The organism is Melghirimyces thermohalophilus (genome assembly GCF_900102685.1).
GTDB classification, from domain to species: Bacteria; Bacillota; Bacilli; order Thermoactinomycetales; family DSM-45169; genus Melghirimyces; species Melghirimyces thermohalophilus.
Genome location: NZ_FMZA01000023.1, coordinates 1 through 48762 on the forward strand (window position 1 = coordinate 1; position 48762 = coordinate 48762).

The 48762-nt window shown below is 54.1% G+C and carries 45 protein-coding genes; 37 read left to right on the forward strand and 8 right to left on the reverse strand.

The features are described 5' to 3' along the window. From BLP91_RS14505 to BLP91_RS14525, 4 genes are all read right to left on the reverse strand, one after another. Nucleotides 1–277 (reverse strand): helix-turn-helix domain-containing protein (locus BLP91_RS14505; RefSeq protein ID WP_143003569.1); only part of this gene is annotated, 277 nt, incomplete at its 3' end. Between the two features lie 99 nt (nt 278–376). Beyond that, nucleotides 377–1015: a YigZ family protein gene (locus BLP91_RS14510; RefSeq protein ID WP_091572663.1), complete on the reverse strand. Its 639-nt coding sequence runs from the start codon at nt 1013–1015 to the stop codon at nt 377–379. A gap of 431 nt (nt 1016–1446) precedes the next feature. Beyond that, on the reverse strand, nt 1447–2523 hold the full coding sequence (locus BLP91_RS14520) for an LCP family protein (protein WP_091572668.1): 1077 nt from the start codon (nt 2521–2523) through the stop codon (nt 1447–1449). A 176-nt stretch (nt 2524–2699) separates the two neighbouring features. Next, a complete protein-coding gene (locus BLP91_RS14525) occupies nt 2700–3644 on the reverse strand; it encodes an LCP family glycopolymer transferase (protein ID WP_143003570.1) in 945 nt (314 codons plus the stop codon). Between the two features lie 128 nt (nt 3645–3772). On the opposite strand from BLP91_RS14525, the gene BLP91_RS14535 reads away from it, so the two are divergent. From BLP91_RS14535 to BLP91_RS14585, 11 genes are all read left to right on the forward strand, one after another. Beyond that, entirely contained in the window at nt 3773–4102 is a 330-nt protein-coding gene (locus tag BLP91_RS14535) for a hypothetical protein (protein ID WP_091572675.1), read from the forward strand. Nucleotides 4103–4442: 340 nt separating this feature from the next. Next, on the forward strand, nt 4443–5645 hold the full coding sequence (metK, locus tag BLP91_RS14540; protein WP_245662288.1) for a methionine adenosyltransferase: 1203 nt from the start codon (nt 4443–4445) through the stop codon (nt 5643–5645). Nucleotides 5646–5785: 140 nt separating this feature from the next. Continuing rightward, the gene (locus tag BLP91_RS14545) at nt 5786–6151 is read left to right on the forward strand and encodes a glycosyltransferase family protein (protein ID WP_091572678.1); all 366 of its coding nucleotides are present in this window, start codon (nt 5786–5788) and stop codon (nt 6149–6151) included. A 109-nt stretch (nt 6152–6260) separates the two neighbouring features. Beyond that, nucleotides 6261–7904 carry a helicase-related protein gene (locus tag BLP91_RS14550; RefSeq protein WP_091572681.1) on the forward strand — a complete coding sequence of 548 codons (1644 nt, stop codon included), beginning with the start codon at nt 6261–6263 and terminating at the stop codon, nt 7902–7904. Beyond that, nucleotides 7901–8599 carry a ComFC family protein gene (locus BLP91_RS14555; protein WP_176758015.1) on the forward strand — a complete coding sequence of 233 codons (699 nt, stop codon included), beginning with the start codon at nt 7901–7903 and terminating at the stop codon, nt 8597–8599. The genes BLP91_RS14550 and BLP91_RS14555 overlap by 4 nt, the downstream gene beginning before the upstream one ends. 139 nt (nt 8600–8738) lie before the next feature. Further along, nucleotides 8739–9011, forward strand: coding sequence for an HU family DNA-binding protein (locus tag BLP91_RS14560; RefSeq protein ID WP_091572768.1), 273 nt, complete (start codon nt 8739–8741; stop codon nt 9009–9011). Nucleotides 9012–9278: 267 nt separating this feature from the next. After that, nucleotides 9279–9479 (forward strand): cold shock domain-containing protein, encoded by a 201-nt coding sequence (locus tag BLP91_RS14565; protein WP_091572686.1) that lies wholly within the window; start codon nt 9279–9281, stop codon nt 9477–9479. 184 nt (nt 9480–9663) lie between these two features. Beyond that, nucleotides 9664–10224 (forward strand): ribosome hibernation-promoting factor, HPF/YfiA family, encoded by a 561-nt coding sequence (gene hpf / locus BLP91_RS14570; RefSeq protein WP_091572689.1) that lies wholly within the window; start codon nt 9664–9666, stop codon nt 10222–10224. A 237-nt stretch (nt 10225–10461) separates the two neighbouring features. Continuing rightward, nucleotides 10462–12999, forward strand: coding sequence for a preprotein translocase subunit SecA (gene secA, locus BLP91_RS14575; RefSeq protein WP_091572691.1), 2538 nt, complete (start codon nt 10462–10464; stop codon nt 12997–12999). A gap of 84 nt (nt 13000–13083) precedes the next feature. Next, nucleotides 13084–14194 (forward strand): peptide chain release factor 2 gene (gene prfB / locus BLP91_RS14580; protein WP_143003571.1). Its coding sequence is split into 2 segments (ribosomal slippage): nt 13084–13155 and nt 13157–14194, totalling 1110 coding nucleotides; the frame shifts between segments, so codons are not numbered across the junction. Nucleotides 14195–14310: 116 nt separating this feature from the next. Beyond that, nucleotides 14311–14769, forward strand: coding sequence for a hypothetical protein (locus BLP91_RS14585; RefSeq protein WP_143003572.1), 459 nt, complete (start codon nt 14311–14313; stop codon nt 14767–14769). A 22-nt stretch (nt 14770–14791) separates the two neighbouring features. On the opposite strand, the gene BLP91_RS14590 is transcribed toward BLP91_RS14585, so the two are convergent. Both BLP91_RS14590 and BLP91_RS14595 read right to left on the reverse strand, forming a co-directional pair. Then, nucleotides 14792–16156, reverse strand: coding sequence for an MATE family efflux transporter (locus BLP91_RS14590; RefSeq protein WP_091572699.1), 1365 nt, complete (start codon nt 16154–16156; stop codon nt 14792–14794). A gap of 136 nt (nt 16157–16292) precedes the next feature. Beyond that, nucleotides 16293–17072 (reverse strand): YwqG family protein, encoded by a 780-nt coding sequence (locus tag BLP91_RS14595; RefSeq protein ID WP_091572702.1) that lies wholly within the window; start codon nt 17070–17072, stop codon nt 16293–16295. A 257-nt stretch (nt 17073–17329) separates the two neighbouring features. On the opposite strand from BLP91_RS14595, the gene BLP91_RS14600 reads away from it, so the two are divergent. The 12 genes from BLP91_RS14600 (at nt 17330) to BLP91_RS14655 (ending at nt 30890) form a co-directional block, all read left to right on the forward strand. Beyond that, complete coding sequence (locus BLP91_RS14600; protein WP_091572704.1) at nt 17330–18475, forward strand: conserved virulence factor C family protein; 1146 nt, start codon at nt 17330–17332, stop codon at nt 18473–18475. A 177-nt stretch (nt 18476–18652) separates the two neighbouring features. Continuing rightward, on the forward strand, nt 18653–19441 hold the full coding sequence (locus BLP91_RS14605; protein ID WP_091572707.1) for an enoyl-CoA hydratase/isomerase family protein: 789 nt from the start codon (nt 18653–18655) through the stop codon (nt 19439–19441). A gap of 184 nt (nt 19442–19625) precedes the next feature. Next, nucleotides 19626–19925, forward strand: a complete 300-nt coding sequence (locus tag BLP91_RS14610) for a hypothetical protein (RefSeq protein ID WP_091572709.1) — start codon at nt 19626–19628, stop codon at nt 19923–19925. A gap of 81 nt (nt 19926–20006) precedes the next feature. Then, nucleotides 20007–20315 (forward strand): c-type cytochrome, encoded by a 309-nt coding sequence (locus BLP91_RS14615; RefSeq protein WP_091572712.1) that lies wholly within the window; start codon nt 20007–20009, stop codon nt 20313–20315. A 169-nt stretch (nt 20316–20484) separates the two neighbouring features. Next, on the forward strand, nt 20485–21516 hold the full coding sequence (argC, locus tag BLP91_RS14620; protein WP_091572715.1) for an N-acetyl-gamma-glutamyl-phosphate reductase: 1032 nt from the start codon (nt 20485–20487) through the stop codon (nt 21514–21516). Nucleotides 21517–21543: 27 nt separating this feature from the next. Beyond that, on the forward strand, nt 21544–22788 hold the full coding sequence (argJ, locus tag BLP91_RS14625) for a bifunctional glutamate N-acetyltransferase/amino-acid acetyltransferase ArgJ (protein WP_091572717.1): 1245 nt from the start codon (nt 21544–21546) through the stop codon (nt 22786–22788). Nucleotides 22789–22806: 18 nt separating this feature from the next. Continuing rightward, the gene (gene argB, locus BLP91_RS14630; protein WP_091572720.1) at nt 22807–23607 is read left to right on the forward strand and encodes an acetylglutamate kinase; all 801 of its coding nucleotides are present in this window, start codon (nt 22807–22809) and stop codon (nt 23605–23607) included. Beyond that, nucleotides 23576–24769, forward strand: a complete 1194-nt coding sequence (locus BLP91_RS14635; RefSeq protein ID WP_091572723.1) for an acetylornithine transaminase — start codon at nt 23576–23578, stop codon at nt 24767–24769. Before argB ends, BLP91_RS14635 begins: the two co-directional genes overlap by 32 nt. Then, a complete protein-coding gene (locus tag BLP91_RS14640) occupies nt 24747–25817 on the forward strand; it encodes a carbamoyl phosphate synthase small subunit (protein ID WP_245662289.1) in 1071 nt (356 codons plus the stop codon). Before BLP91_RS14635 ends, BLP91_RS14640 begins: the two co-directional genes overlap by 23 nt. Next, the gene (carB, locus tag BLP91_RS14645) at nt 25810–29043 is read left to right on the forward strand and encodes a carbamoyl-phosphate synthase (glutamine-hydrolyzing) large subunit (RefSeq protein WP_091572725.1); all 3234 of its coding nucleotides are present in this window, start codon (nt 25810–25812) and stop codon (nt 29041–29043) included. The genes BLP91_RS14640 and carB overlap by 8 nt, the downstream gene beginning before the upstream one ends. Then, nucleotides 29040–29996: an ornithine carbamoyltransferase gene (gene argF / locus BLP91_RS14650; protein WP_091572728.1), complete on the forward strand. Its 957-nt coding sequence runs from the start codon at nt 29040–29042 to the stop codon at nt 29994–29996. The genes carB and argF overlap by 4 nt, the downstream gene beginning before the upstream one ends. 420 nt (nt 29997–30416) lie before the next feature. After that, entirely contained in the window at nt 30417–30890 is a 474-nt protein-coding gene (locus tag BLP91_RS14655) for a hypothetical protein (RefSeq protein WP_218119253.1), read from the forward strand. A gap of 110 nt (nt 30891–31000) precedes the next feature. Here the strand turns inward: BLP91_RS14655 and BLP91_RS14660 are convergent, their stop codons facing one another. Further along, entirely contained in the window at nt 31001–31909 is a 909-nt protein-coding gene (locus BLP91_RS14660; RefSeq protein ID WP_176758016.1) for a DUF4349 domain-containing protein, read from the reverse strand. 178 nt (nt 31910–32087) lie between these two features. On the opposite strand from BLP91_RS14660, the gene BLP91_RS16840 reads away from it, so the two are divergent. From BLP91_RS16840 to BLP91_RS14725, 14 genes are all read left to right on the forward strand, one after another. After that, the gene (locus BLP91_RS16840) at nt 32088–32261 is read left to right on the forward strand and encodes a hypothetical protein (protein ID WP_176758017.1); all 174 of its coding nucleotides are present in this window, start codon (nt 32088–32090) and stop codon (nt 32259–32261) included. A gap of 154 nt (nt 32262–32415) precedes the next feature. Next, nucleotides 32416–32871: an SRPBCC family protein gene (locus BLP91_RS14665; protein ID WP_091572737.1), complete on the forward strand. Its 456-nt coding sequence runs from the start codon at nt 32416–32418 to the stop codon at nt 32869–32871. Nucleotides 32872–33045: 174 nt separating this feature from the next. Then, nucleotides 33046–33867 (forward strand): SDR family oxidoreductase, encoded by an 822-nt coding sequence (locus BLP91_RS14670; RefSeq protein ID WP_091572739.1) that lies wholly within the window; start codon nt 33046–33048, stop codon nt 33865–33867. Between the two features lie 146 nt (nt 33868–34013). Next, nucleotides 34014–35276, forward strand: coding sequence for an argininosuccinate synthase (locus BLP91_RS14675; protein WP_091572742.1), 1263 nt, complete (start codon nt 34014–34016; stop codon nt 35274–35276). Continuing rightward, complete coding sequence (gene argH, locus BLP91_RS14680; RefSeq protein WP_091572745.1) at nt 35227–36630, forward strand: argininosuccinate lyase; 1404 nt, start codon at nt 35227–35229, stop codon at nt 36628–36630. Before BLP91_RS14675 ends, argH begins: the two co-directional genes overlap by 50 nt. A gap of 226 nt (nt 36631–36856) precedes the next feature. After that, a complete protein-coding gene (gene ftsE, locus BLP91_RS14685) occupies nt 36857–37543 on the forward strand; it encodes a cell division ATP-binding protein FtsE (protein WP_091572747.1) in 687 nt (228 codons plus the stop codon). Next, on the forward strand, nt 37533–38432 hold the full coding sequence (gene ftsX, locus BLP91_RS14690; protein WP_091572750.1) for a permease-like cell division protein FtsX: 900 nt from the start codon (nt 37533–37535) through the stop codon (nt 38430–38432). The genes ftsE and ftsX overlap by 11 nt, the downstream gene beginning before the upstream one ends. 32 nt (nt 38433–38464) lie before the next feature. Then, nucleotides 38465–39580 (forward strand): murein hydrolase activator EnvC family protein, encoded by a 1116-nt coding sequence (locus BLP91_RS14695; RefSeq protein ID WP_176758018.1) that lies wholly within the window; start codon nt 38465–38467, stop codon nt 39578–39580. A gap of 51 nt (nt 39581–39631) precedes the next feature. Next, nucleotides 39632–40702 (forward strand): murein hydrolase activator EnvC family protein, encoded by a 1071-nt coding sequence (locus tag BLP91_RS14700; RefSeq protein WP_091572755.1) that lies wholly within the window; start codon nt 39632–39634, stop codon nt 40700–40702. A 258-nt stretch (nt 40703–40960) separates the two neighbouring features. Then, the gene (locus BLP91_RS14705) at nt 40961–42409 is read left to right on the forward strand and encodes a S41 family peptidase (RefSeq protein ID WP_091572774.1); all 1449 of its coding nucleotides are present in this window, start codon (nt 40961–40963) and stop codon (nt 42407–42409) included. Nucleotides 42410–42564: 155 nt separating this feature from the next. Beyond that, nucleotides 42565–44550, forward strand: coding sequence for an excinuclease ABC subunit UvrB (uvrB, locus tag BLP91_RS14710; RefSeq protein WP_091572758.1), 1986 nt, complete (start codon nt 42565–42567; stop codon nt 44548–44550). Nucleotides 44551–44553: 3 nt separating this feature from the next. Next, a complete protein-coding gene (uvrA, locus tag BLP91_RS14715) occupies nt 44554–47439 on the forward strand; it encodes an excinuclease ABC subunit UvrA (protein ID WP_091572760.1) in 2886 nt (961 codons plus the stop codon). A 149-nt stretch (nt 47440–47588) separates the two neighbouring features. Beyond that, nucleotides 47589–47978: a DUF302 domain-containing protein gene (locus tag BLP91_RS14720; RefSeq protein WP_091572763.1), complete on the forward strand. Its 390-nt coding sequence runs from the start codon at nt 47589–47591 to the stop codon at nt 47976–47978. Between the two features lie 120 nt (nt 47979–48098). After that, a complete protein-coding gene (locus BLP91_RS14725; protein ID WP_091572766.1) occupies nt 48099–48395 on the forward strand; it encodes a hypothetical protein in 297 nt (98 codons plus the stop codon). Between the two features lie 132 nt (nt 48396–48527). Here the strand turns inward: BLP91_RS14725 and BLP91_RS14730 are convergent. Then, the coding region (locus tag BLP91_RS14730) for a transposase (RefSeq protein ID WP_143003516.1) at nt 48528–48762 on the reverse strand (235 nt) is incomplete at its 5' end.

The following is a 48762-nucleotide window of genomic DNA, read 5'->3' on the forward strand; positions in this document are numbered from 1 at the left end:
GGATTTCCAACCACTTTTTTAAGACATCGTTCTCCAATTCCAGCTGACGGACATATTCATCCTTTTGCAGTGGCCTCTTTCGCCCTCCCCGGCGGTCTTGTAGCCCTTCGGATCCTTTTAACTTATATTGACGCAACCAGACCTTCAAGCGGCTCACGTCATGGATCCCCAACCTTTCGGCTACCTCCCGTTTGGTTACACCCTGCAGTCTCATTTGAACGGCTTGCATCTTCAGTGAAAAGGGATAATGCCTGAACTTCTGTCCTTTTTTCGCCATGAAAACACCCCTTAAAAGTAGTTCCGTTCACAGGGGGTTTTTCCTGTGTCTACTTTAAGGGGTGCACATCAATGGCTTGCATCAGGGGTTTTTTGTGTTTCACGATTGAATCGGACGATATTCCAACCGTCCCTCCGTTACCTCTCCCTTTCCACCGGTCTGTTCCATCACCATTTTCCGGATGGGATCTTCTTCCCCTTCAGGGATCCAGAGCTGCCATTGCACCTGTTCGGTAAAGGTGGCCGGGGGCGGCTGGATGCCGGCGGAGCGGAGTTCATGTTCGATTTTACCCATAGCTGGATAGTCTACGGTGATGTGCAGTTCCCGATGGCGAACCCATTCCAGAATACCGGCTGCATCTAAACCTGTGGCTGCAGCCCTGCTGTAGGCCCGGATCAATCCACCGGCACCCAGTTTGATGCCTCCGAAATAGCGAGTGACCACAATGGCCGTATTGATCAATTGCCGGTTGCGGATCACTTCCAAAATCGGCCGCCCTGCGGTTCCCGAGGGTTCTCCGTCGTCGGAGGATTTTTGGGCGATCTGACCGTCCCACAGAACGTAAGCATGGCAGTTGTGCGTGGCATCCCAATGACGTCGGGAGATATGATCGATAAAAGCGTCGGCCTCGTCCTTGGTTTCGACAGGGGCGACATAGGTGAGAAATCTCGATTTTTGGATATGGATCTCCGTTTCAGCGCTCTCTTTGACGGTGAAATAACGATAAGGCAGGTTCATGAATAACACCACCTTTCCTGTCGATTGGAGGTTAATACTGGAAATGGAAGGAAAAGGGAATATGTTTTTGATAACCTTTGTCGAAAGGGTAGCCAGGGCTTGAAGTTCTGTTTTATTCTTTGGTCACCAAACGGACAAGCCGTCCGATGAAAGGATTGGTCCTTATGTTTATGATCGGCATCCTCCCTGATTATGAAAAATGTCTGGTGAAAGAGCCGCCATTCCTTTTGCCAACGGGCTTTAAGGAAGAAGTAACCCATCAAAAGTGGAGAGAAGCTCCCCTTTTTGAGGAACCAGTCGCTTTCCCTCCGTGGGAAATGGAGACCATCTCCACTCTGCTCCACATAGAAGGGGATCATCCTCTCAGAGACCCGCCCATAAGAAAAGGGGGCCAATCCAAATTGGCCCCGGGATGGCAGGTGACGGTTGGGTTATGGGCTCTCAGTTCCGTTCATTCCCCCCTGGTTGCCGGACGGAGTGCCTGACTCCTGATCTGCCGTTGGTACATCCCACTGGTCGATGGGTTTTGAGTCCAGTTCTAGGTGCTTCCGCAGAATGTTGCTCATCCGTTGACGTTCCTGATTGCTGACAATGTAATACCAGTATTCCAGACGTTTGTTTTCGCCCTTCAGTTTCATATTCTGGATGCTTTCTTTGGGAATATCCTGGTAAATGGACTGTAGCTTGGGCAGGTCCTGGACTTTGATGCCCAGCTTCATGTTTTGACCTACCGCATCCAGCAGATCATCGATTTTGGTGACAGTGTTTAGACTCATGGCACGATCCAACAGGTTGGTCATCACTTCACGTTGTCGTTCGTTCCGGCCCAAATCGCCCCGGGGATCTTGTTTGCGCATGCGCACGTAGGCCAGTGCTTCGTTTCCGTTCAACAGTTTCGGTCCCGGTTTAAAGGGGATCACTTCTCCACCGAAGTGTTCCTGAGAAAAAGGGAACTTGACGTTGACGTTCACGCCGCCCAGAGCGTCCACAACGTCGATAAAGCCTTGAAAGTTTACCTTCACATAATAATCGACGGGAACATGGAGAAGATCTTCAACGGTCTGAGCTGTGTTGGCTATCGGCCCCGGCCCCTTCGGGTTGACGGATTTCCGTCCGTAGTAGGGTGCAGAGTTGATTTTGTCCATTTTGTCCGTGTTGGCGATCTTCACATAGGTGTCCCGGGGAATACTGACCATCTTGACCGATTTCTTTTTCGGGTTGACCGTGGCCAGAATGATCACATCCGCCCGCCAATTCGTGGTCACCTTCCGGGCATCGGTCCCCAGAAGCAAGATGGTGAAGGGTTTCTCCAAGGTGGCCTCCCCTTCCCGTTTGGAGGACTGCTCCAAAGGGTCGTAGGTGTTAGCCAAGGCTCCCCATACCTGAGCGATCAGGTATCCTGACAGAAGAAAGGCGGCCAGTACGCCCATCAGTATTCCCCGGACCCACCATTTTTTTCGTTTCTTCTTGTTGACCCGCTCTTTGCGGCTCCACTCGATCCGTTCCATAAAAACCCCACTTTTATGCTGGCAGCCCGTTTGCGGTTACTTTTTCTTCTCCATCATACTATCATCCTTAAAAGGGCTCAAGGATGAATAAAGTAGATTTCTTCCGCATGAAATCAGGTCTTTTGGCCTAATACAAAAAGTGCAAAAAGCGGTCATCTCTAAGAAGGACCGCTTTTTTATTTTGTGTTCGCGCGTGTTTCCAACTCCAGGTGTTTCCGTAATCGGCGGCTCACTTGCTGCCGCTGGGAGTCGGGAACGATCAGATAGTAATAGGGGTGCCAGCGATCACTGCCTGAAAGGTGGAGCACCTCTCGTCTGTCGCTAGGGACCTTGCGAAGCGTGTACAAAATGCGCCATGCTTGTTGCAAGGTCAAGTTTGTATCCAGGTGTTTCCTCGCGATCCGGAACAGATCATCTGCTTTTAGCAGTGTCGACCAGCGGGTTCCCTTTTCCCAAAGGCTGCTCAACACCTCCTGCTGCCGGATGTGTCGGTCAAAATCACTGCCGCCGGTGCGATCCCGAACGTAAGCGAGCGCCTGGGAACCGTTGAGCGTCCTCTTTCCCTTCCGGAACCGGTGCCCTTTGTAGGAAAAATTCCGTTTCACATCCACGTTGACCCCTCCGACTTGATCGATCAAGGATCGAAAGCCGGCAAAATCCATTTTGACGAAATGATCGACGGGAATCTCCAGGAAATGTTCCACTGTGCGTACGGTCGCTACTACTCCGTTTCCGAGGGCGTAAGAATGATTGATTTTGTCGATAGTGGTCCGTCCACCCCCCAGCAGCAGTTGGGTACGTGTATCCCGGGGAATGTTCAATATTTTGACCGTTTGCCGGTCAGGATGGATGGTCAGCACCATCAAAGCATCGGCGCGTCCCTTGTCTCCCTTGCGTGTGTCTACGCCGATCAGGAGCAGGCTGACCGGCCGATTGAGAGGAGAGAGCGGTTTGCGCGGTCGCAGGATGTCTGTGGGAGGCTGCTGTGAGGTGGGACTGGGTTGTGGCGTGGCCTTCTCTGGAGACGGAGACGGGGTTGGGGGGGATTTGAACAGCCACCAGATCGCCCCCAGGGTCAACAGGAGAAGTGCTGCCAAAAATCCGAGTCTGAACCTTCTCACATCGGTCACCTCCCTCAAGGATCACCTTGTTATTATGGTCTTTATCACTCATTCCATGCGGTTTGTAATAACCTGGTGGCAAGCGATGATAGGGGCGGGAGGCACATGATGGGGAACCGGATGGTCTGGTGTGGTTAGCAATCCTGTTGTTACTGATGCAGGGCGGTTGTGCAAGCACATTGGCATCCAGACGGGGCCACCACGGGACGGAGAGTGGGGTAACCCTCGGTCTTCTACAAACCGTCCATATCCTTCATCGGACAGTAGACCCGACCGGTCATGCGGCTCCGCTGGAAGAGAGGCGGCTGATAATAGCCCGCTTTGACGGGCCGTCAGATCTGGACTGGTATCACTGGTCGACCAAAAGAGAAGCGGAGCAAAGGATTAGGCTGCAGGTTTCCCAGGGCGCCCGGGATGTGACGCTGCTTTTTTATAAAAACAAGCTCCAGGTGAGCTGAGACGCTGCGGCTGTCTGTTGCAGAGTACCTCCAAAGGGTGTGGGTACAGCGCTCGTCACGGGACCGTGGGCAAGAATACCGGCTCCAGGTTTCCAGATGATCCACCTGCTTCGTGGTGGGAGGCGTATGACCCCTTGTAAGCTCGTTCAGAAATAACCCCTCCTTGCTCGCTACCCGCAGTGGCAGTCTGCACCAGCTTGTCATAAGGGTCCTTTTCGTGTATTCTTGAATTGAATTTTTGCGCCTTCAACAGACGAAAAGGTTGGTCACCCGCGGGATGATCCCGAGCGGGTCTTTTCTTTCATCGATACAAATTGGCAATAAAGGAGGAAGACTCACCTTGCCAGCTAATCCCAGACGTACGCTGTTTACGTCGGAATCGGTCACAGCGGGGCACCCTGACAAGATCTGTGACCAGATTTCTGACGCTGTGTTGGACGAGATTATCACCCGGGACCCCAATGCCCGGGTTGCTTGTGAAACTTCTGTCACCACCGGGATGGTTTTGGTATCGGGAGAGATATCCACGCATTGTTACGTAGATATTCCCAAAATTGTTCGGGATACGGTTCGGGAGATCGGTTACACTCGGGCCAAATACGGCTTTGACGCCGAAACATGCGCCGTGCTCACTTCGATCGACGAACAGTCCGCCGATATTGCCGCCGGTGTGGACGAAGCCCTGGAAAAACGGGAAGGGCAGATGACTGAAGAAGAGATTGATGCGATTGGTGCCGGCGATCAGGGCTTGATGTTTGGTTTTGCCAGCAACGAAACCCCGGAACTGATGCCTCTGCCCATCTCTCTGGCTCACCGGCTCGCCCGTCGTCTTCATGAGGTCCGGGTCAATGGCCCCTTAGATTATCTTCGGCCTGACGGAAAGACCCAGGTGACAGTGGAATATGAAGGAAACCGGCCGATCCGGGTGGAGACCGTAGTGATTTCCACCCAACACTCTGAAGAGGTGTCCCTGGAGCGGATCAAAGAGGATATCCAGGAACACGTCATTCAGCCGGTAATTCCGGAAGAGATGTTGGATGATCGGACCATCTGCTACATCAATCCCACCGGTCGTTTTGTGATTGGCGGTCCGATGGGGGATGCCGGTCTCACCGGCCGCAAAATTATCGTCGACACCTACGGAGGGTACGCCCGCCATGGAGGAGGGGCCTTCTCGGGTAAAGATCCGACCAAAGTGGATCGTTCTGGCGCTTATGCCGCCCGTTATGTGGCTAAAAACATCGTGGCCGCCGGACTGGCTGACAAATGTGAAGTGCAGCTGGCTTATGCGATCGGGGTGGCCCGTCCCGTCTCCATCCGTATCGATACCTTCGGCACGGGGCGATTGGAGGAAGAGGAGTTGGCACGGCTGGTTCGAAACCACTTCGATTTGCGTCCCGCCGGCATCATCCGAGAGCTGGACCTGCGCCGTCCCATCTATAAGCAGACAGCTGCCTACGGTCATTTCGGTCGGACCGATGTGGATCTTCCCTGGGAGAAAACGGATAAGGCCGAGCTACTGAAGCAGGATGCTTCCCTGTAATAAAGGAAAGGTGACCGCTGTTGCGGTCTTTTTTTATCTCGACATCGCGAGGAAATCATTGTAAAATATGGAGGGACAGGCCTGTTTGAACGCCTCCTTTTCCCTGTGCATATATTGGGGGGCAAAGGGGGGCAGAAGCGATGGAACTGTGGCTGCTCGCTGGCATTGCACTCTTTGCGGTCATTCGGGTTGTGACGGACCTCGTTTCAAGAATGTTCAGTTATCCGTTGGACACCTGGAAAGACTCCCCCAAGCTCATTCTGTTGACCCGCAACAGTCAGGGTTGCATCGAATGGGTGATCCGTTCCTACTATGGTCGCAGCAGGCTGTCGGGGCATCCTCCTGAAATCATCTGTGTCGATGCCGGTTCCGCTGACGACACCGGCCCTATTCTCGAGCGACTTCAACAAAAATATCCGATGATGGAAGTGTATACAGAAGCGGTCCCTGACGAGGGGACGCCTTTCGGAGCGGAGGATTCCTCGATCCTCGACCTCAGAAGTTGAACAACATCTCTGACCGTCCCCTCTATTCAGGAGGGGATTCATTGTGTGACGGCAAAAATGAGCCGCGTTCCCCCCTCTTGCTTTTTTTTATAGGAAGGAGGCGCATTCCATGCTTTATACCACGTATCAAGTGATGGATGACATTCGGGTGACCTTGGCCCCGGAAGTTGATCGATTGTATTGGCGCACGCGGGGGCAATCCATCCGGAAAACAGGAACCACACCTTCCTTTGGACAGGCCTTTTCCCGGGCTACCCGCCGTATGTCACGAGAACCGCCTGTAGCAGGAGGAGCGGGCACCCAGCGGCTGGAGAAATACGCTAACCATTTGCAACAGTGGTTGGGTGGACAGGCCTTTACCCGGGAGGAACTGGATCAGGCGCTAGCTGTTGCAGGGGTTGCGGGAGCGAGGCCAGATGAAGGACTGCAATGGCTGGTACTGACGGGGCGAGCGCAGCTTTTGCCAGGTGTAGATATGACAGGGCCAGCGATTCGCTGGCGCTGCAACCGGTGTGGAGCCGGTGGGAAGTGGATTCGACGGGGAGCGTGTGCAAAGTGCGAAAAGGCGTGCGCCTGGTGTGATCATTGTATCCGCTTGGGAAAAAGCCGGGCCTGTACACCGATTGTTCTGATCGAACCGGCTTCCGACCCGGTCGCTGTCGATAAAGTGACATCGATTCTCCCTCTTTTGTCGGATCCCCAGTGGGATGCTGCTTCCCGCTGCCTCGACTGGTTGGAGGAAGAAGGAGAGGAGCTGCTAGTCCAGGCGGTAACTGGCGCCGGCAAAACGGAAATGATGTTTCCGATGGTACGCCGTGTGTTGGAAGAGGGAGAGCGGGTGCTCTGGGTGGCCCCTCGGCAGGAAGCCGTGAGAGAAGTTGCCGACCGACTGCGTCGCTCCTTTCCAGAAATCCGCGTGGCGGAGCTCCACGGCGATTCCGGTGACCGCTGGGTGAATCAGTCCATCGCCGCGGCCACGGTGCAACAGGCAGTCCGTTTTTATCATCGCTTCCGGTTGGCCGTGGTGGATGAGGTGGAAGCCTATCCCCTGCGTGAGGAGCAGATTTGGCAATTCGGGGTGCGAAGGGCGATTCGAAACGAAGGGAAGCGGGTGTACTTAACGGCCACCCCCCCGAAATCCTGGCTGAATCGGGCTCGGCGAGGGAAGAGAAAGCTGGTGACGGTGCCTGCTCGTTATCACGGTTTTCCGCTGCCAGTTCCAAGACTGCACCGGGTGTGGCGACTGCAGCACAAGACGGATCGGGGGCGGCCGATTCCGGTTCTGGAACGATTTTTAAAGGAAGCGATTGAGCAGAAGGGACAAGTGTTGTTGTTTGTGCCAAGGGTTACGGATACATGGCGGTTACTCCGCTGGTTCGATTCCCGTATGCCGGGATTGCGAGCCAAATGCGGCGTCGTTTCCAGCCGGGGTGGGGAGCGAGCGGAAATGGTTCGTCGCTTTATGACGGGCGAAGTGAAGGTGCTGATCACTACCACCATCCTGGAGAGGGGAGTGACCGTCCCCCGATGTCACGTGGCGGTGGTTGGGGCCGATCATCCGGTATTTGACGGTGCGGCATTGGTTCAGATCGCAGGAAGGGTAGGCCGCTCGGCCGCATATCAGGAAGGGGAGGTCTTGTTTATTTCCTCCCTGCGTACGGAAGCCCAGCTGCGTGCGGTCCGGGATATACGCGAATGCAACCGGCTGGCGCGGCGAAAAGGATATCTCTCCGCTCGGAGGTATGCTCTGTGATCCAGTGGAAAAAGTGGTTTACGGGTCCCGGCAGCTGCTGTCTCTGCGATGCTCCCCATCGAGCCTCTTCGTGGTCCGCGGTGTGGGAACGGGTATGTCCCAGCTGCCGATGCCGATTACACCGGATCGATTCGCCTTGTTGCCCTCGTTGCGGGCGTGCCGGGATTGGTTCCCTGTGCGAGGATTGTCTTACAGGCCCTGGTGGTGAACTGGAGCGCAATGTAGCTGTCCTCCAGTATACTGCTTACCCCCGGGAGTTGATCCATCTGTACAAATACCGAGGACGGGAACATTTGGCTCGTCCTCTGGCAGAGATGATGGCGGAGAGGGTGTTTTCCGCCGGCATCCGGGCTGAAGCGGTCACCTGTGTTCCCCTTCATCCACAAAGGCTGAAAGAGCGTGGGTTTAACCAATCGGAACGGTTAGCCCAGGAGGCAGCCCGCCACTTAGGCCTCCCCTTTATCCCCACCTTGAAAAAGGTACGGTCGACTCCGCCACAAAGCAAAAGTAGCCGCTGGGAGCGGATGGCCATGCTCGAGGAAGCGTTCCAGTCCTCGGACTGGAAACGCATTGCTGGTAGGGTTTGGCTGGTGATTGACGATGTTTATACTACCGGGGCTACCATGGTAGAGTGTGCCCGCACCCTGAAAAGAGCAGGGGCTCAACGGATTTATTCAGCTACCTTGGCGCGGTAAACGATGGAGGATTACGAGGTTCATATGCGAAAAAGGGTATAAAAGCCGTGAGGTTGGGAAAGAAAGGGAATAGAGGTCTATTGGACCACCCCCGTAAATTGAGAATGGGTCGAGGATGTTTGAAAAAGGAGTGTCTGTGATGAACAAAACCCAGTTGATCGAACAGGTGGCAGAGATGACAGGCAAGACCAAAAAGGAATCCAGTCAAATGGTAGAAGCGGTGTTGGAGTCGATCTCCGAAGCGCTCCGAAAAGGAGAAAAAGTTTCCCTGATCGGTTTTGGCAATTTTGAGGTTCGCCAGCGGGCGGCCCGTACCGGGCGCAATCCGCAGACGGGAGAGCCGATTCAGATTGAGGCCAGCAAAGTTCCCGCCTTTAAACCCGGCAAACAGCTGAAGGAATCTGTCAACTGAGCATTCGTCACCTCCGGAAGCGTACCGGAGGTTTTTTGTTGTGAGACGGTAGAAAATATTGTGGATAATGTGGATAAGTCTGTGTATAAGTCTTTGGTTTTATGTTTTTTTATATCCATAAGCCGAGACAATAGGGGGGTTTTAGAGGAAATTGCGGTCATGACCGAAAAATTCCTTGACTTTGTGTAATTTCCAGTGGTATAGTTTAATCGCATGGAAGACCCTTCAGGTATTTCATGTGGATCAATTTATGAAGGGATTGTTATTATGCAAGGCAAAGTCAAGTGGTTCAACGCGGAAAAAGGTTACGGGTTCATTGAACGTGAAAGCGGGGACGACGTTTTTGTCCACTACTCCGCTATTCAGGAAGAAGGCTTCAAAACGTTGGACGAAGGTCAAAGTGTTGAGTTTGAGATCGTAGAAGGACCGCGTGGACCGCAGGCTGCCAACGTCAACAAGCTCGTCTAACACAAACTCCGATAAAAACCCCTCCCGGATTCGGTTCGGGAGGGTTTTTAATTACCCAAAACCTTCTCCTCCTGCTCCTGTGAAGAACGGATGTTTTCTTTATAAATTGTTCATTAAAAAGAGGAGGAATGATCTGTAGAAACGGGAATACATAATCTAGAAGGCGAAAAGGGGGATTCGCTTGATGAAGTATAATATCCGTGGGAACAACATTGATGTGACCCAGGCGCTCCGGGATTATGTCATCAAAAAGCTGAGTCGTCTGGAACGGTATTTCCAATCCACAGCAGCTGCGGAAGCTTATGTGTCGCTGAGTGTCTTTCGTGACGAACACAAGGTCGAGGTGACCGTTCCCTTCCCCGAATTGTTAGTTCGTGCCGAAGAGGCGACGGAAAACATGTACGCTTCCATCGATAATGTGGTGGAAAAACTGGAGCGCCAGATCCGCAAGTACAAAACCAAGGTCAATCGCAAGTTCCGCCAGGACGGGACCCTCCGCAACCTGGAGAGTGGAACACCCCCTGAGCTTCAGAGAGAGGATGAGTTGGAGGAAGAGGCTGAAAGCGGGTTTGAGGTGGTTCGCAATAAGCGGTTCGACTTTAAACCCATGGATCTGGAGGAGGCGATTCTGCAGATGGATCTCCTCGGACACAACTTCTACGTATTTTCCAATGCTTCCACGGACGAGGTTAACGTGGTTTATAAACGAAAAGATGGCCGTTACGGGTTGATCGAACCTGAATAACATACCGGGCAACCAATTTCGGAAGAACGAGGGCAGTCCACAAAGGGCAGCGGTCCACGCTGTCCTTTTGTTTACTTGGATCTAAAGCTTTTGTGAAAAAGTGAAAATGGAAGGGCCTTTTTGTTAAACTAATTGTAAGTACCTTTTCATGGAACCTGCGGAAAGCAATTTCCGTTCATAATAAGAAGCGAGAGTTTGTACCCGTGCCAAGCAGTCTCACGAAAGGGATGAAGACTGATGATGAAGCTTTTGCAAAAAATATTGCCCGACTCGAATGAGCGGGAGCTGAAAAAGTGTTACAAAATTGCTGATCAAACGGAGGCCCTCGAGGAGGAGATCTCCAAGCTGAGCGATAAGGAGTTGACTGGAAAGACCGAGACTTTCCGCAAGCGGCTCGCTGACGGAGAAGAATTGGACGAGCTGATGCCGGAGGCCTTTGCCGTTGTCCGAGAAGCGGCCAAGCGCGTCCTCGGTATGCGTCACTTCTATGTGCAGCTGGTGGGCGGCGTTGTTCTTCACCGGGGGGATATCGCCGAGATGAAAACCGGGGAAGGGAAGACGCTGGTCTCCACGCTGCCTGCTTATCTAAACGCCCTGTCCGGGGAAGGCGTCCATCTGGTGACTGTCAACGACTATCTGGCTCGCCGGGACCGGGAATGGATGGGTCAGGTGTTTGAATTCCTCGGTCTCACCGTCGGGCTCAACCTGCCGGGAATGAGCCCGGAGGAGAAACGAGAAGCTTACCAAGCGGATATCACCTTTGGAACCAACAATGAGTTTGGTTTCGACTACCTCAGGGATAATATGGTCCTCTATCCGGAACAGGTGGTCCAGCGCAAACTCAATTTTGCCCTGGTCGACGAAGTGGACAGCATCTTGATCGATGAAGCTCGTACCCCTTTGATCATCAGTGGCCAGGCCAACAAGGCGACGGATCTCTATTACACCGCTGACAAACTGGTACGCCGCCTGAAGCCGGAAGAGGATTACACCGTCGATGTGAAGACCAAAAGCGTTTCCCTGACGGAAAAGGGAGCGGATAAAGCGGAATCCTTTATGGGTATCGACAACCTGTACGATGCCAAAAACATTACGATCAACCACCACATCCAACAAGCTCTGAAAGCCCATGTGATCATGAAGCGGGATCATGATTACGTCGTCAACGAAGAGGGCGTCATCATCGTGGACGATTTCACCGGTCGGCTGATGCACGGACGTCGTTATAGCGATGGGCTGCACCAGGCTATCGAAGCCAAAGAGGGGCTTCAGGTGCAGAAGGAGAGCATGACCTTGGCCACGATCACCCTGCAGAATTACTTCCGCATGTATGACAAACTGGCGGGGATGACCGGAACAGCCAAAACGGAAGAAGAAGAGTTCCGTAAAATTTACGGGATGGGCGTGGTCCAGATTCCCACCCATAAACCGATGATACGGGAAGATCTCTCTGACAAGCTTTACAAGACGGAAGAGGCCAAATATCGGGCCGTGGTGGAGGACATCGTCAAACGTCACGCCACGGGCCAACCGATTCTGGTGGGAACCGTCTCCATTGAAAAATCGGAGTTGCTGTCCAAGATGCTGAAGAAACGCGGCATCCCCCATCAGGTGCTAAACGCCAAAAACCATGCCCGTGAAGCGGAGATTATCGCCGAGGCGGGGCAACGAGGCGCGGTGACCATCGCTACCAACATGGCCGGTCGGGGAACGGATATTGTGCTGGGAGATGGAGTGGAGGAACTGGGCGGCTTGCACGTGATCGGCACCGAGCGCCACGAAAGCCGCCGCATCGACAATCAGCTCCGAGGTCGATCCGGCCGTCAAGGCGATCCCGGGTCTTCCCAGTTTTATCTCTCCTTCCAGGATGATCTGATGCGCCGCTTTGCCTCTGAGAAAATCCAAGGGATGATGGATACCCTGGGTCTGGACGAAGATACGCCGATTGAGGGCAGGATGTTTAGCCGTTCAGTGGCCAACGCCCAGAAACGGGTGGAGGGAAACAACTTTGACGCCCGCCGCTGGGTGTTGAGATACGATGATGTCCTTAACCAGCAACGGGATGTGATTTACAAGCAGCGGCGACAAGTGTTGACCGGCGAAGATCTGCACAAGGTTGTTCTGGACATGGGCAAAGAGTTGATCGAACGGCTGGTAGAAGCCCATACTGCTGATGAGGATATCCCGGAGGAATGGAACCTGGAACCTGTGGTCGAAGCGGTCAATTCCTTCCTGCGCCAGGAAGTGGAGGAAGATGATCTGGAAGGGATGGAAAAGCAGGAGATCATCGATTATCTCCACGATCAGTTGAAAGAGGATTACACCTCTCGGGAGGAAGAGATCGGGGCCGATCGCCTCGAGGAATTTGCCAAAGTGGTGATTCTCCGCACCGTAGATCGGAAGTGGATGGACCATATCGATGCCATGGATCAGCTGCGGCAAGGCATCCACCTGCGTGCCTACGGTCAGACAGATCCTCTCAGGGAGTATCAGTTTGAAGGGTTTGAGATGTTCCAGGAAATGGTGCAGGAGATCCAGGAAGAAGTGGTACGCTACGTGATGAAATCAGACCTGGGTGAGGATGAGGAGATCGAACGAGAAGAAGTGGCCACCAACCAGACGGCTTCCTCCGGCGGTTCCCCCCACCAGGAGCAAGAAAAACCAAAGCGGCAGCCGGTGCGGAAGGTGGAAAAAGTGGGCCGCAACCAACCGTGCCCCTGTGGTAGCGGCAAGAAGTACAAACACTGCTGCGGTCGGGCGGCTCAAACCGGTTGATGTCGATACCCGCCTCTGCACGGCGAATTCCATCTATGATATCCTGTGTAGTGGAACCATTTTTGGATGAAGGAGACGTGAGCGATGCAACTGCAGGAAATTCGTCAGGAATTGAACAATACAGCCAAGCGATTGGCGGACATCAGGGGGTCTCTTTGACCTCCCTGAGAAGAAGAAGCGCATTGAAGAACTGGAACTGAAGATGACCGATCCGGACTTCTGGAACGACCAGGCGGCGGCGCAAAAAGTGATTGACGAGAATAATCGCCTGAAACGGTCGGTCCAGGGGATGGAGGAGCTGGAAGAGGCTCAGGAAGAGGTCCAGGTGATGGTGGAACTGATTGCTGAGGAAGAGGATGAATCCATGCTCTCCGAAGCGGAAGAGGGTGTGAAGGAGCTAAAAAGGAAGCTGGATGACTTTGAGCTTTCCTTGATGCTGAATGAACCCTATGATCAAAACAACGCCATTCTGGAACTTCACCCGGGTGCCGGCGGGACGGAATCCCAGGATTGGGCCAAGATTCTGCTGCGGATGTACACTCGATGGGCGGAACAGCGGGGTTTTAAAGTGGAGACCCTCGACTTTCTCCCTGGCGACGAAGCGGGTGTGAAAAGCGTCACCCTCCTCATTAAAGGAGAGAACGTTTACGGGTATCTGAAAGCGGAAAAAGGGGTGCACCGTCTGGTCCGCATCTCTCCCTTTGACTCATCGGGGCGACGGCACACCTCCTTTGTCTCTGCCAACGTCCTTCCGGAAATCGATAACGATGTCGATGTGGAGATCAGGTCCGAGGACTTGAAAATCGACACCTATCGTTCCAGCGGAGCCGGTGGGCAACACGTCAATACCACCGATTCCGCGGTCCGGATCACCCATCTGCCCACCGACATCGTGGTGACTTGTCAGTCGGAGCGTTCCCAGATCAAAAACAGGGAACGGGCGATGAAGATCCTGAAAGCCCGCTTGGTCCAGCAGCAGATTGAAGAGAACCAAAAACAACTGGCCGAACTGCAGGGGGAACAGAGCGAGATTGGCTGGGGCAACCAGATTCGCTCCTATGTATTCCACCCCTACAGCATGGTGAAAGATCATCGGACCGATGTGGAGATCGGCAACGTACAAGGGGTTGTGGACGGAAACCTCGATCCCTTTATCGAAGCTTATCTCCGCCAACAGATGAGTGTAGGTAAATAAGGGGCCTTGTTAGCTGCCGGAGATATCCGGCAGCTTTTTTGATTGACGGAGGATGAGGAGGGGATCATAGAAAAAACGCCCCGAAAACATCGGGACGCAGGAAGGAGTCGATCCCCTTGAGACGACGGTGGATGTTCATTGTTCTTCTTATCGTGGCGATAAGGTTGTCGGCGCTCCCCTTGACGAGTGTGGAGGCAGTGGGGTTGATTGAAGCGGAGCACCCTTGTTTCGAAGGAGGCCGCTGTTGGGCATTTCAGGCCGATGGGCGCCATGTGGAGGGGGAAAGCGAAGCCTTGAACAGGGGACGTTCGTTTCCTTTTGACGGTAGGTCCTACAACGGGATGAAGCTCACCATCCACCCCGGCGGACGGGAGGCCGTGTTAGTGGTGGAGGTACGGGATACCGATTACCGGCAGGTGAAAAAGGTGCGGATCCGCGCGGAACGGCCTTTGAAGCGATCGATCGACCTCTCCTCCCTGCAGCCGGGGCGGTATCACATCTTTGTTTACTTTCCGCGCGGAGGAGAAGCGGCGGTGAACGGCCGTTTACACTATGGTTCCGGGGAGATGCCTTGATCGAAAGGGATCTGCCGTTATGTCAGTGCTGCGGCACCCTTTTTGCCTCCTTTTTTTGGATGGTCATCAAGCGAATGAAAAAGCCGAGTGATGCGCACGTCAAGCCGACTGTGATGCCCAACCAGAAGCCGAATGGCCCCAGGCTGGTGAAGGAAGCCAATCCATATCCGACAGGGATTCCGATGCCCCAGTAGGAGATTAGCGCCGTGATAAAGGGGATGGTGACATCCTTATAACCCCGCAGCACCCCCTGCAGCGATGCCTGAGCAGCATCGGAGAGTTGATAAAAGATCGCGAAGATCAGGAATTGTTTGATCCACGTGATCACGGCTGGATTGTCCGTGTAAAAGTGAGCGATCCATTCTCGGTACAGAAAGAGGAAGACCGATGCCACTGCGATAAAGCCCATGGCGGTGATAACACCTAAAAGGCTGTATTGCTTGGCATCCGTCCATCTTTTTCCGCCCACCTCAAAACCGACCACCGCCGTTAAAGCCATGGCGATGCTTAAAGGGATCATAAATAGAAGCGATGTAAAATTGATAGCGGCTTGGTGTGCAGCCACGGTCACCGTATCAAACAGGGCGCCCATCAACAGGGTGACTACGGAAAAGATACTCGCTTCGAAAAAGACGGAAAGGCCCATGGGCACTCCGATGGATAGTTGTTCCTTCCATGCTTTTAATGAAGGGGAAAACCAGGTGACAAACAATGAATAGGGACGGATTCCATCCACTTTGAAGGTGACCAGGATGCTGATGATCAAAATGAACCAATAGGTGATACTGGTCGCATAACCAGTACCGATTCCCCCCAGTCGCGGAAAGCCCCATTTGCCGAAGATGAGTAGATAGTTTAAGGCGATGTTAAAAGGGACTGCCACTATCATGATGAACATCATGATTCGCGTATGCCCGAGGGCATTAAAGAAGTGGCGAAGCACATTGGCGGCAAATAGCGGGATCAGGCCAAAAGAAAGTCCGATCAAATAGTGCTTGGCGATATGATGCACCGCAGGGTCCAGCTTCATCATGGAAAGAAGCGGTTCGAGAAGCAGCAAGCCGAAACCGAAAACCGCCACCGCGAGCAAGAGCGATAAATAAAGGGCTTGCGTAACCGACTCGGTAATCTTCTGATGGTGCCCGCCGCCAATCAATTGGGAAACCATCGGTGTGACAGCCATCAGAATACCGTTTAACCCTGTGAAGACGGGCATCCAAAAGCTGGATCCGATCGCGACGCCGGCCAGATCATCGGTACCCGCTCGGCCCGACATCATCGTATCCAATAGGTTCATGGTGTATAAGACCACCTGGGTGATTAAAATGGGCCACAGGATCTGAAAAAATAAAGCGATCTTTTCCTTTAGGGACTCCGTACGATGCATGACTGTGCCCCCTTTCAGCCGAAAAAGGAGTAACCCGTCACCTCGTCCAGGGTTTAACGGGTTACACCTTTTTTTGTCGTGATGCCGTTATTTCGATCTTTCATGATCGACGAGCAGAAGCTTTTCTGCGATCGGACTACGGGTTTTGGATCACCAGGCACGTTTTGCTAAAATCACCCCGTAACAGCGCCTCTCGGGGGAGGCAGAAATACAGCATCCCCTCATCTCCCCAAACCATCTCTTCATCGGAATCGACCTGAAGGAGCAGCACCCATTCGGCGGCGGGTTGCCCCTCATAGGAGCGGCAGACGTCAAAGACATCCTCCTGCAATGAGAAAGGGGGGCCGAAGGCTTGGTGGTAAGCCCCCTTTCGCTCCTCCAGTTCGTACAATTGATCCATCAGCTCAAACCACATCTCTTCCATTTCTTCCGGGGCATCCACATTGGGAAAAGTTTTTTCCATCCTGAACCGTATCCCCCGTTCCGTCACCACGGCTTCCCGCGGAAGGTCATCGGGAAAAGGTGCGGGGATCAATTCGTCGGGATGGACATCGGCGTAGATGACTTGGCAAGTGATTCGGTCCGACGGGGCTCTGTGATAGAGATCATTGGACCCGGCGAAAAAGTAGAGCATCCCCCGGTCGGGAAGGGGGCTCATCGGGTCTTGCTCCTTCAGTTCGGTCAGGTTGAACTGGGCGATAAACGTCAGCGGCTGTAAGGCATCCATCGGGTAGGGGGATTCCGGCGGCAGATCGGGAGCACCGCCCCATTTGGAGGTTCCTTTGGGAATATTATCCTCTTCCTGCGGCTCCAGGACGAGACAGGGGACCAAGGTGCGGATCACTTCCTCTGTCCAATCCGACAACCCCTCGTTCGACAGTAGCTTCTCGATTTTATCTTCAATGAACTCGTTCATGTCTTTTCCTCCCTGACGACCGGTTTGCCCCGTTTTTGCTGGGTATTAGGTTGATCATGATAGATGCGAAAATATGGCCCGGCAATTGGATACTGGGGCGAAGCCGGGAACGCTTCACAACTATTGTAACCTTTTACTTCCCCTTCTGAAACAGTCGTGAAAGAGAGCGTAAGTTGTGATAGAATCCGAGTAGCCGATTATCGCCCCGACGGGCGGTTTTTATAGAGTGCACAAAGTGTAGAGGAGGAGGGAATGAGATGAAACTTCGTTCCATTGAACCGACCCCGAGTCCCAACGCGATGAAACTAAATGTGGATGAAACAGCATCGACAGCCAAGACCTATACCGCTGACCAGCCGGAGGAGGCACCGGAGATCATCCAACGGCTTTTAGCAGTGGATGGAGTAAAAAGTGTGTTCCGGGTGGCGGACTTTTTGTCGGTTGAACGGGACCCGAAGGCGGACTGGAAAGAGGTCCTTCCTATGGTGCGGGAGGTATTCGGTGAAGAGGCGGAGCCGGAAGATGATACCGTTTCCCGGAAGGCCGAAGCCCCTATTGAAGGGTTTGGAGAAGTTCAAGTCCAACTGCAAACCTTCCGCGGTTTGCCGATCCAGGTGAAGCTGACCTGGGACGGGGAGGAGAAGCGGGTAGCCCTTCCCCAGCGGTTTGTGGACGCAGTGATGAAAGCGCAGGAGGCTTCTCCCAACATGGTGATGGAACGGCGCTGGGAGGATCGAGGCGTCCGTTTCGGAAATCCGGATAAAATCGGGGAGGAGATGGTAGAGGAGATTTCCGCAGCTTACGACTCAGATCGGCTTGACCGTTTGGTGAAACAGGCATTCAATCAGGAGCCGGGGGAGCCGGTTAAGGAAGCAAATCGGGGATTGAAGGTGACATTGGACATGTTGGACGACCCCGATTGGAAAAAACGTTACGCCGCTCTGGACCAGATGCATCCAACCCTGGAAGATTTGGAAGTGCTGGCTAAGGCGTTGCAGGATCCGAAATCGTCGATTCGGCGGCTGGCCACTGCTTACCTGGGTTCGCTGGAGGATCCCAAGGTGCTTCCCTATCTGTACCAGGCGCTGAAAGATCCCTCGGTCACCGTTCGCCGCACTGCCGGCGATTGCCTGTCTGATCTGGGGGATCCCGATGCGATCGGTCCAATGATCGAAGCGCTCAAGGACAAGAGCAAGCTGGTCCGTTGGCGAGCGGCGATGTTCCTCTATGAAACGGGGGACGCTTCCGCTGTTCCTGCCCTGCGGGAAGCCCAAGATGATCCCGAGTTTGAGGTGAGCATGCAGGTCAAGATGGCTTTGGAACGGATCGAAGGGGGCGAGGAGGCGAGCGGTTCCGTCTGGCAAAAGATGACCCGCCGCAACGAAGGAGCCGACCCTCGCTGACCGAGGTTTGTAAAGCCCCCTTTGCAAAAAAGCCCTGTGGCATAGTTAGATCCAGTCGGAAAGAACCTCTCGATCGACCGTGGCTGATGAACAAAGGATACAGTCTGTGAAAAAGGGGTTTGTAACTTTTTGTCGAATACATGGGTACGCGGACGGAGACTTGAGGAGGTGGAGAAGATGGAGTGGAATAATATCCATCTGGAAAAATACGACGAGGGCTGGGCGATACTTACCATTCAACGCCCTAAGGTATTAAATGCGCTGAATGCAGAGACATTGGCGGAGTTGGAGCAGGCACTGGATCGCGTGGAGAGCTCGCCGGAGATCCGGGCGCTGGTCGTCACCGGCGCTGGTGAGAAAGCCTTTGTCGCAGGAGCGGATATCAAGGAACTGCGTGCCATCGAAGAAACGGATCGGGCGGAAGAACTTTCTGGGCGGGGGCAACAGTTGTTCAACCGCATCGAAGAACTTTCGATTCCCGTGGTGATGGCGGTAAACGGTTTTGCCCTGGGAGGTGGTTTTGAACTGGCTCTGAGCGGGGACATCTTGCTCGCCTCCGACAAAGCCCGCTTCGGGTTGCCTGAGGTGAATCTCGGCATCCTTCCCGGCTACGGCGGAACTCAGCGGCTGGCCCGGGTCGTGGGGAATTCCACGGCGAAGTACTATGCCCTCACTGGAGAGATGATTCCCGCCGATGAAGCATTCCGTCTGGGAATAGTGCAAAAGGTGATTTCTCCGGATCAGCTGTTAAAGGAAGCGAAACAGTTGGCTCAAAAGCTGTCGAAGCAGGCACCGGTGGCGATGAAGTACATCAAAAAAGCGATCAATCAAGGGGCGGAGGCCGATCTCAAAACCGGTCTGCAGTTGGAATCCTCCTTTTTTGGCATCCTGTTTAATACTGATGACCGCTTGGAAGGAATGGATGCGTTTTTGGAAAAACGGAAGGCGAATTTTAGCGGTAAGTAACACACTTTCGCATGTTGTGTCGTTTCCCGGGAAATAAACGGGGAATCGAAAGAAACTTGCAGGAAGCGTGACCCGTGCCGGCCCGTGCCGGGTTGCGCTACGGGCTCCGCTTCGGGTATATAACTCTCTCTTCTTAAGGAACAATCAATGACATGACAGGGGATCGCTTAAGGAGGAATGGTCCATGGATGGGATTCTGAACATCCCTGTTCCCGTTTGGATTGGATTATTGGTACTGATCATTGTTGTAATCATCATCGTTAATATGCGGATTTCCCGACAGCGGAGTCAGGAAGTGAAGGAACTGGAAAAAGCATTTGCTAAGCCGAATGGATCAGCCCAGGAGGATCCTTCGGATGATGAAGATCAGTATCCGGAAGTGGGCGGCAAGCAGGAAACCGATCAACGGGAGCGAACAGCAGCTGACTCCGAAAAGGAATCGGTTCCGGATGATTCGGAGAGTGAACGGCCCAACCGCAGCTGATTGCAAAAAAGTGCCGGAGGAATATCCGGTGCTTTTTTGTGGAAGACAAACTATGAACGAGTACTGGGAAGGAGGGGTTGGATGCGAAAAGGTTGGGGATTCGCGGCAGGGGTATTGCTACTGCTTGCTGCCTGTGCACCACAACAGGGACAGGAGCAGAATTCGGAACCTGCCTCGCCCAAAACCGTATACAACAACAATTGCGCCAGCTGTCACGGGGGTAATCTGGAAGGGGGGGCCGGGCCTTCCCTAAAAAAGGTGGGCAACCGATATTCAGCTAAGGATATCGAACAAGTGATTCAAAATGGAAAGGGACAGATGCCGGCGCAGAATCAACTTTCTGACCAAGAGCGGTCGAAGTTGGCTTCTTGGCTGGCGGAGAAGAAATAATATCCGATTGAGGTTGCGCAGGAAAAGAGGGATCGATCAGCAGATCCCTCTTTTTCCTGCGTATTTTTTTGAGAAAGTGGATTGAATAAATATTAATTGATATGTATAATGATACGAAACAGATTTCGGAAGCCGCGATGGGCGGTCCATGTGGGAGGAGAGAAACGCGATGAACGTGGCAGTAGTGGGTGCAACCGGATATGGAAGCGCCGAGCTGATTCGCATCCTGGAACGGCACCCTCATGTAACGTTGACCCAGCTGGTGTCATCCTCTCAACCGGGAGAACATCTGGGAAACATTTTTCCTCATCTATCCCATCTATCCTTTGAACTGGATGAAATCGACCTCGACGCGCTGGCAGAGGCGGCAGATGCTGTTTTTTTTGCTGCACCTGCAGGTGTCAGCAGCCGGTTGTTGCCCCCGCTGGCGGAACGGGGGTTGATCTGTATCGATTTGGCCGGGGATTTCCGGCTGAGTGGAGATACATATCAGGAGTGGTACGGGGCTTCACCCCCTCCGGAACCTTGGTTGAGTCAGGCGGCATACGGATTGAGCGAATGGTTTCCTTCATCGATCCGCAAGGCCGATGTGATCGCCAATCCAGGCTGTTATCCGACGGCAGCCTTGATGGCGCTGGCTCCCCTGGTGCAAGAAGGAGTGCTGGATGAAGGCACGGTGATTGTGGATGGAAAATCGGGCTTCTCCGGTGCGGGCCGTGGGGTAAAACAGACAAGTCTTTTCTGCGAAGTGAATGAAAACGCCTATCCGTACAAGGTGGGACAGCACCGTCACACTCCGGAAATGGAACAGGTAGCCTCTACTCTAGGAAATCGGAAACAGTCTGTGTTGTTCACCCCCCAGATCGTTCCCATGAGCCGCGGGATTTTGGTTACCCTCTACGGAAGAGCGGGTGACGGTTGGTCCACTTCTCGCCTGCGGGAACTGGCGGAAGAGACGTATCGGGACTCCTATTTTGTCCGGGTACGCGGAGAAGGTAGGTGGCCCCGGACGAAAGAGGTGCAGGGGAGCAATTTTTGCGATATCAGCTATGAATGGGATGAACGAACCCATACCGTGATCGGGATAGCGGCCATCGATAACCTGGTGAAAGGTGCGGCGGGGCAGGCTGTGCAAAATTTGAACCTTCGCATGGGCTGGCCGGAGACGGCAGGCTTGGAGATGCCGCCCCAGTATCCCTGAACAAAGAGATGAAAGGGGAGGGGAAAGATGAAACCACTTCAGGTGAAGACAGGGGAAGAAAAGGGATACCGGGTGATGGTGGAGCCGAGGATCACCTCACCACGCGGGTTTCAAGCGGCCGGACTCCACGCAGGTATCAAGCGGAAGCGGAAAGATCTGGGGTTGATTCTTTGCGATGTGCCTGCTTCCGCCGCCGCCGTATACACACTGAATGCCTTCCAGGCGGCGCCTCTGCAAGTGACAAAGGAAGGGCTGGCGGTGGAAGGGAAGATGCAGGCGATGGTGGTGAACAGTGGTATTGCCAACGCCTGCACCGGTGAACAGGGTTTGGAGGATGCCCGGGAAATGCGCCGGGAGACGGCCAGACGGCTCGGGATACCGGAACACCTGGTCGGCGTCGTTTCCACCGGCTTGATCGGGAATCGGCTTCCGATGGACCGAGTGAAACAAGCGATTCCCCAACTGGTGCACAAGGTAGATGCCGAAAGTCATGCGCCTTTTTGTCAGTCGATCCTGACCACGGACACCTGTACAAAAGCAGCGGAGGTTCGTCTGACGGTGGACGGTCGGGAAGTACGGATCGCTGGGGCGGCCAAAGGTTCTGGAATGATCCACCCCAATATGGCGACCATGCTGGCCTTTATCAACACCGATGCGACGATTCAGCCCGGTGTGTTACAGGGGCTGCTCAGAAAGGTGACGGATGAGACCTTCAACATGATCACCGTTGACGGGGATTGCAGCACCAACGATATGGTTTCCGTGATGGCTAGCGGTCAAGCGGGAAACACCGCGCTCACGGAAGATCATCCCGATTGGCAAACCTTTTATGATGCCTTTACCCATGTGGCACGGGTCTTGGCCCAACAGATCGCCCGGGATGGGGAAGGGGCGACGCGATTGGTAGAAGTGATCGTTACCGGGGCGGAGACCAAGGAAGGGGCGCGCCAGGCGGCCAAATCGATCGTCGGCTCCAGTCTGGTCAAAACCGCTGTTTACGGAGCAGACCCCAATTGGGGACGAATAGTCGGCGCCCTGGGTTATAGCGGGGCTTTATTCGATCCGGAGAGAATCGAAGTTCATATCGGCTCGGTCTGCGTCCTTCGGCAGGGGCGCCCGGTGGCAATCGATGAGGATGCGGCCCGCCGGGAGCTGGAGAAGGACTCGGTCCAACTCCGTGTCGATCTGCACCGGGGACGGGAAGAAGCAGCAGCCTGGGGATGCGATTTGACCTACGATTATGTGCGGATCAACGCCAGTTATCGGACATAGACAGAGGAGGAACGGAGGATGGGATTTCAACCGGCAGTAATCAAACTGGGCGGCAGCGTGCTGGAGCGGCTGCACCCTTCCTTCTTCCAGGGGTGTGGACAACTGATGGAAGAAGGGATTCATCCGGTGATCGTGCACGGGGGTGGACCGGAAATTAGCCGGGTTCAACAGCGGCTGGGATTTACCGCCCGTTTTGTGGATGGTTTGCGCGTCACCGATGACTCGGGGATGAAAACAGTGGAGATGGTGTTGGCCGGAAGGGTCAATAAGCGGCTGGTCGCCGATCTCCAGGCCGCTGGCCATGCCGCTGTCGGATTGTCCGGCGTCGACGGAGGGCTGTTGGAAGTGAAGCAAAGAACGCCGGCCTTGGGCTGGGTGGGGGACATCACCGCCGTTCGCCCCCGACTCCTGGTGGACCTGATGAATGCCGGTTGGATTCCGGTAGTGGCCTCTCTGGGAGCAGATCCCGCCGGACAGCGGTACAACGTGAACGCCGACACCGCCGCAGGTGCGATCACCCGGGCGCTGAAAGCGGAGCGGCTGATCATGGTGACCGATGTGCCCGGTATCCACAAAGGTGATGGGAAAAAGGTTTTGCCCCGGGTCACTCCCGCTGAAATACAGCAGATGATCCAGGAGGAGACGATCACCGGCGGGATGATCCCCAAGGTGGAGGCGGCGCTGGAAGGGTTGACCGGTTCGGTGGATGAGGTGATCGTCACCGACGGAAGCCAATCGGACTGTTTGACACAAAAGGGAACTCGAATTGTAAAGGAGGTGGCCACCAGTGGCCCTGTTTCCGACATATGCGCGAAATGACATAAAACTGATCCGGGGAGAAGGCGCGTGGCTGTGGGATGATCAGGGAAACCGATATCTGGATTTCACCTCGGGCCTCGGTGTCTGCAACTTGGGTCATACCCACCCCGGGGTGAAAGCGGCGGTTCATGAGCAACTGGATCAGTTGTGGCATGTATCCAACCTGTACCGTATCCCCCTCCAAGAGCAGGTGGCGGGGAAGCTGGCGGAAGTGAGCGGCCTCGATTTTTCCTTTTTCTGCAACAGCGGGGCGGAAGCCAACGAAGCGGCGATCAAGCTGGCCCGCCGGTATGGGCGGGAACAAAAAGGACTGCACCGGCCGGAGGTGGTCACCTTCTATTCCTCCTTCCACGGCAGGTCCCTGGCTACCCTGACCGCCACCGGTCAGGCGAAGGTAAAAGAAGGGTTTGCCCCTCTGCCAGAAGGATTTCGCTCTCTTCCCTATAACGATCGGGATGCACTGAAAGAGGGACTGACGGAACAAACCGCGGCTGTAATGCTGGAACTGATCCAGGGCGAAGGAGGCGTCCGTCCCGCCGATCCCGATTTTTTGCAGGAGTTGGAGCGGTTGTGCCGGGATCGGGAGATCCTGTTGATGGTGGATGAGGTGCAGACCGGGATGGGGCGGACAGGGGACCTGTTCGCTTTCCGACAGGCAGGCATTAGTCCCGATGTGATCACCCTGGCCAAAGGCTTGGGCAACGGTCTCCCCGTGGGAGCGATGTTGGGTCGCAAAGGGCTGGAGGTGCATTTCGGTCCAGGTAGTCACGCCAGTACCTTCGGCGGCAATCCCGTGGTGATGGCTGCCGCTAAAGCCGTCCTTGAGGAGCTTTCCACCACGGATCTCCTGAGCCGCGTGCGGCATACTTCTCACCGGCTTCAGACCTTGCTTCACGACAAGTTGGCGTCCCATCCGACGGTGGTGGAGATTCGCGGGCAGGGACTGATGTGGGGAGTGGAACTGAATCGCCCGGCCGCGCCCCTGTTGCCGATTTTACAACGAAAAGGATTGTTGGCGGTGATCGCCGGTCCACAAGTCTTGCGGCTTTTGCCGCCCTTGGTGACGAAGGAAGAAGAGGCCGTCCATGGGGTTCGCATCATCGAGGAAGGTTTGCAGCAGTTGGAGGAGGTTGTTGACGGTGGAAGCGTATCTCGTATTTGAAGACGGAGACATATTTCCCGGGACGTGGATCGGCACGCCGAAAAAGGTTGCTGGGGAGGTGGTGTTTACCACGGGCATGACCGGCTATCAGGAGGTGATCACCGACCCATCCTACGCGGGCCAGCTGGTCACTTTCACCTATCCCCTGATCGGAAATTACGGCATGGTTCCGGGGGAGGGTGAAAGTGACCACCCCTGCTGTGCCGGTGTGGTTTTGAGTGAACTGTGTCAAGACGGGGAACAGAACCTCGGCGCCTGGTTGGATACCCACGAGGTCCCGGGTATCGCCGGCATCGATACCCGGGCCGTGGTTCACAAGATACGCAAAGCGGGGGTTCTCCGGGGAGTGATCGCCTCCACCCCGGAACCGGAAGTGGAAAGCTGGCCAGATCCCCGCTCTCTGCAATGGGTGGACGGGGTTTCGGTGAAAAAGCCGGTGGAATATCCAGCCGCCGAACCGGATGCTCCCCATATTGTACTGGTCGACTTCGGGGCGAAGGCGTCCATCGTGAACAGTCTTCGCAAGCGGGGTTGCCAAGTGACGGTGGTCCCCTGGTCCTGTGATCCTGAGGAGGTGTTGAGACGGTCTCCCGATGGGCTGCTTTTCTCCAACGGGCCTGGAGACCCGAAGGCGCTCCTTCCCTTTTTACAGGATTGGGTACCGTTGGTGAGCCGGATCCCCACCATGGGCATCTGCCTCGGTCACCAGCTGTTGGCGCTTGCTTTCGGGGCGGATACAGAGCGGTTGTCCTTCGGTCACCGGGGCAGCAACCATCCGGTGAAGGAAGTGGAGACGGGCAAGGTGTGGATCACTTCGCAAAACCACGGCTACACCGTGCGCCCCGCCTCTGTGGATGAAAAGGATTGGCAAGTGACCCATCTCCATGTAAACGATGGGTCTGTGGAGGGGTTGGCTCACCGGCATTATCCGGTCTTTTCCGTTCAATTTCATCCGGAAGCTCATCCCGGACCGTCTGATGCGAAGGGACTTTTTGACCGCTTCCTGAACCACGTTCGTAAGGAGAAGGTGGTGGCGACCCATGGCTGAACCACAGCTACCGGTAAACAGCGTGTTGGTCATTGGGTCCGGCCCGATCGTCATCGGTCAAGCGGCGGAATTTGACTACTCCGGTGCCCAGGCCTGCCTCGCCCTCAAAGAGGAAGGGATCCGAGTGATTCTGGCCAACAATAACCCGGCGACGATCATGACCGATCCGGAAGCGGCGGATACGGTGTATACGGAGCCGTTGACAGCCGCATCACTCATCCGGATCATCGAGCGGGAGCGGCCAGATGGCTTGCTCGCCACCGTCGGGGGGCAGACGGGACTCAACCTGGCCGTGGAGCTGCAGGAACAAGGCGTCTTGGAACAGTACGGAGTCCGGCTCTTAGGCACACCGATCGACTCCATCCGCCGCGGAGAGGACCGGAATGCGTTTAAAGAAGCGATGGAATCGATCGGGGAGCCGGTACCCAAAGGGAAAACCGTCTCCACCGTGGAGGAAGCGCTCCGCTTCGCCGAAGCGATCGGCTACCCGGTGATCGTTCGCCCGGCCTACACGCTAGGCGGATACGGCGGCGGGGCCGCCGAAAATCCAGAGCAGTTGGAGCGGACGGCCCGGCAGGGATTGGCCGCCAGCCCCATCGGACAGGTGCTGATCGAGGAGAGCATCCTCGGCTGGGTGGAGTTAGAGTACGAGATGATGCGGGATGCCAATGATACTTGTATCGCCGTCTGCAACATGGAAAATCTCGATCCGGTGGGTACCCACACCGGAGACAGCATCGTGACCGCCCCCTCCCAAACCTTGACAGACCGCCAACACCAACTGCTGCGCAGCGTCGCCTGTAAAGTGACCCGCTATCTAAACGTGATCGGCGGCTGTAATATCCAATTCGCTTTTCACCCGGAGACCGGGGATTACCGCATCATCGAGGTGAATCCCCGGGTGAGCCGGTCCAGTGCTTTAGCCTCCAAGGCGACCGGCTATCCGATCGCCCGGTTGGCTGCTAAACTTTCCATCGGCCACCGGCTGGATGAATGTCTTAATCCGGTTACTGGCCACACTTTTGCCAGCTTCGAACCGGCGTTGGATTATGTGGTGGTTAAACTGCCCCGTTGGCCCTTCGACAAGTTTCCCGCAGCGAATCGGGCCTTGGGTACGCAGATGAAAGCGACTGGCGAAGTGATGGCTTTGGGGCGCAATCTGGAGACGGCTCTGTACAAAGCGATCCGTTCTCTGGACCAGGACCGGTTTACGCTGCTTCTCGACCCGGACCGCAAGTTGACGAAGGAAGAGTTGCAACAACGGCTTACCCACCCTGACGATCGGCGCCTGTTTGCACTTGCAGAAGCCTTTCGGCGAGGGTGGTCGGTAAAAGAACTCCACCAGCTGACCGCGATTCGCCCCTGGTTTTTAAAGCGGATCCAGGGCATGGTGTTTCTGGAGCTGGAACTGGCCGCCTCCGATTGGGATGGCATCACCGATGAAAAGCTGCGGGAAGCCAAAGAGAAAGGGATCGCCGACGCTGCTCTGGCGCAATGGCTCCATGTGTCCGAGGCCGATCTTCGCGCTCGCTGGAAACGTAACGGGTGGGCTCCCGCCTATAAATGGGTCGATACCTGTGCCGGCGAGTTTGTGGCGGAGACTCCCTACTTCTATTCCTCTTGGCAGGGAAGGGACGAGGTGGCTTCTCCTGAAGGAAAGCGGCGTGTGCTGGTGCTGGGTGCCGGCCCGATCCGGATCGGGCAGGGGATCGAGTTTGACTATTGCTCCGTTCACGCCGCCAAGGCATTAAAAAAGCAAGGCATCGAATCGGTAGTGATCAACAACAACCCGGAAACAGTCAGCACCGACTATGCTACGGCCGATCGCTTGTACTTTGAACCCCTCACGGTAGAAGATGTGGTCCAGGTAGCGGAAAAGGAGCAGGTAGAGGGTGTACTGGTTCAGTATGGCGGCCAGACGGCTGTTCGCTTGATTCAGGGGCTGGAAGAGGCTCGGGTGAATGTGCTGGGTACCTCCGCCGACATCACCGATCAGGTGGAGGACCGGCAGCGGTTTTACACCCTGTTGCAAAAAACGGGGATCCCCCACATCCCCGGGGAGACTGCTCGTTCCTTGGAAGAGGCGCTCCAGGTGGCGGAAAGTCTGGGCTACCCCTTGCTGCTCCGTCCCTCCTACGTCATCGGGGGTCAGGGGATGCAGGTGGTCCGCAATCGAAAGCAACTGGAGCAAACCATCTATCGCTTTGCCGCCACGTTGCCAAAAAAGGCGTACCCGATTTTGCTCGATCGCTTTGTGGAAGGGATCGAGGTGGAAGTGGACGCTGTCACTGATGGGGAGGATTTGGTGATCCCCACCCTGGTCCAACATGTGGAACGGGCCGGGGTTCACTCCGGCGACAGTCTGTCCATCCTGTCGGCGCCGGACCTGACCGAGGATCAGAAACGGACGGTGACGGATTACACTCGCCGTATCACCCGGGCGTTACAACACCGTGGCTTGTTAAATATCCAGTTTGTTCTTGACGGGGACCGGGTGTATGTGTTGGAGGTGAATCCCCGCGCTTCCCGGACCGTTCCCGTAATCAGTAAGGTGACGGGGATCCCCATGGTGGATTGGGCCACCCGTGTCCAACTGGGAGAGCAGCTGGCCTCCTTCGCTCCCGTGGACGGGTGGGAGCCCCCTTCCCGGTGGGCAGTGAAAGGGCCGGTCTTCTCCTCCACAAAACTACCTGGCGCGGAGCCGGCGCTGGGTCCGGAAATGCGTTCTACTGGCGAAATTCTGGGAATCGGGGACACCCTGGAAGAAGCGATGGCTAAAGTGCTGCCCACAGCTGTCAACGGGACGCTGCCTGAGCCCGTCCCCGGTACTCGCCTTTTGTTGTCGGTCAACGATGCCGCCAAGAAGGAATTGGGGGCGTGGGTGCCCGAGCTAGTCCGCCGAGGGGTTTCCTTGGCGGCGACGGCGGGAACGGCGACGACTCTCTGCGAGCAGTGGGACGTGACGGTGGAGACCGTCTCCCCCGAGAATTGGGCCGACTGGTTCCGCAGAGGAGGTCCCTCCCTCATCCTCAACCTACCCACCCGGGGCGGTGTGGCAGAGCGGAACGGTTTCCGATTGCGCCAGTTAGCCCTGGAATGGCAGGTCCCTTGTTTCACTTCCCTGGATACTTTCCGGTGGTGGATCCGGATTGCCGGTGTCCGGGAAGCGAAGGATCCATCTGTCCTTCCCCTGTATACATCAGCGACGGAGGAGGTGTTAAGATGAGCGTCCAACAACAGGTTTCTGACACCCCCTTGGCGAGGAAAGATTGCTTGGCCATCTCCCGGTTCACCCCCGGCGAAATCCAGCGGCTGGTGGATAAAGCCCTGGAGATCAAAAAGAAACACCGAGACGGAGAAGCCTTCCGTCCGTTAACCGGGAAAACCCTGGCCATGATTTTTGACAAGCCGTCGACCCGGACTCGGGTCTCCTTTGAAGCAGGCATGGCCCAGCTGGGAGGTCACCCCCTCAATCTGAACCGCAACGAACTGCAACTGGGCCGGGGGGAGAGCGTCCCCGATACGGCCCGGGTCTTGTCCGGATACGTCGATGCGATTCTGATCCGCACCTTCAGCCATGAACTCGTAACGGAGCTGGCAGAACATGCGTCCATCCCTGTTATCAACGGCTTAACCGACACCCACCACCCGTGTCAGGCCTTGGCGGATCTGACCACACTCAAAGAGGAGAAAGGGAAGCTGGCCGGGCTGAAGCTGGCTTACATCGGGGACGGCAACAACATGCTTCACTCCCTGCTGGAGGCGGCGGCCGCCACCGGCATCCATTTGGCTGCCGCCTTTCCTGAAGGCTATGACCCCGATCCGGTGATCGTCAGCCAGGCGCAGGAGACAGCCGCGCAAACCGGCGCTCAGATCACCTTGACCCGGGATCCCCGAGAAGCTGTGGTGGGGGCGGATGCGGTTTATACCGATGTTTGGGCCAGCATGGGGCAAGAAGAGGAGAAGGAGAGACGAATTCGGGATTTTGCCGGTTTCCAGGTGGATGCCCAGCTGATGTCCCTGACAAAGGCCGACGCCTCCTTCTTCCACTGTTTGCCGGCCTATCGCGGCTTGGAAGTGGCGGCAGAGGTGATCGACGGTCCTCAGTCCGTCGTCTTCCAACAGGCAGAAAATCGCCTTCACGCCCAGAAGGCCCTGCTGGTGGAACTTTTGGGATAAACCCCTGATCCAAATTTATAAACGTCGAGACCCCTCTACCCTGAGAGGTTCTCGGCGTTTTTTTATGGGAATCCTCATGATCGGGTTTCGTCTTGGATCGATCCTCTTATCATCCCCGAAACTCGTTTCAGGGATGGTTGTTTGGAGGGGGGACGGCCGGGTTACAGTTAATCCTGTCCATTTCAATCAGACCCGTTCTTTTCCTCCTAATCTTTATCCCTACCTCTGCTGGCGATAATACGGAGGGGTAATGTCGTGATTATTGTAACTGTCCACTCTTTAATAGAACAGACTTTGCGAGGGGTCTGACAGCGTCGAATCGGGGCCGTAGAGAGAGGGGCGTCATTCGTTTCTGTTGGGGCAGTCTTTTTGGAAACATTCCCAGTTGTGCTGCGTTGATAAATAATGAGGTGGTTGGATGTGTTAACTGTGATTCTGGGCATTATTGTAGTGATTATTGTGATTGTGGCAGGAGCGATAGTTGAAAAGGGCAAAGGGGAGAAGGATATGATTAAACATGTTTATATTTATTTAGTCTTATTTGCAACGTTAATGATGTCAATCGGCGGAAGTGTCGGCGCTTTTATGGCTGTTGCCGATATCGTCAGCCCTGCTCCATACGAGCAAACCTTCGAGGAGTTTAAACGGATCAGTAAACAGGGACAGGCTCTTCCACCCCGGACCGATGCAGAGGATAAAGAGCAAAAAGCAGACCTGTCGCAGGAAGAGTTAAAGGCGCAATATGAAGCGATGGTTGACAGCCATAAGGAAGATCAAATTGCGAGAGCGAAAAACAGCCTGGTAAAAAGTTTTGGTTGGATCATCATTCCCCTGCCGGTTTTTCTCTACTTTCAGCGCCGTTTAGTTCATCAAAAAACAGAATCAAACGGTTAATTAACGAAACATCCCCTTCAAACGAGGCTGATACCACGCGAAGGGGATGATGTTTTACCTTTTGTGTCTGCAGTCAGCCAATGAAGTCTGTCGATTGCCGCTTTCTTCTGTTACAAAGAGGAATGATTTTCCTCTTCCCCTCCGTTTCCCCCAGATGGACGTTTGCGGCGGCGGTACAACCACAAGATGGGAAGGAAGAAGAGAGCGAGAACCAGAAGCGGCGGCAGGAGAGCGGCACCTGTTACCAACGATCCCTGAAACAAATCCTTGAGCAGACCGATGGATTGGAGGAAGGATGACTTCATCCGTTCCCCTGTGTCGGGGGTTTCCTCCGGGGAGCCCAGGGGCGCTTCCTGTGTGGCATGAATGGTTACCGTCGCGTAGACGGTGCGGTGATCCAAGTAGTTCATCCTTCCTTTTAATTGTTCGATCTCTTCCTGGACCTGAGCCAGTCGTTCTGATACCTGGAGCAGATCTTTGGTGGATTTGGCCTCTTCCATCAAGTGAAGTAGCCGTTTTTCCACCGCTTTTTTCGCCTTCAGTCTCGATTCCAGGTCGACATACTCTTCCGTCACATCTTGGCCGGAGATGTTTTGCGAGGGGATTTCTTTGGCTACCTTCTCCAGGTATCCGAGAAAGGGATAAAAGGAGGGGCGCGGGATGCGGTACACCATCTGTCCGTTCACCGATTTTCCGTCCCGGTTGCGGGAGGCATCCACCAGATAGCCTTCTTTTTTCCGGATATATTCATCGATCTGTTTCCTCGCCTGTTTCAGGTTTTTCACCCGCATCTTTACGTTTGCCTCATACATTACCTTTCGCTTTTCCGCCGACGAGGCTGCTTCATCCTTGCGGAGCGAATCTTTTGCTGTGGTGGTTGACCCTTTATCCGTACGTGCCGATTTCTCTTGCGCGGTTTCCGCCACTTGGGTCTGCTGTGTCTGCCCCTTTTGTGTCGACTGCAGCTTTTGTTCCGACGCGCATCCGGTCAATCCCACGACAACAACGAGACCCGCCAACCCGATGTTCCATTTCTTGTTGATCGAAAATCCTCCTTTTTTTCCGAGATCTATGGTTATCGACGGGAACCAGAAGGAAAAAGTTGCACGGGGAGGTTGATAATCCTTTTTTTCAGGGGAGGATAGGGTATGGCCATCTTCGGCTGCGGCGCCGTCGGGGGAATTTTCCCTTGATTGGTTGATTGGTTTCTATGAATTGGATCAGATCAACGATGCGATTCATGATTCGGAAAGCGGCGCCACCGTCAAGCTGGTGATCCGTCTGCCGGATGCCGCTGAAACCTCCTGGCCCGTCAGCCTTCCTAGGTTCCTTTTGTTTAAAGAGGTTTGGAAATGGCGAAAGGGGGTATAGATGGTAAGTCGGTGCCTTTATGATAGACAGATTTTGAAAGAACGGTTTATCATGGTATCGATCTGGGTTAAGATGAATGCTTAGGTGCAGAGAATCTCCCATCCTTGATATGGAGATAGAAGGGGACTTTGCATCAGGGAGGAGTTGAAGCATCATGCATTTTACTTTGGAAACTGAGGTGCAAACTTCAAAGGAGCAACTCTTTGATTGTTTGACGACAGAAGGGTCGCTCAAACGGTGGATCCCTCCTTTGGTCCGGATGGACTATGAGAACATGGCGGAGGAGAATAGCTGGAACGGGACTCAGTTTACCCTTCATCTTCGTCCCGGAAGAAAGGTACGGATGGTCCGGGGGGAGATTGTCGCCTATCGCCGCCCCGAATTGTTCGGTGTTCGGTTGTATCTGCGTTCCAATAATATTGTCGATCTGTTTTGTGATCTGAAAGAGGAACAGGGGAAGGTTTATCTCCAATGTGACTGCGAGGTGAGCAACGCCGAGGGAGTCGGGGGCGTGATGGGGCGCTGGTCTGCCTGGCAAGTACGGCGTGTGCTGGCCTCTCGCTTGAAAGATTTGAAAAGCATCACCGAGGAGCGTTCCATCTCGGCCTAAATGGATAATAATCCCCTGTTTTGATCGGAACAGGGTTTTCGATGATATAGCGGATGCCGGGCGAGGAGATCAGCAGGATCTTCTTAGGTCCGGCTTTCTTTTCATGAATCGATGGTTGCTAATTGTAAGTCGATCCCTGTTTCGTCCATTCAAGAGAAATGGAGGTTCAGCATAATGACCCATTTCATTCGGGAGCAATACCCGCTTAAAGGAAACAAAGTATTTATTACAGGGGTGAGTCGGCGGCGAGGCATTGGATATGCGATTGCCTGTCAAGCAGCTGCATGGGGGGCATCTGTGATCATCCATCACTACCAGCCGCATGATAAAGAGCAACCATGGGGTGCGGATGATCTGAATCAAGTGTTAGAGGGGATTGAAGCCAAGCTGATAAAGGATGCATTTCTATATGATATAAGTGGAGATTTTTCAGATCCGGGAGAACCGAAACGAGTGATGGATGAAATCACGAGAAATTGCGGTCATATCGACGCTCTCGTATGCAATCATGCGCTGAGCGGAAGCGATGGCGCGATCGGCGAGCTAACCCCCGATATGTTGGATAAACATTGGGCGGTGAACACACGATCATCTTTGCTCCTGTCGCAATATTTCGCATCCCAGCATGATCCCGAAGCGAGTAGAGGAAGGATCATATTTATGACTTCAGGACAAAGATTGGGACCGATGCCAGGGGAAGTGGCATATGCCGCATCAAAAGGAGCACTAGCGGACATTACAATGACGATATCGGATCAACTGGCTGATCAGAATATCACGGTGAATACAGTGAATCCCGGTCCGGTCGATACAGGTTATCTGACGAAAGATATGTGGGAAATGATTCAACCGATGTTTCCTTTTGGACGCTATGGTCGACCGGAAGATCCAGCACGTCTTATCGTTTGGTTATTGACACCAGAGGCTTCCTGGATCACGGGACAAATCATAAATACAGAGGGAGGATTTGGACGATGGCGTCCTCGTTCCCGGTGATGAGAGCGGATGGTGGGTCGTTGTGGTTACGGGTGGGCGCCCGTGTGTCACCAGAGAGCCAATTTTTGAATCAGGGGGTAGACTTCTCATGCAACGGCGTGTATAATAATACAAAACAATGAATTTTTATTAAGAGGTGTTCGGAGATGGGTAAAGGGAAAGTGGTTCTCGCTTATTCCGGCGGTTTGGATACATCGGTTGCCATCCAGTGGCTGAAGGAAAACTATGGCTATGATGTGGTGGCTGTCGCCCTCGACGTAGGGGAAGGGAAAGATCTGGACTTCGTAAAGGAGAAAGCGATCCAGGTGGGGGCCGTCAAATCCTTGGTGGTAGATACCCGGGAATGGTTTGCGGAACATTATCTGTTACCGGCCTTGAAGGCTAATGCCATGTATGAAGGGAAGTATCCCTTGGTCTCCGCTCTGTCCCGGCCGTTGATTTCTGAAGTGCTGGTCAAAGTGGCCGAAGCGGAAGGAGCCGTAGCGGTGGCCCACGGCTGCACCGGGAAAGGGAACGATCAAGTGCGATTCGAAGTGGCGGTCAAAGCGTTAAACCCCGATCTGGAAGTGATCGCCCCCGTTCGCGAGTGGGCCATGTCCCGGGATGAGGAGATCGCTTACGCCCAAAATCATGGGATCCCGGTACCCGTCGACCTTGATAATCCCTACAGCATCGATCAGAACTTGTGGGGAAGAAGTTGTGAATGCGGCGTATTGGAAAACCCCTGGGCCGCTCCTCCGGCAGGCGCCTATGAGTGGACACAGCCGGTGAAGGAGACCCCGGATCAGCCAGAAGAGCTGGAGATCTCCTTCGTGAAAGGGAAGCCTGTTGCTCTGAACGGGAAAGAGTTGCCTTTTTACGAACTGTTGAGCGAGCTGAACACGCTGGCCGGCAAGCATGGTGTGGGGCGGATCGACCACGTGGAAAACCGGCTGGTGGGAATCAAATCCCGGGAAGTTTACGAATGCCCTGCAGCGGTCACCTTGTTGACAGCGCACCGGGAACTGGAATTTCTCACCCACACCCGGGAAGTGACCCGGTTTAAACAGACGGTGGAGGCCAAGTGGTCGGAGACGGTATACGAAGGCCTCTGGTTCTCCCCCCTGAAACAGGCGCTGGATGCTTTTATGGACCAAACCCAAGAGAGTGTAACCGGAACCGTTCGGGTGCAACTGTTTAAAGGGCAGGCCGTCGTCACCGGACGGAAATCAGATTACTCCCTGTACAATGAAGAATTGGCCACATATACACCCGATGACACCTTTGACCACCAGGCCGCTGTCGGTTTTATTCAACTGTGGGGACTGCCGACGGAAGTGAATGCCAAGGTGAACCCGAAAAAGGAGGATCCGACCTTCGATGAAACTCTGGGGCGGGCGCTTCACCAAGCCAACCAACCGACTCGTTGAAGAATACACCGCATCCATCGATTTTGATCAAAAGCTGTATGAAGAAGATATCCGAGGCAGTCTCGCCCATGTGCGGATGTTGGGAGCATGCGGGATTCTCCAGCCCGATGAGGTGGATGCGATCACCGCGGGCCTGAAAACGATCCGGGAGAAGATCCGGGCCGGCGAAGTAACTTTTGACATCGCCCATGAAGATATCCATATGAACATCGAAAAGATGCTGATCGAGGAAGTGGGGCCGGTCGGCGGCAAATTGCATACCGGACGCAGCCGGAACGATCAAGTCGCATTGGATATGCACCTTTATGTCCGGGCTCGCACCCTAGATCTGGTAAAGCGGTTAACCGCCCTCCGGGAAGCCTTGATCGCCAAGGCGGAAGCCCATGTGGATACGATCCTGCCCGGTTACACCCATCTGCAGCGGGCACAACCGGTCCGCCTCGCTCATCATTTGTTGGCTTACGTGGATATGTTTGGCCGAGATGCGGAGCGGCTGATGGACAGCTACAAACGGGTGAACACCATGCCCCTCGGTGCTGGGGCCATCGCCGGTACCACCTTTCCCATCCAGCGGGAGCTGGTGGCGGAGGAGCTGGGCTTCGAGCGCTTGTACGACAACAGTATGGATGCTGTCAGCGATCGGGATTACCTGGTGGAGTTCCTGTCAGCAGCCTCTCTGATCATGGTCCATCTGTCCCGGCTGTCGGAGGAATTGATCCTGTGGTCCAGTGAAGAGTTCGGTTACGTGGAGCTGGACGACGCCTTTTGCACGGGAAGCAGCATGATGCCCCAAAAGAAAAATCCGGATGTACCGGAATTGATCCGGGGGAAAACCGGTCGGGTCGTCGGCCACTGGGTTTCCCTGGTCACCACCCTGAAAGCTCTGCCGCTGACGTACAACAAAGATATGCAAGAGGATAAGGAAGGTATCTTCGATACGGTCGAAACCCTGGATGGAGCCCTGGCTCTGACTGCACCGATGGTGGCGGAGATGAAAGTGAATGCGGACAAGATGCGGGAAAACGCCGAGGCGGGGTTTTCCAACGCGACGGATCTGGCCGACTATCTGGTAACTCGTGGCCTGTCCTTCCGCGAGGCGCACGAGGTCGTAGGGCGGTTGGTTCTCTCCTGCCTGCAGCAGGGTAAAAGTCTGACTGATCTCACTCTTGATCAGTTTCAACAAGCTTGCCCCGCCTTCGAAGCGGATGTCTTTGACAAACTGCTGGTGGAAAATGTGGCCGATGCCCGAAAAGCGGGGAGTGGAACGGCTAAGGAGCGTGTGGTGGCGGTTCTTGACCTGAAAAAGAAAGAAATCGACGAAACGTTGCACTGGTTAAAGACCGTTAATAGTTAACGGGAAAAACCGGTGCCGTACAGTTCAACCTGTCAGTCACGGCCTGGCAGGTTTTTGCTTGTCAATCTGACAACATTTCTGGTATATCTATCTGGGAAAAAAACGAAGAAATGATATAATGGTAAAAGGTTTTTGGACTCATACTTGGACGTTTCTTTTCGATTTTCCGTCTTGTCTATAAGGTGGTCACCGAGAGCCGCGACCCAAAACATACGAGGGTGATAGCATGATCGAAATGCATGACGTTTATAAGGTGTACTCTAACGGCGTAAAGGCTTTGAACGGTATCAACACGAAGATCGATCAGGGCGAATTCGTGTATGTGGTGGGCCCCAGCGGAGCGGGTAAGAGCACGTTTATCAAGCTGATGTACCGAGAGGAAAAGCCCACCCACGGAGTGATTTTGATCAACGGTGTCAACGTGAAAAGGGTGCGGGACTGGAAGATCCCCTACTTGCGCCGGAACATCGGGGTTGTTTTTCAGGACTACAAGCTTTTGCCCAATATGACAGCGTATGAGAATGTCGCTTTTGCCATGGAGGCGGTGGAGGCGCCGAAGCGTAAGATACGCCGGAGAGTGCAGGAGGTTTTGGAACTGGTGGGGCTGTACGATCGGATGAACGCTTTGCCCTCCCAGCTATCCGGGGGAGAGCAGCAACGGGTGTCGATCGCCCGGGCGATGGTGAATAACCCCAACTTTGTGATTGCCGACGAGCCCACGGGGAACCTGGACCCGGAGAACTCATGGGATATCATGTATCTGTTGGAGGAAATCAACTCTCGTGGAACGACCGTGGTCATGGCGACCCACAATAAGGAGATTGTTAACACCATGCGGAAACGGGTGATTGCAGTCGAACAGGGTGTCATTGTCCGCGACGAGCAGGGAGGGGAGTACGGTTATGAAGATTGACACGTTCTTCCGACATTTCAGGGAAGCGGTCAAAAGCCTGGCCCGTAACAACTGGATGACCTTTGCCGCGGTCAGTGCCGTCAGCGTGACCCTCCTGATTTTCGGTCTGTTTCTGGTGTTTGCCTTCAACCTCAGTTTTATGGCGTCGGAACTGGACAAGCAGGTCTCGATTCGGGTCTCTTTAAGCCCGCAGATCACCGCGGACCAGATCGATAATATCCGTTCTCAGATCGAACAGGACTCCAAAGTCAAAAGCGTGGAGTTTATCTCCAAAGAAGAAGGCCTCCAGATGATGAAACAGCAGTGGGGAGATGACAAAGAGTTCCTGGAAGGGCTGGAAAAGGACAATCCCCTTCCTGACACGCTGCAGATTCAACCGAGCAATCCCCAAGAGACGGAAGCATTGGCAAAGGACCTTCAGCAGTCCTATCCCAATTACATCGAACATGTGGATCACGGGGAAGGCGTGTCCGACCGCCTTCTCAACCTGTCCGCCTGGGTTCGGAATATGGTGTTGGTCTTCGGATTGGGCTTGGCGGTATTGGCGGCATTTTTGATCTCCAACACGATTAAGCTGACCATCTTCGCCCGCCGTCGCGAGATCGAGATTATGCGTCTGGTGGGGGCCAGTAACTGGTTTATCCGTTGGCCTTTCTTTATCGAAGGTGGGGTGATCGGTGTTTTGGGGGCGATCGTTCCGGTGACGGTGGTTCTCCTCGGGTATAATGCGGTAGTCGGTATTTTGGACGCCGACAAGGCGTACAGCTTTTTTAAACTGCTCGGTTTCTGGGATATCGCCTTCAAGGTGACCGGACTTACCACCTTGCTGGGGATCCTGATCGGGATCTGGGGAAGTCTGATTTCGATTCGCCGGTTCCTGCGCACCTGATCCGGCGAAGTGATGAAGGGGAGGAGAAAATGGTGAAAGCTAAATTTCTCTGCGGCTGGATGTGCTTCGTTCTGGCCGCGCCCCTCCTTATCCCCGGTGTCATCCATGCCGACGAGATTGAAGACAAAAAAGAGAGCATCAAGGAACGGGACAAGGAGATTCAGCGCCTGGAAAAAGAGAAGGCGATGACGGAAAAAGAGCGAAAGACCATGTTCGCTCGTCTGGAAGAGGAAAAGCGGAAATTGGCGGAACGAAACGAAGAGGTTTACCGGCTGGAGCAGGAGCTTGAGCGGAGCAAAAAAAAGCTGAAGCTCAAGCAAGACCAGATTCGGGAGCGGAAGCGCCTTTTTGACGGCCGTCTTCGCCATATTTACCAGCAGGGCGACATGTTTTATCTGGAATCTCTCCTCGATGCTGGATCTTTGGAGGAATTTATCAACCGGCTGCGTTATATCCGATTGCTGGCTGAAAGGGACCGGGAGCTTTTGCAGCAGTTCCGCAAGGACCTATCGGATCTTAAAGCGGAGCAGTCACACTATAAGCAGCTTCTGGCTGATCAAAAGAAACAAGCGGACCAAGCTCGGTCCCTACACCGAGAACTGACCCGAAAGTATAAAGAATACGAAAAAGAATTAGACCATCTGGCAGAGAAGCAAAATCATCTGGAACAGATCAACGAAAAGGAACAAGAGGCGATTCGGAAACTGATCCGTCGCGAGCAGCAGGAAAAGCGGGGCCAGAAGAAAAGTTATAAAGGAGGCCGCTTTTATCCGCCGGTTCAAGGGAGTGTTACCTCCTCATACGGCATGCGGTGGCATCCGACTCAAGGTAAGTATAAAATGCACACTGGCGTCGATTTCGGCTCTTCCCTCGGGACCCCGATCCGTGCGGCGGCTGGGGGAGAAGTGATCGCGTCGCGCCCCTCCACAGGGTATGGTTACATTGTGGTGATTGACCACGGGAGCGGTCTTTCCACCCTGTATGCTCACATGTACGCCCAAGATGTGAAGGTGGACGTAGGAGATACCGTATCGAAGGGGCAAGTGATCGCTGCGGTGGGCAATAACGGATGGTCCACTGGCCCCCACCTTCATTTTGAGGTGCTAAAAAACGGTGAACCTACGGATCCCATGCCGTATCTCAAGTAATTGCGGGTTCGGTACGATGAGTGTACCGCGCAGGGGTGAGGGGGTGACTGGATGAAATCACGTCTGTTGACCGGTTTGTTAATCAGTTGTCTCGCTTGGACCGCGGTTTCGGCGGAGGTGGTTCAGGCGGAAGATGATGCGAAAAAGGCGCGGGAGAAACTGGAGGAAATTCGCTCCAAGAAGGAAAAGGCGGAAGGAAAGGGCGAGGAGATCGCCGATCAGATGGACAAGGTCCAGGAAAAGATCGATCAGATCGGGAGGGAAATCCACCAACGAGATCAACGGATTCACGAAGTGGAGAAAAGCCTGGAAAAAGTCCAAGCACGTCTGGATAAAAAGATGGACCGCTATAAGGGGCGTCTGAAACATCTGTATCAAAACGGAGAGGTGGGTTACATGACCTCCCTCTTTGAGTCGGAATCTCTATCGCAATTTCTGGCCCGCTTTGAAACGTTTCGGCTGATGGTGAAAGAGGACCACCACTTGGTGGAACAGGTAGAGAAGGATAAACAACAGATCCTCAAGCAAAAAAAGCGCTTGTCCGATTTGAACCAACAACGTACGAAGAAGATGAAAGAGGCGAAACACGCCTATGAGAAGCTGCAGAAATTGAAGGAGAACAATAAGGAGAAGTTAGCCGAGATTAGACAAGAGGAGCAGATCCAAGAGGCGGAGGTTCGAGAGATGAATCTTCTCGCCTTGAAAAACGGTACCTTCCAATATCCCGGAGGTCCCTTTCACTGGCCTGGCGACAGCCATCGCATCACATCCGATTACGGTTACCGCGTCCATCCAGTGACAGGTGTTCATAAGCTGCATACCGGAATTGATACGGCAGGGGATGCCGGAGATCCCATCTATGCCGCAGCTGACGGTATCGTTCTGGATAGCCGGCCCGCTTCCGGTTATGGTTGGATCATCATGATCGATCACGGGAGTAGCTTAACCACCCTGTATGCCCATATGTATCCCCACACGGTCCGGGTTCAAAAAGGGGATTATGTGGAGCGGGGGCAGCAGATCGCCGAGATCGGGGACAACGGATATTCCACCGGTCCCCATAACCATTTTGAAGTGAGAAAAAATGGAACCCTTCAAGATCCGAAGCAATATCTCCAGTGATTCCATACTGCCGGTGAAACAAACCCGAATGTGTGACCTGTGCGTACGCATCGGGTTTCTTTTGTAGGACCGGAAAAGGGTGTGCTGGGTGTTTCTTGTGTCGATGAACAAAGTTTGCTAGAGTAAACCTGATAATATCTGTTACCCGCTTGTCATATACATGAATAACAATCAAAGCGGATCTAGGAGCACATGACAACCGGGGCGTTGGTTGACCGGCTGCCGTGAGACGTATATAAAGGTGGTGTCTCCATGTATATGCGCGGACGTACCGTTGCCTTGCTCGTCGTCTTCGCTATCCTGTTCAGCAGCTTAACCACTGCGGCAGCGATGGGGGATGGAGGATTGTTATCCAGGGTGACCGGGTCTTCGCTTTTGGGAAGCACTTCTTCAACCGGTGATGGGTTGGAGGGGAACCTGGATAAACTGAAAGAGGCCTATGGACTGATCAAAGGTCAGTATATTGGAGAAGTGAGCGATCAAAAACTGATCGATGGAGCGATCCGCGGAATGGTGGAATCACTGGGGGACCCGTATTCTGCCTATATGGACAAGAAAACGGCTAAACAGTTTCACACCTCCATGGAATCCTCCTTCCAGGGGATCGGTGCGGAAGTGACCATGAAAAAGGGAAAAGTGACAATCGTTTCCCCCTTTAAGGGCTCACCCGCCGAAAAAGCCGGTCTGCGTCCCGAAGACCAGATTCTCAAAGTAAATGGTAAAAGCTTGGAGGGGATGGATCTGAACGAAGCCGTCTCCAAAATCAAGGGGCCTAAGGGCAGCAAAGCGAAACTGACCGTGTTGAGGCCCGGTCAGAACGACCTGATGAAGGTGACGGTGGTTCGCGACGAGATTCCCATCAAGACCATCCATTCAGATATGATGGAGGGTAATATCGGGAGGATTGAGATCTCCCAGTTTTCCAAAGATACCTCCGCTGACTTCAGCAAGGCTCTGAAGAAATTGGAAAAAGACGGGATGCAAGGGTTGGTCATCGATGTAAGGGGCAATCCCGGAGGATTATTGCCATCGGTGCTGGAGATTGCCGAACAGCTGGTTCCCAATGAAAAGCTGATCATGATGACCGAAGACAAAGCGGGGCAGCGGATGGAATATCGCTCCAAATTGGAAGGGAAAAAAGAGTACCCCATTGTGGTACTGACAGATAAAGGTTCGGCCAGCGCTTCGGAAATCCTGGCGGCTGCGCTAAAAGAGTCCGGGGGATACAAGGTCGTGGGGCAAAACACCTTTGGCAAAGGAACGGTTCAGACGGCCAAAGATTTTGAGGACGGCAGCAATCTGAAACTGACCATGGCCAAATGGTTGACCCCTGAAGGCAACTGGATTCACAAAAAAGGAGTTCAACCCGATGTGAAGGTGGAAATGCCGGACTATTACCGAGCGACACCGCCCCAACCGGACCAAGCGTTGGAGCGCGACATGACTTCCCCACAGGTGAAAAACCTGCAACTGGTGCTGGAAGGGCTGGGTTATCGCCCAGGACGCACCGACGGCTACTTTGACAAAAAGACGGAAACAGCCGTCAAGGCGTTCCAGAAAGCCAATAAGTTGTCGGTAACGGGGAAGGTGAACGAAAAGACCGCTCTTAAAATGCAGGATGAGTTCGTCTCCCTACTGCGCGACGCAAAAAGCGATCTGCAGCTCCGAGCCGCAATCGAAACCCTGAAGAAAGAGATGAAAAAATAATTTTCTCCTCTTCCTGCAACTGTAGAGGAGGAACGAGCAACCCCACGGAAAATGGTCCGTGGGGTTGCCCTGTTCCAGCAGGAAGAACGGGTGTTCCGGTATTTGTTGTCGTTTGTGCTATAATAGAACAGATGACAAATTCGAGGTGATTGACCATGGCAGAAACCCCTTTTCGCCTGGTATCCAATTATGAACCTCAGGGGGACCAGCCGAAAGCGATTGAAAAATTGACCGAAGGCGTCCAGAGCGGCAAACGTCATCAAACCTTGCTGGGTGCGACGGGAACGGGGAAAACCTTTTCCATCGCCCATACCATTGCTCGAGTGGGTAAGCCGACTCTAGTCATCGCTCCCAATAAAACGCTGGCTGCCCAATTATGTGGGGAACTGAAAGAGTTTTTCCCCCATAACGCTGTCGAGTATTTCGTCAGTTACTACGATTATTATCAACCGGAAGCTTACGTTCCTCAGACGGATACCTATATTGAAAAAGATGCATCGATCAACGATGAAATCGATAAACTGCGACACTCGGCCACCAGCGCCTTGTTTGAACGCAAGGATGTCATTATCGTAGCCAGTGTCTCCTGCATCTACGGTTTAGGTTCCCCGGAAGCCTACCGTGAGCAGGTGGTTTCTCTGCGCGTTGGGATGGAAAAGGACCGGAACGCTGTCTTGCGAGATCTGGTCGATATCCAATATGAGCGCAACGATATGAACTTTGTCCGGGGCACTTTCCGCGTCCGCGGTGATGTGCTGGAAGTCTTCCCGGCCTCCCGGAGTGAACAAGCGGTTCGCGTGGAGTTTTTTGGTGATGAGATCGACCGTATCCGGGAGATTGACGTGTTGACCGGGGAGATCATCGGTGACCGGGAACACGTAGCCATCTTCCCCGCTTCCCACTATGTGACGCAGAAAGACGTGCTAAAACGGGCCATTCGTGATATTGAGGAGGAACTGGAGACACGATTGGAAGAGTTGAAGTCCCAGGATAAGCTGTTGGAAGCTCAACGGCTGGAGCAGCGAACCCGCTATGATATGGAGATGATGCGGGAGGTTGGGTTCTGTTCCGGTATTGAGAACTACTCCCGCCACCTGGTGGGCAAACAGGCGGGGGATCCGCCTTACACCCTTCTCGACTACTTTCCGGAGGATTACTTGACCATCATTGATGAGTCCCATGTCACCATTCCTCAGATCGGGGGGATGTACAAAGGGGATCGGTCCCGCAAAGAGATGTTAGTGAATCACGGATTTCGCCTGCCCTCTGCTTTGGATAACCGGCCCCTCCGGTTTGAGGAATTTGAACAGCGGGTGCACCAAGCCATCTACGTTTCGGCCACTCCCGGGCCTTACGAATTGGAAAAAGGGCCGGAGGTGGTGGAACAGATCATCCGTCCCACCGGCCTGGTCGATCCCCAAATTCATGTCCGGCCGATCGAGGGGCAGATCGACGATCTGATCGGCGAAGTGAACCAGCGTGTGGAGCGGGATGAACGGGTGCTGGTAACCACCCTGACTAAGAAGATGGCGGAGGATCTGACTGATTACCTAAAAGAGGCGGGGATCAAGGTGCGGTACCTCCACTCCGACATCAAGACCATTGAGCGGATGCAGATCCTGCGCAGCCTCCGCCTGGGTGAGTTCGATGTGCTGGTCGGGATCAACCTGCTGCGGGAGGGACTCGACTTGCCGGAGGTCTCCTTGGTGGCTATTCTGGATGCGGATAAGGAAGGGTTCCTGCGTGCGGAGCGTTCCCTGATCCAGACGATCGGTCGGGCGGCGCGGAATGCCAACGGCGAAGTGATCATGTATGCTGATACGATAACGGACTCCATGCGCCAGGCGATCGATGAGACCGAGCGTCGCCGCCAGATCCAGCTCGCCCATAACGAGAAATACGGAATTACGCCGCAAACCATCCGCAAAGAGGTTCGCGATGTCATCGAGGCGACCAAGGCGGCAGAGGAAACGGAAACGTATCAGGCTATACCCGATATGGAGAAAATGGGACGGGAAGAACGGCAACAAGTCATCGAACGAATGGAGAAAGAGATGAAGCAGGCGGCCAAAGACTTGCAGTTTGAACGTGCTGCAGAGCTGCGGGATCTGATCATCGAACTGAAAGCCGAGGGAGGATAAGCCGTGTCACAAGAAAACATTGTTATACGCGGAGCTCGCGTCCACAACCTGAAAGAGATTGATGTGGAGATTCCCCGGAACCAACTCGTTGTGTTGACGGGCTTGTCCGGTTCAGGGAAGTCTTCCCTCGCCTTCGATACGATCTATGCTGAGGGACAGCGTCGGTATGTGGAGTCGCTCTCCGCCTATGCCCGGCAATTTTTGGGGCAGATGGACAAGCCGGATGTCGATTCGATTGAAGGGCTGTCCCCTGCCATCTCCATCGATCAGAAAACCACTAGCCGCAACCCCCGATCGACGGTGGGAACGGTGACGGAAATATACGACTATCTGCGGCTTCTCTTTGCTCGGGTGGGTCGCCCTCATTGCCCCGAACACGGTATCGAGATTACCTCCCAGACTGTACAGCAGATGGCGGATCGCATTCTGGAACTGCCAGAACGGAGCCGGATCCAAATCATGGCTCCCATAGTGGAGGAAAGAAAAGGGGAGCATGTCAAACTGTTGAGCGAAATCGGCAAACAGGGCTATGTCCGGGTGCGAGTGGACGGGGAGATTCGTGATTTATCTGAGGAGATTGAGCTGGAAAAAAACAAAAAACACACCATCGAAGTGGTGGTGGATCGGATTGTGGTCAAACCGGGTATCGAGACCCGCTTGACCGATTCCCTGGAAACAGCATTGCAACTGACGGATGGCAAGGTGTTGGTCGATGTGATCGACGGGGAAGAGATTCGGTTCAACCAAAATTTTTCTTGCCCGATGTGTGGATTTAGTATTGAGGAGCTCTCCCCTCGTATGTTCTCCTTCAACAGTCCCTTCGGCGCCTGCCCCAACTGCGATGGTCTCGGCAGCCGGATGGAAGTGAATCCGGACCTGGTGATCCCTGATAAAAATAAGACCTTACGGGAAGGGGCGATCGAGCCCTGGGTGGGCAAGTCGAGCAATTACTACCCCGCCTTGCTGGAATCCGCCTGCCGTCACTACGGAATCGATATGGATGTGCCGGTGAAAAAGCTTCCCAAACGGGATCTGAAAAAACTGTTGGAGGGAACCGGGGAGCGGATCCCCTTCCGTTACGAATCGGATTTCGGCCGGGTGAAGCGCTTATCCATCCGCTTTGAAGGGGTGTTGAAAAACCTGGAGCGGCGTTATCGCGACTCCGGTTCCGACGCCATTCGTGAACAGATTGAAAACTACATGAGCCATATCGCCTGTCCCACCTGTCAGGGCGCCCGACTGCGGGAAGGGAGCCTCAGTGTGTTGGTTGGTGGGAAAAATATCGCTTATGTCACATCTCTGTCCATCAGGGAGGCCAGGGATTTTGTCAACGGTTTGGCCTTGACCGAAAAAGAGATGACCATCGGCCGGCAGATCCTCAAGGAGATCGACAGCCGCTTAGGGTTTTTGGTAAACGTGGGTCTCGACTATCTCACCTTAGACCGGTCCGCCGGGAGCCTTTCCGGTGGGGAAGCCCAGCGGATCCGGTTAGCCACCCAGATCGGTTCCAAGTTGATGGGGGTTCTCTACATTTTGGACGAACCCAGCATCGGTTTGCACCAGCGGGATAATAACCGACTGATCCAGACCCTGGAACAGATGCGAGATCTGGGCAATACACTGATTGTGGTGGAGCATGACGAAGATACCATGTTAGCCTCCGACTGGATTGTCGATGTGGGGCCTGGTGCCGGGGCTCACGGTGGACAGATCGTCGCCTCCGGGACGCCGGAACAAGTGATGAAGATGGATCACTCCCTGACCGGCCAGTATCTCTCCGGGAAGAAATTTATCCCCTTGCCGGAGGAGCGGCGCCAGCCTAACGGCAAGTGGGTGGAAATCAAGGGCGCCCGGGAGAACAATCTGAAGGATGTCGACGTCAAAGTCCCCCTAGGGGTCTTTACCTGCGTCACCGGAGTGTCCGGTTCCGGCAAAAGCACTCTGGTTAACGAAATCCTATTGAAAGCGTTGGCCCGGGAGTTGAATCGATCCAAATGGGTGCCTGGCCGTTACCGTGCGATCAAAGGTCTCGAGCATTTGGATAAAGTGATCAATATCGATCAATCCCCGATCGGTCGAACCCCTCGTTCGAACCCGGCCACTTACACCAGCGTTTTTGACGATGTTCGGGATGTGTTTGCTTCCACCCAGGAAGCCAAGGTGAGAGGGTATAAAAAAGGACGGTTCAGCTTCAACGTGAAAGGCGGTCGCTGCGAAGCTTGCCGCGGTGATGGGATCATCAAAATTGAGATGCATTTTCTTCCCGATGTTTATGTTCCCTGTGAGGAATGTAAGGGAAAAAGATACAACCGGGACACCCTGGAGGTGAAGTACAAAGGGAAAAACATCTCCGATGTCCTGGACATGCGGGTGGAAGAAGCGCTGGAGTTCTTTAAAAATATTCCCCGGATCAGACGCAAACTGCAGACCCTCTACGATGTGGGCCTCGGTTATGTGAAGTTGGGACAGCCGGCCACCACCTTGTCCGGCGGCGAAGCGCAGCGGGTAAAACTGGCGTCGGAGCTGTACAAACGCTCCCGCGGGCGCACACTTTACATCCTGGATGAACCGACGACCGGACTCCATGTGGATGATATTTCCCGTCTGCTGCAGGTGTTACAACGTCTGGTGGAGAACGGGGATTCCGTCTTGGTGATCGAGCATAATCTGGATGTGATCAAAACGGCCGACTATCTGATCGATCTCGGCCCCGAAGGGGGTACCGGAGGGGGTACCATTGTAGCTACCGGGACACCGGAAGAAGTGGCTGAGGTGAATTCCTCGCATACAGGCCAATTTTTGAAGCCGATTCTGGAGAGGGATCGTCAACGGATGGAAGAGGTCTACCGGAAACTGTCGGAACAAGTTACCAAAGCGTCCAACTCATAACCGCTTCTCCACCGGGCCCTGCTCCCTCCAATGTTGTCAAGGCTGGTAATCCGGGTACAAGGCGCCTTTTCCAGAGCAACCTTTTCAAGTACAACTGCAGTTTGGTGTAAAATAACTTGTGTGTGAAGAATCAGAAAGGGGTTTTTCATATGTTCGATTATACGGTGGAAACGAATAAAACCGTGGACGAAGCGATTCAAGCGCTGGAACACACCCTTTCCAACCACAGCTTCGGCGTTTTGTGGAAACTGGATATTCCCACCAAACTGATGGAGAAAGGAATCGCCTTGGAACAGGACTTTCGCGTGCTGGAGGTTTTTAACCCCGATGTAGCCAAAAAGGTGCTGACCCGCAATCAGCGGGGCGGCTTCTTCCTTCCCTGTAAGATTGTGGTGTATCGCAATCAGGAGACCCTGAAAACCGATATCGGTCTGCTCCGTCCGACCACGCAACTGGCTTTGACCGAGGATGACCAGCTGAAACCATTGGCAGAAGATGTGGAAGAGACTCTGATCCAGGCGATTAACGAGGCGAAATAAAAGTTTACCGGTCCGACCCGGTAAGGGATCGGGTCATCGGACCGGTTTTATATGCAAAAAGCGTATGTCCTGCAGGAAGTGGGGAAACCTCCTATTGAAATCACCTTTAGGGGGTTCAACATGAATAAACGATCCGGCTGGACCTTGTTGTTCGGGCTGTTGGTCGCTGGTGCAGCCATCTGGATGCTGTTTCCCAAACTCCGTCAGTGGAGGGGGGAAGGAGCTGATGTTTTTGATCCGATGAAGGCCATGGATCCCCTCCGAAACGTCGGAAAAAGCCCCTCCCAACCGGAGTCGCCCATCCCCGGCAGAGGGGATCAGGAAGAGGAGCGGAAATATATCCTCTTAAACGAACGGAGAGCAGCGAAGAAGCGAGGTCACTCCGCAGGGGAAGACGGATCAATGGAAAACCAATAAAAAACAGCCGGTATTATATACCGGCTCAGAGTGTGGAGAAAGCCCTTCACTGCTTTCTCCACACTCTTTTTTTATGGACAAAACCAGCTCATCGACGTATCAAAACCTGGATCAAAAAGGCCTCCCAACCACCTAACCGGCTTTGGTTAGGTGGTTGGCAATCTTCTTGATGTTTTGCGCTGCGGCCGTCATCAGCGCTTGCTCTTGGACCTTTTCCCTTCCCCTCAACCGGCAGTAGCGAAGCCCGTGCAGCTCTTTCGCGTCTGCAAAGCTTCGCTCGATCGTCTCTTTCCGTTTTTTGTACAGGTATTTTCCCGTAGAGGAAAGGCGATGGGCTCGCACTTTTTCCTTATGTTTTTCCCACACG

Bases quoted from the DNA above. Each gene is read 5' to 3' on its own strand.
- BLP91_RS14545 (WP_091572678.1), top strand. From the start codon at position 5,786: ATGGAACTGTGGCTGCTCGCTGGCATTGCACTCTTTGCGGTCATTCGG.
- argF (WP_091572728.1), top strand. From the start codon at position 29,040: ATGAGCGTCCAACAACAGGTTTCTGACACCCCCTTGGCGAGGAAAGAT.
- BLP91_RS14595 (WP_091572702.1), bottom strand. From the start codon at position 17,072: ATGAACGAGTTCATTGAAGATAAAATCGAGAAGCTACTGTCGAACGAG.
- carB (WP_091572725.1), top strand. From the start codon at position 25,810: ATGGCTGAACCACAGCTACCGGTAAACAGCGTGTTGGTCATTGGGTCC.
- BLP91_RS14520 (WP_091572668.1), bottom strand. From the start codon at position 2,523: ATGGAACGGATCGAGTGGAGCCGCAAAGAGCGGGTCAACAAGAAGAAA.
- BLP91_RS14725 (WP_091572766.1), top strand. From the start codon at position 48,099: ATGAATAAACGATCCGGCTGGACCTTGTTGTTCGGGCTGTTGGTCGCT.
- BLP91_RS14720 (WP_091572763.1), top strand. From the start codon at position 47,589: ATGTTCGATTATACGGTGGAAACGAATAAAACCGTGGACGAAGCGATT.
- BLP91_RS14550 (WP_091572681.1), top strand. From the start codon at position 6,261: ATGCTTTATACCACGTATCAAGTGATGGATGACATTCGGGTGACCTTG.
- BLP91_RS14665 (WP_091572737.1), top strand. From the start codon at position 32,416: ATGCATTTTACTTTGGAAACTGAGGTGCAAACTTCAAAGGAGCAACTC.
- ftsE (WP_091572747.1), top strand. From the start codon at position 36,857: ATGATCGAAATGCATGACGTTTATAAGGTGTACTCTAACGGCGTAAAG.
- BLP91_RS14510 (WP_091572663.1), bottom strand. From the start codon at position 1,015: ATGAACCTGCCTTATCGTTATTTCACCGTCAAAGAGAGCGCTGAAACG.
- BLP91_RS14605 (WP_091572707.1), top strand. From the start codon at position 18,653: ATGGAGTGGAATAATATCCATCTGGAAAAATACGACGAGGGCTGGGCG.
- argJ (WP_091572717.1), top strand. From the start codon at position 21,544: ATGAAACCACTTCAGGTGAAGACAGGGGAAGAAAAGGGATACCGGGTG.
- BLP91_RS14565 (WP_091572686.1), top strand. From the start codon at position 9,279: ATGCAAGGCAAAGTCAAGTGGTTCAACGCGGAAAAAGGTTACGGGTTC.
- BLP91_RS14675 (WP_091572742.1), top strand. From the start codon at position 34,014: ATGGGTAAAGGGAAAGTGGTTCTCGCTTATTCCGGCGGTTTGGATACA.
- BLP91_RS14700 (WP_091572755.1), top strand. From the start codon at position 39,632: ATGAAATCACGTCTGTTGACCGGTTTGTTAATCAGTTGTCTCGCTTGG.
- uvrB (WP_091572758.1), top strand. From the start codon at position 42,565: ATGGCAGAAACCCCTTTTCGCCTGGTATCCAATTATGAACCTCAGGGG.
- BLP91_RS14590 (WP_091572699.1), bottom strand. From the start codon at position 16,156: ATGCATCGTACGGAGTCCCTAAAGGAAAAGATCGCTTTATTTTTTCAG.
- BLP91_RS14600 (WP_091572704.1), top strand. From the start codon at position 17,330: ATGAAACTTCGTTCCATTGAACCGACCCCGAGTCCCAACGCGATGAAA.
- BLP91_RS14670 (WP_091572739.1), top strand. From the start codon at position 33,046: ATGACCCATTTCATTCGGGAGCAATACCCGCTTAAAGGAAACAAAGTA.
- secA (WP_091572691.1), top strand. From the start codon at position 10,462: ATGATGAAGCTTTTGCAAAAAATATTGCCCGACTCGAATGAGCGGGAG.
- BLP91_RS14560 (WP_091572768.1), top strand. From the start codon at position 8,739: ATGAACAAAACCCAGTTGATCGAACAGGTGGCAGAGATGACAGGCAAG.
- BLP91_RS14610 (WP_091572709.1), top strand. From the start codon at position 19,626: ATGGATGGGATTCTGAACATCCCTGTTCCCGTTTGGATTGGATTATTG.
- ftsX (WP_091572750.1), top strand. From the start codon at position 37,533: ATGAAGATTGACACGTTCTTCCGACATTTCAGGGAAGCGGTCAAAAGC.
- BLP91_RS14705 (WP_091572774.1), top strand. From the start codon at position 40,961: ATGCGCGGACGTACCGTTGCCTTGCTCGTCGTCTTCGCTATCCTGTTC.
- argH (WP_091572745.1), top strand. From the start codon at position 35,227: ATGAAACTCTGGGGCGGGCGCTTCACCAAGCCAACCAACCGACTCGTT.
- BLP91_RS14615 (WP_091572712.1), top strand. From the start codon at position 20,007: ATGCGAAAAGGTTGGGGATTCGCGGCAGGGGTATTGCTACTGCTTGCT.
- argB (WP_091572720.1), top strand. From the start codon at position 22,807: ATGGGATTTCAACCGGCAGTAATCAAACTGGGCGGCAGCGTGCTGGAG.
- hpf (WP_091572689.1), top strand. From the start codon at position 9,664: ATGAAGTATAATATCCGTGGGAACAACATTGATGTGACCCAGGCGCTC.
- argC (WP_091572715.1), top strand. From the start codon at position 20,485: ATGAACGTGGCAGTAGTGGGTGCAACCGGATATGGAAGCGCCGAGCTG.